Raw genomic sequence first — 56,873 nt, 5'->3', positions numbered from 1 at the left:
CAAAGTGTAAGCGGTTTTCGCGCAGCGGAATGCCGTAGTTCCTTGATTTGGAGCAGAATTCATAGTTTGGATCGGCCTGCGGAAAGTCCGGCCACGGCATTGGGGCAAGCCAGAAATAGTCCCCCATCCCCGATGATGCGTGCGTGTTGAAATCATTGCACCGAGCCCCATCTGCTGTGGATCACGACGAGACGGACAGATAGAGTGACTTCATGAGCACCCGCCTTTACGAGCATCCGATCTTTCTGGAACACATCACGCCCTCCGGCCACCCGGAGCGCTCCGACCGACTGCGCGCCATCAACGTCGCTCTCGGTCATCCGAATTTCGAGAAGCTGGATCGGCAGGAGGCGCCGCAGGCAAACGAGGACGCTGTCTTGCTCGCCCACCCCGAAGAGCACCTGGTCGCAGTCATGCGCCAGATCCCGGAGGACGAAGGCGAGATCAGCCAGCTCGAAGCCGACACCTACGCGAGCCCGAAGAGCTTGCAGGCGGCGCTCACGGGTGTTGGTGCTGCGATGGCGGCGGTCGACGACGTCTTTACCGGCAAGGCGGACAATGTGTTCGTCGCCTCGCGACCGCCCGGGCACCACGCCGAGAAATCCAAGGCGATGGGTTTTTGCTTCTTCAACAATGCAGCGATCGCCGCCCGGCATGCGCAGAAGATGTATGGCGCCGAACGCGTCGCGATCGTCGACTGGGATGTGCACCATGGCAACGGCACCCAGGACATCTTCTGGGACGATCCCTCGGTGCTCTTCTGCTCGACGCACCAGATGCCGCTCTATCCCGGCAGTGGCGCAAAGGACGAGACCGGCAAGCATGGCACCATCGTCAACGCGCCCCTCTCCCCCAATGTCGGCAGCGACCATTTTCGCGAAGCGTTCAAATCTCGGGTACTGCCGGCGCTCTTCGATTTCCGGCCGGACCTGATTATCATCTCGGCCGGATTCGACGCGCATCACCGTGATCCGCTGGCGCAGATCAACCTGGTCGGCGAGGATTTCGACTGGGCGACCGGACGGCTGCTCGAAGTGGCCGACAAAAGTGCCGCAAACCGGGTCGTCAGCCTCCTGGAAGGCGGCTATGATCTCGAAGGACTGGCCGAATCGGCAGGCCTGCATATTCTGAGAATGATGAAGGGTTGAGTATGAACGACAGCGTCAAGCCGGAGGTTTCCGCTCTTTCATTCGAGAAAGCGGTTGCCGAACTAGAGAGCATCGTTGCCCGCCTGGAGCGCGGCGACGTGGCGCTGGACGAATCCATCGAGATCTACGAGCGCGGCGAAGCGCTGAAGAAGCATTGCGAAACGCTGCTTTCGGCCGCCGAGAACCGCATCGAGAAGATCCGCCTCGACCGCGCCGGCAAGCCGCAGGGCGTCGAGCCTCTCGACGGCGCGTGAACTCAGAGCGCTATTACCGTTCGAATTTCGTCGTAGCCCACACGCAGTCCTTTGCCGTCCCGCTCGATGAGACAGCCTCCTAGAGAATTGCCACACCCTCGTCAACGCGCCGGTGATCGCGCTTCAAGCTTTTCGCGAGCGCGGAAATGCTCGCTTGCGGATAGCGGTGCAGATGCCGCAGAAGCTCCAGCCTCTTTGGTGTCATCGTCCGCGAGAATGCTTCCCAGTTCACGAAGATCAGATGGTCTTCGGAGACTGCTTCATTCGCTTCAGCTCGACGCCATGCGTCAGCGACAAGTCTGGCCGCATCGCCGAAGGTACCGCCGATGTGTCGTTCGACATCTTTGTTCATATCGGCTCTCCTCTCATGCTCTCAACGTCAGACCTGAAATCTTCCAGCAACTGATCGACGGAAACGAAGCGATAGCTTTACTCGTGCGAGCCGTAGTGGCGATGATCGCCTTTGCCGCGCTCGTTGTCGTAGCCGACCAGTCTTTGGCCCGGCACTCCATAAAACAGTGAATACTTCAGAAAATGTCGTGAGTCGGGAACAGGATCGGGCACGCGCCACACCTTCATTTCCAGAATAGCTCCGTCACCGAAAACAATGCGTTCACGGATGACGATCTCAGCTTTCATAGTGCCACCATGTCATCGTGCAGCATATGTCGTCCACGGACATGAAAACTGCGGCTGGCTCTTGCGGGCAATTGTGGGTAGTTTCAGCGATCGATTGGAGATCCGCCATGTCCTTCTTTCCCGGTAAAGACCCCCTGCCCGGCGATGCCTTCGCCTGCGATGCGATCGCGAACCTGATCATTCCGCGCACCAGCGATATCGGCGGGTTTCAGGTGCGGCGCGCGCTGCCGAGCCGGCAACGGCGGCTGGTCGGGCCATTCATTTTCTTCGATCGCATGGGGCCGGCGATCCTGAAGCCGGATGAGGCGCTGGACGTCAGGCCACATCCGCATATCGGGCTTTCGACCGTCACCTACCTCTTCGACGGAGAGATCCGGCACCTGGACAGCCTCGGCACCGAAAAGGTCATTCGACCGGGCGACATCAACTTGATGACGGCAGGACGCGGCATCGTGCATTCGGAGCGCACGCCGGACAACCTGCGCGGCCATCCGCTGCTGATGTCGGGGCTTCAGACGTGGCTTGCGCTGCCCGACGACAAGGAGGAGATCGCCCCCTCCTTTGCCCACACGGAAAAAAGCGAGATGCCCGTGATCGACGAGCGCGGTGTGCGCGGGCGCGTCGTGATCGGCGCCTTCGAGGGACTGTCGTCGCCGGTGACGGTTTTCTCGGATACGCTCTATGCCGATATCAATCTCGAAGCCGGGGTGAAATTTCCCTTCGCGGCGGCGCACGAGGAACGGGCGGCCTACATCCTGTCCGGCGAAGTGGTGATCGCCGGCGACACATTTGCGGCAGATCAGTTGCTCGTCTTCCGTCCCGGCGATGCGATCACCCTGGAGGCCGGGAGCCAAGGCTGTCACCTGATGCTGTTCGGCGGAGCGGCGCTCAACTCCAAGCGTTACATCTGGTGGAATTTCGTGTCGTCGTCCAAGGAGCGGATCGAGAAGGCCAAGGAGGAATGGCGGACCGGCCGCTTCGACATCATTCCGGGGGACGAGGAGGAATTCATACCTTTGCCGGAAGGCTGATCTCCTTTAGAAAGGAAATCTTGAGGTTCTTGAAATCGACTTTTTTAACAGCAATTTATGCCTTAAAGGCATCCTGCCCAAGAATGACAAGAAAGAGTGCCCACCCGTGACACAACCGCCGAAGACGCCGCTGCTGGATAAGATTAGCTATCCAGCCGACCTCCGAAAGCTGGAGGATCGCGACCTGCCGCAGCTGGCGCGTGAGGTCCGGGACGAAATGATCGATGCCGTATCGCGCACCGGCGGACATCTCGGGGCGGGACTTGGCGTCGTCGAGCTGACGATCGCCATCCACAACGTCTTCGACACGCCGAACGACCGGCTGATCTTCGATGTCGGGCACCAGTGTTATCCGCATAAGATCCTGACCGGTCGCCGCGACCGCATTCGCACCCTCCGCCAGGAAGGCGGTCTTTCCGGCTTCACGCGCCGCGCCGAGAGCGAATACGACCCCTTCGGCGCCGCGCATTCCTCCACGTCCATTTCAGCCGGCCTCGGCATGGCTGTTGCCGCAGAACTCGACAAGACGGACCGCCGCGTGATCGCGGTGATCGGCGACGGTGCGCTGTCGGCGGGCATGGCCTACGAAGCACTGAACAACGCCGGCGCGCTGGATGCCCGGCTGATCGTCATCCTCAACGACAACGACATGTCGATCGCTCCGCCGACGGGCGCGATGAGCGCCTATCTGGCCCGTCTTGCCTCCGGCCGCACCTACATGGGCTTCCGGGACTTCGGCAAGAAGCTGACCGCCTATCTCGGCAAGAAGGTCGACCGCGCCATCACCCGCGCCGTCGAGCACGCCCGGGGTTACGTCACCGGTGGCACCATGTTCGAGGAGATGGGCTTCTATCATATCGGCCCGATCGACGGTCATTCCTTCGATCACCTGCTGCCTGTGCTGCGCAACGTCCGCGACAACGCCAATGGTCCAGTGCTGATCCATGTGGTCACGCAGAAGGGCAAGGGCTATGCGCCCGCCGAGGCGGCCGCCGACAAGTATCACGGCGTCAACAAATTCGACGTCATCACCGGCGCGCAGGCGAAGGTGAAGCCGAACGCACCGAGCTATACAAGCGTCTTTGCCGAAGCGCTGGTGCAGGAAGCCGAACTCGACGACAAGATCGTCGGCGTCACCGCGGCAATGCCGAACGGCACCGGCCTCGACAAGCTAGCCGGCGCGTTTCCGTCCCGCTGCTTCGATGTCGGCATTGCCGAGCAGCATGCCGTGACCTTCGCCGCCGGCCTTGCCGCCGAAGGATACAAGCCGTTCATCGCGCTCTATTCCACCTTCCTGCAGCGGGCCTACGATCAGGTCGTGCACGACGTGGCGATCCAGGGCCTGCCGGTGCGCTTCCCGATCGACCGTGCCGGCTTCGTGGGCGCGGACGGGCCGACGCATGCTGGCTCTTTCGATACCACCTTCCTTGCCGCCCTGCCTGGCTTCGTGGTGATGGCTGCGGCCGACGAGGCAGAACTTAAGCATATGGTGCGCACCGCAGCGGCCTATGATGCCGGTCCGATCTCCTTCCGCTATCCGCGCGGCGAGGGCATTGGCATCGACATGCCGGCGCGCGGCGAAATCCTGCAGATCGGCAAGGGCCGCATCGTCAAGGAAGGATCCAAGGTCGCCCTGCTTTCATTCGGCACCCGCCTGGCCGACTGTCTGCTCGCCGCCGAAGACCTCGACGCCGCCGGACTATCGACGACCGTCGCCGATGCGCGCTTCGCCAAGCCGCTGGATCACGACCTGATCCGCCAGCTTGCGCGCCACCACGAGATGCTGATTACCGTCGAAGAAGGTTCCGTCGGCGGCTTCGGCAGCCACGTGCTGCAGTTCCTCGCGACCGAAGGCCTGCTCGACAACGGCCTCAAGGTTCGCTCGCTCGTCATGCCTGACATCTGGGTGGAACAGGCCAAGCCCGAGGTGATGAATGCGCAAGCCGGGCTTGACCGGGCTGGCATCGTCGCCACGGTCTTCAAGGCACTCGGCCGTCCCGCCGTCGTCGGCGTCGCCGGATAGCTCACGGGCCCTCAGCCGGACCCCAAGTCGTCAACTGCCGTGACCGGATTTGGTGCCGGGTCTGTAAATAGGCGCATCCCCTGATCCGGGGAGCGAGCGGAGTTCGCATCGGCGGCAAGCGGGCCGCGGATGCCAATGCAGTTGCCCCAGGGATCGCGGACCTGGCACATCCAGAGATGCCCGTCGATCTCCATCAGCCCCCGATAGAGGACCGCCCCTACCGCCTGCAGGTGGGCAAGCGATCCTTTGAAATCGTCCAAGCGCCTCGCGGCGCAACCGTCAAGGATTTCGGACGATCGCGGCGTCGCGTGAATGCGGAGTATCCCGCAAGCAAAACAGGGCAGCCCTTCCGGACTGCCCTGCTTCTGAAGTCGCTGAACTTTCAGGGACGGCTCAGAATTCCGTCCAGTCTTCCTGAACGGCCGCCGCCGTCGCGGCCTTGCCACCGAAGGCCCTGGCAACCGTTCGCGTCAGAGCCCGTGCCGGGGACGCAACGGGACGCGAGGCGCTATGGGCGACACTTGTCTTCGGTGCTTCGGCGCGCTGCCGACCGAGGTTGAACTGGCGCAGCAGTTCGTCCAGCGCACCCGCTTCCTGGGCGAGAGAATGGCTGGCTGCGGTCTGTTCCTCGACCATGGCGGCGTTCTGCTGGGTGCCCTGGTCCATGTTATTGACAGCGGTGTTGATCTCCTGCAGGCCGATCGACTGTTCGCGCGTGGCGGTGACGATGGCGCTCACGTGCTTGTTGATCTCCTGCACGGCGCCGACGATCTCGGTCAGCGCCTTGCCGGTTTCGCCAACCAGCGAGACACCGGCATTGACCTGCGTCCCTGAGGTATTGATCAGCGCCTTGATCTCCTTGGCCGCGTTGGCCGAGCGTTGCGCCAGCTCGCGCACTTCCTGCGCGACGACGGCAAAGCCCTTGCCTGCATCGCCGGCGCGCGCCGCCTCGACGCCTGCGTTCAGCGCCAGCAGGTTGGTCTGGAAGGCGATGTCGTCGATCACGCCGATGATGTTGCTGATCTCGCCCGAGGATTTTTCGATCTCCTGCATTGCGGTAACGGCCTTGCGGACCACCTCGCCGGACTTTTCGGCGCCGAGGCGCGTGCGCTCGACCAGTTGGCCGACGTCTTCGGCGCGCTTGGCGGAATCGCGGACTGTCGTCGTGACCTGTTCGAGGGCTGCAGCGGTTTCCTCGACGGCTGCGGCCTGCTGTTCGGTACGGCGCGCGAGATCATCGGCAGCGGTGCGGATTTCACCGGCACCTGCATTGATCGCCGACGCGTTGTGGCCGACGGACTGCAGGGCAGCCTGCAACTTCTCGACGGCGTTGTTGAAGTCGTTGCGCAGGCGGTCGAACTGCGATGCGAAGGGCGTGGAGAGACGAATGGCGACGTTGCCGTCGGCGAGATCGGACAGACCGCCGGCAAGCGCGTCGATGGCAAAACGCAGTTCACCCTCCTCGCGAGCCTTCTGTTCGTCGCCTGCCTGACGCTGGCGTTCGGCGTCGGCCCGCATGCGGTCGGTTTCGCCGGAAAGACGCAGCTTCTCGATTGCGGCATCCTTGAAGACCAGGACCGATTGCGCCATGCGGCCGACTTCGTCGTGGCGGTCAAGCGCCGGAACGTCAATGTCGTTCTGGCCGCCGGCGAGCCGGCCCATCGCCGCGGTCATGCCGACGATCGGGCGGACGATGCTGCGCGAGAGCTGCCAGGCAAGGGCGATGGCGGCCAGGGCAGCGGCGATGCCTCCGACGAGAAGCGTCATGCGGAGATCGCCGCCGGCATCTGCCTGAACGGCGGCAAGCGCGTTCGATTCATCGCGCGCGGCTGCCTTGATCTTGGCGGACGCCTGACGGAAGCCGTCCAGCTGGCCCTTGGTCTCGTTCACGCCGATCTTGACGATCTGGTCGACCGGCATGTCGGTTTCCTTGCGCGCCTTCGACTGCGGCTCGGCCAGTTGATGGAAATAGAGGTCGGCCGCCTTTTGCATGCCGTCGATCTGCTGGATGAAATCGCTTTTGCCGGCTGCCGTTTCCCTGGCAGCCGCGATCGCCTTCAACATGCGCTCGCGGTTGGCGAAGATATCGCCATAGGTGCTGTCGCTACGGAAGAGCAGGAAGCCGCGCAGGTTCACGGCCTGCTCGAGCATGGCCTGCAGCGCATCGTCGATCTGGTTGACCAGGCGCTCCGATCTCTTCTGTTCTTGGGACGCAGCAGCGACTGCCCCAGCCTTCGAGTAAACAAAGGCGGAAACGGACAGAAAGATAAGGATCAGCGCGACGAAGGTCGCTGCGAGCTTGCCGTTCAAGGACATGTTTCTTGCAAACATCAGTCAGTCTCTCCTGAAGGCTCAGAGCCATGGGGCATCGGGCATGCAATGCATGCCACACGAAAATTCGTGGATAGGGAACATGATCGGCAGCTGGGGCATCGAGCCATCATGGCGGATGCGGTTTTCCACCAACCGCTGCAATCCGGCCGACTTTATTGGGGGAGACTTTAAAATTGCTTAAGTTTGTGCGTCGCAACAATCTGCGCCCGCAGGCGCTTGCGCCGTGCCCCATTCGTGCCCGGCCGCCTCAACTCTGTGATAGAGGATTCATCTTTTTCGTTTCCCGCGGGAGATATGTATTAGCATTACCTCACGCAGAAGGAGTAAACATGCGCATGGTCGTCGGCGTCATCGCTATTGCATTGCTCGCCTGGGGAACGGCCGCGGCAGCAGAGAAGAAGATGACCGGAAAGGACCTCACGGAACTGCTGGGTGAAGGCAAGGAGCTGATCCTGGGTGGTCCCGGGAAGGGATATGCCGGCAGCCTCATGCTCTCCGCCGATGGCACCGGCAAGGGCCAAATCAAGCTCGACAGTGGCGACGTGATCCCGATCGAAGGCGTTTGGTCCATCAGGAAAGACACGTTCTGCCGTACCTGGAAAGGCGGCCGGGATGCCGGCAAAGAAATCTGCGAGACGTGGGTCAAAAGCGGGCCGAAGTCGGTCGAGGCGATGGTTGGCAAAAGGGACCTTGGCACTAACTCGTGGAGGTAGGGCGGTACCAACGAGATGCCACCGAACAAAAGGCTTGCAACGGCGGGCTTTGCCCTGCATGGACAGGCCATGTCCGATCAGAACCCACAACGTCTCGACCAACTTCTCGTCAGCCTTGGCCTCTTCGCCAGCCGATCGCGCGCCCGCGACGCCGTGCAGCGCGGCACGGTCAAGGTCGGCGGCAAGGTGGTGACGAAGGCCGGCGCCCTCTTTGGCGAAGATGCCGTCATCGAAATCGATGATCCGGCGCAGGACTACGTTTCGCGCGCGGCCTTGAAGCTGACGGCTGCACTCGACCATTTCAAGCTCGATCCGGCCGGCCACCACTGTCTTGACGTCGGCGCTTCGACCGGCGGCTTCACCGAGGTATTGCTAGAGCGAAGAGCAGCGCATGTGACTGCCGTCGATGTCGGCCACGGCCAGATGCATCCGCGCCTCGCCGCCAATCCCGACGTGACCAACATCGAAGGGCTGAACGCTCGCAATCTGGTGGCCGAAGACATCGGCCACCCCCTTACGTTCATTGTCTCCGATGTCTCATTCATATCCCTTAGATTGGCGCTGGCGCCCGCGCTCGACATTGCCGAGGCCGGGGCTGCGGCAGTGTTGCTCGTGAAGCCGCAGTTCGAGGCCGGGCGGGATGCGATCGGCAAGGGCGGAATGCTCAAGGACCCCTCCTCCGCGGCTGCTGTGGCGGCCGAACTGGAGCGCTGGTTCGTCGAGGACATGGGCTGGCAGAGCCTCGGCCTCATCGCGTCGCCGATCGCCGGCGGCGACGGCAATCAGGAATTCCTACTCGCAGGGACAAAGCCGTGAGCACCGAGACAGTTACCATCCAGAAGCTGGGCGCGCAGGGCGACGGCATCGTCAACAGCGCCAACGGACCCGTCTACGTGCCTTTCGCGCTGCCGGGCGAAACCGTGGCGATTGCACGGATCAAGAGCCAAGGGACGGTGATGTCGATCACCACTCCCTCGCCGGACCGGCAGGAGCCGCCGTGCCGCCACTTCGGCCCGGACGGTGTCAACGGTACCTGTGGCGGCTGCACCTTGCAGCACCTGAGCGATGCGCCCTACCGCACCTTTAAGCGGCAGCTGGTCATCGACGCGCTGAGATCCAAGGGGTTGACGCCTGAGGTCGGCGAGACCATCGCGGCTCATCCCGGCGAACGTCGCCGCGTCGTCTTCGCCGCACGGAAGACAGAAAAGGACATGCTGATCGGCTTCAATCAGGCAGAGAGCCACCATATCGTCGCCATCGAGGAATGTCCCATCTCGTCGGCAGCCATCATCGCCAGGCTGCCGGCGATCACGGCCATCGGCGCGGCGCTTGCCAACAGCGCCGAGGCCTTCCGCATTTCCGTTCTCGAAACGCTTCCCGGCCTCGATATCGCCGTCGACGGCATCAAGAAACTCTCCGACCAGCAGCGCCGCAAGGCGATCGAGACCGTGCTGGCGCTTCGCGGCATCGCCCGCGTCGCGCTCAACGGGGAAATCCTCGTCGAGCCGTCGAAGCCGATCGTCGATTTCGGCGGCGTGAAGGTCTCTCCGCCGCCCGGCAGCTTCACGCAGGCGACGAAGCCAGCCGAGGAGGCGATGGCCGATCTGGTGCTTGCCCATGTCGGCAAATCCAAGCGTATCGCAGATCTCTTTGCCGGTGCCGGCACGTTCTCGCTGCGGCTTGCCCGCACCGGCCGCGTGCATGCCGTCGAGAGCGAAGAGAAGCCACTCGCGGCACTCGATCACGCCGCGCGCAACACGCAGGGGCTGAAGCCCGTCAGCGTCGAGAGGCGCGATCTCGCCCGCCGCCCGCTGATGACGGCCGAACTGAAGGTCTACGACGCTGTCGTCTTCGATCCGCCGCGTGCCGGCGCCGAGTTCCAATGCCAAGAACTCGCCCGCTCGGCCGTGAAGAAGATCGTCGCCGTCAGCTGCAACCCGCTGACGCTGGCACGCGATCTCGCCATTCTGGTCGATGGCGGCTACCGCATCACCAGCGTCACGCCGATCGACCAGTTCCTCTGGACTTCGCATGTCGAGGTGGTCGCCACCCTCGAAAGGTAGCGGCTCGCGGACAGGCCAGGACGGCCGATCCACGAATCAGAAAACGCCTGCAAGCTTGCCATCACGGCTGACAGGAACCGCAGCGCTGATGATGAGATCGCCGCTCTTAACGCCACATGAAGGCCTCGAAGGCTGCCCGCGCTTCGGCACTTTTTAGGCGTGCCGAGAAATGGCGGGCTTCTTCGCCGATGCGGGCGATGATCTCTCCGCGATCTCCTCGAACGAGGTCGCGAGAAATGCGCAAGGCCTCCGGTGGCTTGGCGGCGAGCTTTGCGGCAATTGCGAGCGTCGTGGCCTCCACCTCCTCGGGCGCACAGACCTTCCACACCAGGCCGGCGTCCCTGGCCTCGTCGCCAGAGAATGATTCCCCCGCGGCAAGCAGTGCGAAGGCACGCTGATGTCCCATGATCCGCGGCGCAACCAGGCTGGACGCGGCTTCAGGCACCAGCGCAAGGTCGACGAAGGGCGTGCGGAACTGGCTGCGCGCGGAGGCTATGGTCAAATCGCAATGGAGGTGCATCGTCGTGCCGATGCCGATCGCGAGCCCGTCGACACCTGACACGACAGGTTTGCCCGAATTCACCAGGGCATAGAGGAAGTCCAGGATCTCGCGCGGCATGCCGCCGCCCATGGCAACTGCCAGAAAGTCACCCAGGTCGTTTCCTGCGGAAAAGCAGCCTTCGGTCCCAAGGAAGGCCGTTGCCCGGATCGATCGATCGTCATCGGCTGCGGTGAGCGCTCCGGCCATCCTCGAATACATCGCCCGGGTAATCGCATTCTTCTTTTCCGGTCGATTAAAGCGGATGATCTGGACACCCGGATGGGCTGCAGACTGTTCGACGATGATGTGATCGGTCATTTGAACTCCTCAGGCGAGAACTGCTCTGGCGGCGGCCAGGCTTGCGGCGCCGTTGATGACAGTATCCTTCAGTGCCGCCGTTTCGGCGAGCAGGTTTTCCGCGGCAAAGCGGCAGAGCGCGATGCGGCTTGCGCGGTCGCCGTCGGAGGCATCGGCAAGGCCGCCCTTGGCGAGGTAGCAGCCGGTCAGTACCAGGCCGAACAGACGCTGATAGGGTGTGGCACCGGACAGCGCATCGGTGGTGGTCCGGCCTTCGGCCAGTTGCGCCAACAGCCAATCGGTCGCCTCGGCAAGATCGGCAATCGCCGCATCGAGCCGTTTCGCCGTCGTCCCGAAGCCATCCAGATTGGAGCGGCCGACTTCGTCGGCGATTGCCGTCAGCTCGCCTAAGAGCGCCCGAACCTGCGCCCCGCCGGCGAGCGGCAGCTTGCGGGAAACGAGATCGATCGCCTGGATCCCGTTCGTGCCTTCATAGATGGGGGCGATGCGTGCGTCGCGGAGATAGCGGGCGGCGCCCGTCTCCTCGATGAAGCCCATGCCGCCGTGGACCTGAATGCCGAGCGAGGCGACGTCGACGCCGATGTCAGTCGCGAAGGCCTTGGCGATCGGCGTGAGCAGTGCCGCGCGTTCCTGCCAGTGCTGCGATCGATCGGGGGCACCGTGGGCCATGTCTGTCGCGTGGGCGCAGGTATAGGCGATAGCGCGAGCGCCCTGCGTCAGCGCCTTCATCGTCAGCAGCATGCGGGCGACATCGGGATGTTCGATGATCGGGCTCATCCCGGTGCCGTTCCAGCCCGGCGCCCTGCCCTGCGTGCGTTCCCTGGCGTAGGCAATCGCCTTCTGCGTCGCGGCTTCGGCAATGGCGACGCCCTGCATGCCGACCGCGAGGCGGGCATTGTTCATCATCGTGAACATGCATGCGAGCCCCTTGTTCTCCTCCCCGACGAGCCAGCCGATTGCCCCCTTCTCGTCGCCGAATTTGCCGTCGCCGTAGATCATCGTGCAGGTCGGCGACCCATGAATGCCGAGCTTGTGCTCCAGCGAATGGGCAAACAGGTCGTTGCGGGCGCCGAGCGAACCGTCGGCATTGACGAGGAACTTCGGTACGAGAAACAGCGAGATCCCGCGCGTTCCGGCAGGCGCATCCGGCAGGCGGGCAAGTACAAGATGAATGATGTTTTCGGCCGCGTCGTGCTCGCCCCAGGTGATGAAGATCTTCTGGCCCGATATGCGGTAGGTGCCGCCGCCGCGGCGCTCGGCGCGGGCCTTGAGAACACCGAGGTCGGAACCGGCATGCGGCTCCGTCAGGTTCATCGTGCCGGTCCACTCGCCGGAGACGAGCTTGGGGAGATAAGTCTGCTTCAGTGCATCGCTGCCGTGCGCATGGACGGCTTCGATCGCCCCCATCGTCAGCGTCGGGCAGAGCGCAAAGGCCATCGAGCCGGAATTCCACATTTCCAGGGCTGCGACGTTCAGCATGTGCGGCAGCGCCTGGCCGCCAAATTCTTCCGCCGCCGTCAGGCCGTTCCAGCCGCCAGCGATCCAGTTCCGGTAGAGATCGCGCCAGCCATCCGGCGTCGTCACCTTGCCATCGGCAATACGCGCGCCCTGGCGATCACCGACCTCGGCAAGCGGAGCAATTTCGTCGGTGGCGAAACGCCCGGCTTCGGAAAGGATCGCATCGACCAGATCTTCGCCAAGGTCGCCAAGCAGGCCATCATCCATCGCCTGTCTCAGACCTGCGACGTGCTTCAGCGTGAATGCAATTTCCTCGACGGGCGCCTTGTACATGGTGTCTCCTCGCATCGCTGGCCGGATAGGTTCTGTCGATTCCCTTCCTGCCCCTCCGTCGGCAGAGCTAATTGATTTTTACGTAAGCGTCAATTTTAAACTTCAGCGGCCGGCCGCGAACAAGACACTCCGGCGAAGCATCAAACTGTCACGAAACTGCAAAGTAACTGTCATAGAGAAGCACTATGGCATGGTCCCCAACAGGGTCTCGCCGCTCGGCGCGACACCGTGCTCCATTCGTGGTCGGCGATGCCCGGGATCGTTCAGATCGGGCACACCCGCAGTCGCAAGAGGACCGGCGAACCATGGATACAATGCCAGTCAACATACCGGGCCTCGTCTGGGCGTACCGCTTTCCGCCGGAAGGTGGCAAGGCGATCCGGCTGCAAAACAGCGCCCTGCCCGCCGAACTGACCAGCGGCGGCTTTTATTGGCTGCATCTCAACCTTGCCGATGCGCGCGTTCCGGCGCTGCTGGATACCCTCGACGGGCTGACCGGCGACACCAAGTCGGCGCTAACGACACACGATACCCATTCGGCGATTACCGTCGACGAGCACATGCTCTATGGCACCCTTGTCGATTGCCAGCGCGAATTCGACCACGAGACCGCCGATCTGGGCTGGCTGCATTTCGCGATATCCGACCGCTTCATCATCACCACGCGGCTGCAGCCCTTGCGCAGCGTCGAGCGGGCGCGCGGTCTCCTCGAGAAGAACCCGGCAAAGTTCGCGCGACCCGTCGACCTGTTCGAGCTGCTGGTGATCGAGTTCCAGCGCACCCTGATTTCCATCGTCATGGAGATCACAGAGGAGCTGAACGTGATCGAGGACTACGTCTACGACAATGCGCCTCGCGACGAGCGGCGGCGGCTGGCGCCGGTCAGGCGTACCGTTGTCCGGATCCACCGGCATCTCAGGACCGTTCTGACCCTGATGCGCCGCGCGGCCGCATCAGATGACGACGAGATGCCGTTCGGCTTCGAGGATATCGCCGGGCGGCTGACGGGCCGGCTTGAATCCGTCGATCACGACATCTACGCCCTGCAGGACCGCGCCCGGCTCCTGCACGAGGAAATCGACTCCAAGCTTTCCTCGGAGACGAACCGCCACCTCTACCTCCTGTCGATCATGACGGCCTTMCTGCTGCCGCCGACACTGGTTACCGGATTCTTCGGCATGAACACGGCAAACCTGCCCTTCGCCCAGGGCACGAACGGCACCGAATATGCCGTCGGCCTGATCATCGCATCGATCGCGCTGGCATGGTGGCTGCTCAGGCGCGTGGATATTCTCTGAAGCGGATATTCTCTGAAAAAGCCCTGCCTGAAAAACAAAAACCCGGCATCGCTGCCGGGCCTGCCATCCAAATCGTCCGCGCCTCAGTATGGCGAAACGCACTGCCTGCGCGGGCCGTTGTTCGGCTGGAAAGTGTTGTCGTAGGCGCGATAGGAGCGGTAGCGCGATTCACACCAGGCCACGTGGGCCGAGCCGGCGGGCTCAACGTAGCGGGGCTGCGAGGCGATCGCACCGCCGATGACGGCTCCGGCGCCGAAGGCGGCCAGCGGATACCAGTAGCCGTTATACTGGCGATAGCCCGGACGATAGTAGCTGTAGCCCTGATATCCGCCGTACCAGCCCGGTCGATAAGCAGGGCGATAGGCAGGGGCCGGACGGTAACCGGGATAATAACCAGGCCGATAACCAGGGCGATAGCCGGGGTAGTACCCGGGCCCACCGCAGCGGCCATAGCGGCAATACTGCACGTCCTGCACGTCGCCGGATTTTTCCAGCGGAGGCCCGACAGGCCTCTGCATTGCCTGTGAAGGCACGAAGCCCGTCAGAAGCATCAGGGACGACACAATCGCCATGGCTGCCTTTTTAAATGATCTGACCATAGAAACTCCCAATTCGGATTGGAATAAACGTACCATGAAACGGATAATGCGCGAGAATGTTCCCGATTCGATTTTTTTCGCGCCCGTGGCTGACTTTCTATTTATAAGCAATGCCGGATTAACCGGACATTAACCAGTTTTCACCAGGCTCGTTTCATGAAGCGATACCGTGGAAATCTTATACTCCGCTTTCTGCTTCTGGCGCTCGCTGCCGGAGTGCCCCGGTACGCCGGGGCAAACGACACGCTCCCCTGGAACAATCCTGCAAATACGATCGTGGTCGACGCCTACGAATTGAACGAGATCGACTGGCTGTCGCTGGTATCGGACAAGCGGATCGGCGCCTTCATTTCGAAAGCCTCGGACGGGCTGCCGGAGAGCTTTGCCTGCACCGGCGATCATGCCGGCGACACAGTCGGGCACTGCAAGACCATGTGGCGCAAGTATGCCGTGAGCCGCGAGCTGTTCCAAACGCGGCGGCTCGTTGCGCGCGCAGGCGGTCTGCTGTGGGGAGCCTATCACTTGGCGCGGCCGGGCAATCCGATCGACCAGGCGAACCATTTTCTGGAATATGCCGATCCGAAACCGGATGAAATGATGATCCTCGACCTGGAGGGCATCGACCCCCAGAAGTTCATGTCGCTGGAAGATGCCCAGATCTTCGCCGGCCACATCAAGGCGCGCACTGGCCGCTACCCTGTGCTTTACACCAACCACGACACGGCCCGCTACATCGCCGCCTACCGCAAAGACTATCCGGTTCTGGCGCGCCTGCCGCTTTGGTATGCGCGCTACAAGCCGGATGTCAAAGGCGTCTTCCCGATGGGAAACTGGGACAGCTACCTGCTCTGGCAATTCTCCTCCGGGCTCAATTGCAGCAAGCGCCGTTGCGCCTACCGGGTTCCCGGCACCCTGCCCGATATCGACGTCAACGTCGCGCCGATGAGCAAGGCGGATCTGGCGAAGGTCTGGCCACAGGGCAATCTCCTGCCCGCCCGCGAACCGGATCCGCCGCTCATTCTCGCAAAGATCGAGATGACGCCGCAGGAAACGCCGCCGGCGGCGGTGGCGTCACTTTCTCCGCAGACCTCCATGCCCGATGCAATGGTCACCTCGTCCGTACCCCAACACGAAGTCAACGCCCTGAACTACCAGGATTTCTGAGGGAACGGCGCAAAAAAATTGGCTCCGCCTTCAGAGAAAGACGGAGCCTCTTTTCGCGTTAGAGGGCGTCAGGCGACGACAGAAAGCTTGGCCTGGTCGCCCTGCAAGCGGTTGACCATGAAATTCCCGTACCATTCGAGGAACTGCATGACGCCACCCTCGTGCAGCGCCGAATAGGGACCGGGCTCATAGGCGGGGGAATGAATGCCGAAGGCGTTTTCTTCCACGATCCGGCGGTCCTGATCGTTGGTCTCGGTCCAGACGTGGGTGAGTTCTTCGAGATTGTAGTCAACGCCTTCCACGGCATCCTTGTGGACGAGCCACTTCGTCGTCACCGCGGTCTCGTTGGCGCTGAGGGGCAGCACGCGGAAGGAGATTGCGTGATCGCCGAGGATGTGGTTCCACGTCGTCGGATAGTGAAACAGCAGCATGGCGCCGATCCGGTCGATCGTCACGTCGTCCGACAGCGGACGACCGACGGCGCGCTTRCCGGACATGGTGTAGCTCTCAGCGTCCTCGATCAGCGGCATGCGAGCGGTGCGGAACTGGCCGTCCGGAGAGATCTGGAACTTGCTCGGAAGGCCGGCGGCCTCGCAACGTGCCCAATGGCCGGCAATTTCAGGATCGTCGGCGCCGCCGTCGGTACCGGTGACGCTCGGCGCTTCCGGATAGGTGCGGCAGAGTTCCGGGTGGTTGGCGGCGCAGTGATAGCACTCGCGGTTGTTTTCCCAGACGAGCTTCCAGTTGCCCTTCTCGATGATCGTGCTCTGGAAGGCTACCTTCGCATCCTTCAGGTGATGCGGCATCATGTAGGGGGATACCAGGTCGCGAACCGGCTGGAAGTCGGGCGCGTTCTCGGCGAGGCAGATGAAGATGTAACCCGCGAAGCTCTCGCAATGGACGGGCTTCAGGCTATAGCCGCTCTTGTCGAAGTCGTCGCCCATATGGCGAGCAAATGCAAGCTTGCCGTCGAGATCGTAAGCCCACTGATGATAAGGACAGACGAGGCGGACCGAGGAACCGTGCTCCTTGGTGCAGACCCGCGAGCCGCGATGGCGACAGCTATTGTGGAAGGCGCGAATGACATTGTCGCGGCCGCGAACGATAACCACCGGATACTGGCCGATCTGTACCGTGAAATAGGCACCAGGCTTGGGGAGTTCGCAGTCATGGCCCATGAACAGCCAGTCGCGGTAGTAGATCATCTCCATATCGAGCTTGAAGTAATCCTCATCGATATAGAAGGGTTGCTCCAGGCTAAAACCTTCGCGGCGATTTTTGAGCTGCCGTAAAACGTTGCTACGAATATCCATCTGCACATCCTCGTCTATTCGGGCGGCCGCTTGCTGGAAGACGAAAGCCGCAGGAAGCGTATGCTCCCTCCCCGTCAGGAGACATTCTTCGTGATTTGCATTTAACCACCGCCCAGGCCGGGGCTTTGGTTTTAAAGCGACATCGGATTCGAAAATGACGACAGGCGGCCGAACGCTTCAAAAAGAAGGCACGACGCGCCCATTGCAGAACGGTAGGACGCAATGTCACCGATCGCGACACGGCGAAAACCCAATGCGGATCAACGTGCCGCGCTCGTTTCTCGGCGTCCACATCCCGTTTGCGACATGTCTCGCTACAAGTTTTCATTCCGGTGCAACCACACCCGGCGCTTAATCGGTCCTTAAGCATGACCGCCTATCCTTCGAGCACATCACTAGTGTGCGGAATGCGAGACATGGCGAAACTTCGTTACTTCGACGCGAGCAAGGGTACGGACGCGGCGAAAGCCGAACCGATCGCCGCGCATTCCGAATTCTTGCGGACGGGCAAGATCACGCGGCATCGGGCGCATTGGCTCGCGGCAGAGCGTCGCTATCTGACCCATGACGAGGTGGCCGATAAAACCGGCCGCAAGCTGCAGTCCGCAGGGGAAAAGACGCATCACAACATCAACAGCTTTCATCGCACGATCCAGTTTCCGAAAATGCTGTTTCATCGGACACTGAAGGACAGCCCGCATCTCGGCTACTGCCATGTCACGGCCGCGCGGACGAAGTTCGCGCAATACGAAGACGTCAGTTGGGCATTCTACATCGCCAATTTCTACGCTGACATCGGCGACAACGACAACTTCTTCGAGCGCATAGACGTGCAATATTCGCGCATGTATTTCGCCGTGGCCATCCGGCCGGGAGAGCACACCCCCGAGAAAATGACGATCGATCGGACGGTGCGCGGCAACGGATTGCTGTTTCGCACCCACGATCCCCAGGTCGCGATCAAGAACGTGCTGCTGCTTGGAGCACGCAACGAGCAGCTCCGCGAGATCATTCGCCAGCTCTGATCGGATGATGCGCGAGCTATGATCGAGTTCATCCGACAGCTCTGATATTGATCGGAGCGCGCGGAAGGCATAAGGACTGCCTGGTAGAAATCCGGGCGGGACATGGCTGATATCATCGACATCACGACGGACAAGCGGCGGGCGATCGAAGCCGGCTGCGCAGTGCTTGGCGAAGGCTTCCCCATCGCCATTCCGACGGAGACCGTCTACGGCCTTGCGGCCGACGCCACCAACCCGGGCGCCATCACGAGAATCTACGAGACCAAGGGCAGGCCGCGCTTCAACCCGCTGATCTGCCACATGGCCGATCTTGACATGGCAGAAGAGTATGCCGAGTTCGACCCGATTTCGCGCGCATTGGCAGAAGCCTTCTGGCCTGGTCCGCTGACAATCGTGTTGCCTTTGAGGCCGCACAGCGCGATCCACGGGCTTGCGACCGCCGGACTGGACTCCGTAGGCATCCGAGTGCCCAAGGGCTTTGCCGGCGACCTGATCCGCGCCTTCGGGCACCCGCTAGCCGCACCGAGCGCCAACACCTCGGGCAAGATCAGCGCCACCAGCGCTGCCCATGTCGCGGCCGATCTCGGCGGCAAGATCAGGCTGATCCTCGATGCCGGCGCGAGCGCAGTCGGCGTGGAATCGACCATCGTCAAGGTCGAAGGCGACCGGCTGAGGCTTCTGCGCCCGGGGGGGCTGGCAGCATCCGAGATCGAGCGGGTTGCCGGCCGCAGACTGCTGCGCTCCAAAAAGGCGTCTGCTGCGATCGAAGCGCCGGGGATGCTTGCATCTCACTACGCGCCCGGTGCAGCGGTTCGTCTCGATGCGACCCACATCGATGAAGGCGAGGCATTGGTTGCGTTCGGCGCGGCTCCCATTGCCGGGTCGGAACACGCCCGCATCGTCCTCAATCTCAGTCGAAACGGCAATCTTGCCGAAGCGGCCGCGAATCTTTTTGACTACATGAAAAAAGCCGACGCCAGCGGCGCGGCAACGATCGCGTTTTCCGCCGTTCCCGACGAGGGCCTTGGCGAAGCAATCAACGACCGGCTGCGGCGCGCCGCGGCACCACGAGAGTGATTTAAAAGGATCAAGGCTCTATGAGCAGCGTTTCACCCGAACTTCTCGACCGTTTCGCGGCCATTGTCGGCGACAAGCATGCCCTGCGTACCAAGGCCGACCTTGCGCCGCACCTGATCGAGAACCGCGGCCTCTACCATGGCAGCTCGCCGCTGCTGTTGAAGCCTGCGAACGTCGAGGAGGTGTCCGCCATCCTCAAGCTTGCCACCGAAACCGGTACCGCGGTCGTGCCGCAGACCGGCAATACCGGCCTTGTCGGCGGTCAGACGCCGCGCGAGGGAAAGTCCGACATCATCATTTCGCTTGAGCGCATGAACAAGATTCGCGATGTCGATCCCGTGGCGAACGTTCTTGTGGCGGATGGCGGAGCGATCCTTGCCGAGGTGCAGAAAGTTGCAGAAGCTCATGGCAGGCTCTTCCCGCTCTCGCTCGGCTCCGAAGGCTCGTGCCGGATCGGCGGGAACCTTTCGACCAATGCCGGTGGCACGGCCGTGCTGGCCTACGGCAACATGCGTCACCTCTGCCTCGGGCTCGAGGTAGTGCTCCCGACCGGCGAGATCTGGGATGGCCTGCGCCGGCTCAAGAAGGACAATACCGGCTACGACCTGCGCGATCTCTTCATCGGCGCGGAAGGGACGCTCGGCATCATCACCGGCGCCGTGCTGAAGCTCTTCCCGCAGCCGCTCGGCAAGCAGGTGGCCTTTGTCGGCCTCAACTCGGTCGAAGATGCGCTGGCGCTCTTCAACCTCGCCTCCAGTCTCTGCGGCACGTCGCTGACCGGCTTTGAACTGATGCCGCGCTTCGGCGTCGAGATCACTGCCCGCCACATCGACGGCGTACGCGACCCGCTGGAATCGGAGCACCCCTGGTACCTGCTGATCGACATTTCCACGTCCGATTCAGCCGAGACCGCCGAACGGATGATGACGGCACTGCTGGAGCAGGGTTTCGAAGCCGGCCTGGTGCAGGATGCCGTGATCGCATCCTCCGTCGCCCAGCAGAAGGCGCTGTGGCATATGCGCGAGAGCATGTCGGAAGCCCAGAAACCGGAAGGCGGGTCGATCAAGCACGATGTCTCCGTGCCGGTCTCGACGGTACCGCAGTTCATGCGGGAAGCCGGAGACGCCGTCATGGCAGCGATGCCCAGTGCCCGCATCTGCGCCTTCGGCCACATGGGAGACGGCAACATCCATTACAACATTTCCCAGCCCGTCGGCGCCGACAAGCAGGCTTTTCTCGACCGCTGGCACGAGATGAACACCATCGTTCACGGCCTGGTTCTGTCCCACGGCGGCTCGATCTCGGCCGAGCATGGTATCGGACAGCTGAAACGCGACGAACTAGCAGCCATCCGGCTGCCGATCGAAATGGATCTGATGCGAAGGATCAAGCGTGCATTCGATCCCGCCAACATCATGAACCCCGGCAAGGTCGTGAACGTCGAATAGCCGCGAGGCCTTTGTTCGATCGCTGTTAAAACAGCGCGCCGCGCCCAAGCGAGAGGCGCGCGCTTGCGGTTGCGGAACTGCGCTCGGGGATTGCCTGGCTAGGGCAATCCCAGCAAAAGTGCATAGAGGTTTTGCGTTCGTAATTGAGTTAAAACAATAAATTAGAGCGTTTTCGCGATTCGGAGAAAAGCGGAAACTCTAGGACGTCCCGCCATTGGTGAGGATGCTCAAGGCCGCGGAGGTGCCGGCATTGTTCTTCAGATCGTACATCGCGGTGAAGCGCTTCATCAGCTTGTCGACCTTTTTCGGATCCTGGAGATCATCGAGGTTGACGAACTTCTTGAGCACATCCACCTGTTTGTCGACATCCATGCCCGACAGGCTTGTCGGCAGGCTGAAAGCCGTGGTGATCACCTGAAACAGCGCCTTGTCGCCGAGGATCGTGTAAAGCGAGGTGATATTGGGAGCCTTGCGGGAGAAATAGAGTGCCAGGCGAACGCCGTCGTTGCTTTCGCCCTCCTGCGTTTCGAGCGTCTGCTGGAGATAGCTCTGCTGGGTGCGGTCTTCGGCGCCGGTATTCTGGATCGTTCCGATCTTGGCACGCGTGAGGTCGCCCTTGGTATCGAAGTTGAAGTCCGCGACGATCTCCTTGAATTTCGACTCCGCCTTCGTGTTCAAGTAGCTCTTCTTGTCGGCTGGGTCCGAGGTGAAAATCTTCCTCAGCGTGTCCTCATCGTATTTCTTCGGGTCGAGGCCATTTGCCTTCAAGACGACGCTGGTCAACTTGTCGTTCGACAGGAAGTCGTCCAGCGATTTGACTTCCGCCATGCCCTTTGCGAAATCATCAACGGCAGTGGTGGCATCCTTGGAGGCCTTGTCCTTGAGGGCGCCGTCGGTCATGCCCATCAGGGCGCGCGATTTGTAGTTCGTCGCATACTTGGCCATAACGGCCGGAGACACCGCCTGGATTTCAGCAGCAATCTTGCCATCGCTTCCGAAATTGAAGGCCCGGACAAGATTGGTGATCCGTTCGTCCTTGAACGAGGCGACGTAGCCTTTCGGGTCGTACGGATCGTTCTGCAGGAGTTTGCGCATCACCGAGCGCGGCACTTCCTGTTCCGTCAGGCCGTAGGCGCGGAGCGCAACCTGATAGGGGTCGGGCAGCTTGTCGTTTTTCTTGTCGAGATCGGCGGTTACGTTGGTGCGCAGAAAATCATTGATTTTCTTGATGTTCCCGTCGGTCATCCGCTTCTTGTAGTTGGCGACGGTGTCGTCGATCGCTTGCTGCTGTTCGTCAGCGTAGCGCGCATCGTAGAAATGGACCGTATCCATCAGTTGCGAGCTGGTCTGCGGGCCGGAGGCCGGTACGGAGGAGCCGTCCGCGGCGAAGCTGAACGCCGCGTTGACGTTGCTGAACCCGCTTGCTGCGGCGAAGGTGGCATCAGTCAGAATGCTCTTCAGGTCCGCATCGCTGATATTGACCGGCATCCCGTAGGTGGATTTGAGGAAGCTGGTCAGCTTTTGATCCGAGATCAGTTGATCGACATTTGAGACCGTGCTGATCGTGTTCTGGAAGTAGTCCAGATTTGCGCTTGCCTGATAACCTGTGGTTCGGGCCTGGCTTTCCGTCTGCGCGTTGACGTTACCCGGAACGCTGCCGTCCGCAAGGAAATTGAAAGCCGCGTGAACGTTGCCATAGCCAAGAAGGGTGGCATAGCTCGAATCCGTCAGGATGCTCTTGAGGTCAGTATCGCTCAATGTCAGCGGCATGCCGAATGCGTTCTTGATATAGCTGGTGAGCCCTGAATTTGCGATCAGGTCATCGACGTTGGTGATCTTGACGATGTTGGACTGATAATAGCTGGTAACCCCCGCAGCCCTGTCGGCCATAGAGGCCATCTGGTCCGATGTCTGCGTGCCGTAGGATGAGGCAAGCCCGCCCGTTGATGTGAAATTGAAGGCCTGGTGGAGGCTGCTGAAGCCCATCGCGGCAGCGGCGCTTTCATCGGTCAGGATCGACTTCAGGTCTGCGTCGCTCGTCGTGGACGAAACGCTGTAAGCGTTTCGCAGATAGCTGTTGACGCGCGTGTCGGCGAGCAGTTCATCGACATTGCCGAAATCGCCTACGATGCCGCTAAAATAAGATCCGTTCGAGGTCACCTTCTGAATGGTCAATTCGGCCTTTGCATCTGTCTGGACCTTGGGGCCAGTCAATGTGCCATCAGCCTGAAAATTGAAGGCCGCGTTGATAGCACTCTGCCCGACACTGGTTGCGTAGGCTGGATCCGTCAGGATGCTTCTCAGATCGGCATCGCTGAAATTCGGGGCCAATCCATAAGCGTCTTTAACGAAGGTCGTCATCTTTTTATTGGCAATGAACTCATCGACTGTGGCAATGGACCCGAAAAGGATCGTTGATTTATAGTAATTGGCCGCACTATTGCCTTGCGCGACAACGGAGGCCGTTTGCGCGGCCGTCTGGGGGCGTGCAGCCGACCCGAGCGTGCCGTCCGACTTGAAGTTGAACGCTTGATACACGGCGTCGAAATCCAGCGACTGGGCGTAAGTTCGGTCGGTGAGCACCTCTTTCAGCGCAGCGTTGCTGAAATCTGCGCCCATGCTGAAGGCTGTCTTGATATAGGATGTTAGCCTCTTGTCGGCCAACAGGTCATCGACGCTGGTGACCGCTCCGATCTTGGACAGATAGTAGGTCTTGTTGTAGTCCGCGGCGGCCTGCGTCACGACCGAAGGAACAGTAAGCGTATACTGTTCCATAACCGCGTCTTTCTGTGTCGCAGTTTGAGCCGCACCTGTCACCGTGCCATCAGCATTGAAGCTGAACTGGGCCGCCAGCGCCTTGTACTTGTCATTTCCGCTGACGTTCACAAAGCTCGTGGGATCACTGAGATCGCTGGTCAGCACCTGCGTCAGGAAATCCTTGGAAACATACGTCGGATCGATGCCGTAGGCTTTGAGGACGTAGGTGCGAAGCCGGCTGTTGCCAACCAGTTCGGACACATTCTGAACCTTGTCCACGGCAGTACCGTAATACTTGGTCTCCGCAGCAGCGTTCTTGCCCTCGTCGGCAAACGATTGCGTGTACAAGCCGATCAGATCGTCTTCCTGCGCATCGCTTTGCGCATCGGCGGCCGGCGCGTTGAAATTGAAGGCAGCCGCAAATTCCTTGTAGCGCGAGTCCGACAGCTTGTTCGCGAAACTGTTGGCATCCGTCAGGTCGCTCTCGAGAACCTTTTTCATGAAGGCCTTGGCGTAGGTCATGTCGTCGAGACCGTAGGCCGTCATGGCATAGCTGTAGAGGCGGTAGTTCCCCAGGAAGTCGTCTACATCTTTGACCTTGTTGATGTTCTCGTCGTAGTATTCCGCATCGCGCTTGACCGTGGTCTGCGAAGCGACGCGGTCCAGGCTCTTCTGCATATTTCCCGACACAATATTGTAGGCAATTGAAGCAGAGATCATAGCACGCCCTTTTTCGGCAAATTCTTTAAAAGAATGACAGATTGGCTCTGCGTCATTTTGCAATAAAAAGCTTACCCGAGACTTACCTGAGGCGTGTCGCAATATGGCACACAGCTCGTTCACCCTCCGGAAACCTTGCCACGTTCGCTTTTGATAACCATCCACGCAGGCAAAGTTTTCTTAACCGCAATTTTTAAGCTGTCCGGAAGCGCCGGCGCCTATTGTCCAGCCATAGAGGGCGAAAAAGCCCCGAGGAGAAGACCGGAAACCGGCTCTCAGGTAAGACAAGGGTAGAATGAACATGAGCAACACCGTTATGAAGCCCGCATGGGCTGGAACGACACTGCGTCTCGATCCGTCGCGCTTTCCCCAGCAGGTCAGCTACGCCATCCACGACTCCACAGCCGACGTCAGCATAACGATCGACGAACGCGGCGCCATTCTCCGCAAGATCCTTCCCTCAAGCGGCCTGCCACTTTCGATCGCGCTGCCGAAGCGGGCGTTCAAGGGCGTTGCCGCACGCGCCATCGACCATGGCAACGGTGAAGTGACCGTCACGCTTGAACTGCACCACGAAGACCCCGAGCTTTGCGTACCATTGCTGGTCGCCCACGACCTCTCCGACATCGCCGCCGATTGGCGCGGCTGGTCGGAGGCTTTCCGCATTCCCATGCTGATGGTCGAGGCCGACGGCGTCGCGCGTCCGCTGGAAGAACATCTCGGCGATCTGCGTACGAGCACGCTCAAGCCACGCCGCCGCCATTCCTACTTCGCCAATCGTCGCCCGCGCTTTCTGGTGCGCCGCTCCACCGGAACCCTCGGCGTGGCGATGAAGATCGAAGGCAAGGAAATCATCGCCCGCAAATAGGCGGCGAACGGTTGCAGACAAGGAGCCCGGCCGCACGCGCCGGGCTTTCCGTTTTCGGCCTACGGCAAGACGAAAAGCAGGGAGAGGAAAAGACCGGCGAAGATGATCAGGCCGACGCGGTTGTTCGATTTGAACAATGCAAGGCACTGATCTGGATCGTCGATATCCAGCCTCACGATCTGCCATGCGAACATGCCGGCAGCCACGAGCAGCCCGAGATAGGCGACCACGCCGACCCCCGCCGCCAAGAAGGCGCAGAACGCGAGAACCAGCGTGAGTCCATAGAGTCCGATCAGCCACTGCCGCGTCCTCTCGCCGAACAGCCGGGCGGTGGAACGGACCCCGATCAATTCGTCGTCTTCCTTGTCCTGATGCGCGTAGATCGTGTCGTAGCCGATCGTCCAGACCACCGAGGCGGCGTAGAGGAAGACCGGCGCGAGGGAGAGGCTGCCGAAGATTGCGGCCCAGCCCATCAGCGCGCCCCAGGAGAAGGCAAGCCCCAGGAAAAACTGCGGCCAGTCGGTGAAGCGCTTGGCAAAGGGATAAAGCGCCACTATGCCCAGCGACACGACGCCGAGAAAGACGGCGAACCAGTTGAACTGGAGAACAACGAAGAGCCCGACCACCGCCTGCAGCATCATGAATATCTTTGCCTGCATCCGGGTCACCCGGCCGGAAGGAAGCGGGCGCGAGCGGGTGCGGGCAACTTCCATATCGATCTGGTGATCGACCAGATCGTTATAGGTGCAGCCTGCCCCGCGCATGGCGACGGAGCCGATGAAATAGAGCAGGAGATGGAAGACCAGCTGCGCGCCGGAAAACCGGCCGACATGGACAGCGGCATTTGCCGCCATCGCCGCGGACCAGAAGCACGGCCACATCAGAAGCTGCCAGCCGATCGGCCTGTCCCAGCGCGCAAGCTGCGCATAGGGCCAAAGCCACGGAGGCAAAACCCGGTAAACCCAGTTGTTGGAAGGCGCATCCGCAACGCGCCCGTTGATTCCGCCGATCTGCTCCATGCGGTCATCTAGCGACGAGCCGAGGCGCGGGTCAAGGTGCAGTTCTGCGAACGCACCCCCGCTGCGTCAATCCGCGACACAGCGGACGGGACGCCCTAACGCTCATTCCACCGCCGGATGACCGGCTCCGTCAGGTCATGCTCGTATCCGAGCACGCTGACGCTTGCGGTGTCCAAAATGAAACGCGCACCATCTTCGGGCGGTAGACCGAGCCACCGCGCGGCGAGGACGCGCAGGAAGTGCGAGCTGGAGAAGATCAGGATAGGGCTGTTTGCTTCGCGCAAGTGCGCAATCATGTTGTCGGCCCTTGCTCCGACATCTGCGGCGACCTCCCCATTCGGGCATCCGTCACGGAAGAGCTGCCAGCCTGGGCGCCCGGCAAGGATTTCCTTCGTGGTGACGCCCTCGTAGGCACCGTAGTCCCATTCCGCCAAATCGGGCTTGATCACGGCACCGGCGTCGAAGCCCGCAAGCCTGCAGGTGCTTCTGGCGCGTYGCGAAGGGCTCGACCAGACCGCCGAAAAGGATCGACCCTCGAGGCGCGGCGCAAGTTTGCGGGCGGCCTCCTCGCCGATCGGCGTCAATGGAATGTCGCTGCGCCCGGTATGCCGGCCGGACAGGCTCCATTCCGTTTCACCGTGCCGAACGAGCCAGATCTCGGGAAATGCACTGCTCATGAAGATGCCTTTCCAAACGAAGAAAGCGCGGTCGATACCGCGCCCCCGTTTTGCCGGTCAGAGAATGACCTTGTCCAGCGGTGGACGCGTCGCTTCGAATTCCTTCAGCTTCGCCTCGTTCTCCGCAATGTAGTTGCGATTGTCGGGGGTCGAAAACTGGTTCTTGGAAATCTGGATCTGCATGATGAAAAGCTCGTCCCAGCGGAAGCCGATTTCCGATCCCGCCAGATAGAATTCCCACATGCGGAAGAAGCGTTCGTCGTAAAGCGCCACCGCTTCGGCCTTGTTCGCCACGAAGCGCTCGCGCCAGTGGCGAAGCGTATAGGCGTAGTGCAGCGGCAGGATTTCAACGTCCCTGACGAGCAGGCCCGCCTTCTCGATCGGCGGCAGCGTCTCCCCGATCGACGGAACGTAGCCCTGGGGGAAAATATATTTCTCGATGAATGCGTTGGTGGCAAAGCTCGGCTTCGGCCGGKCGATGGAATGCAGGAGCATAACGCCGTCGTCGGCCAGCAGTTCGTGTACCTTTTTGAAGTACTTGTCGAAATTGCCGATGCCGACATGCTCGAACATGCCGACTGAGACGATGCGGTCGAACGTCCTGCCGCTCATCGTCCGATAATCCTGCAGCTCGAAGCGGACGCGATCGGCAAGGCCGCGCTTGCGCGCCCGCTCGCGCGACATCTTCAGCTGCTCTTCGCTCAGCGTGATGCCGGTGAGCTCGAGACCCGGCGTCGATTCCGCCAGATACATGCCCATCCCGCCCCAGCCGGAGCCTATTTCGAGAACCCTCTGGTTCGGCTCCAGCAGAAGCTTGGCGGCGATATGGCGCTTCTTGGCAAGTTGCGCCTCCTCCAGGCCGATGCCCGGCGGATTGTAGTAGGCGCAGGAATATTGCCAGTCCTCGTCGAGGAAGAGCTCGAACAGACGCTCCGACAGATCGTAATGGTGAGCGACGTTGCGTTTGTTGCGGTTGACTGGCAACCGGCTTTTGACTTGTTGAATGGCCATGCGGCCGATCAGAAGCGCCGCCATCGGGATGTCGAAAATCTCGTTGATGGTGTTCTGCTTCACCGTCGCTAGGAAATCGTAGATGTTGCCCTGTTCGAGAATGAACCGGCCCTCCATGTACATCTCGCCGAGCTTGAGGGTGGGATCGTGGCGGATGAGCTTCTCCGCCTCCTCATCGGCAATGCGCACGACAACCAGCTCACCGGTGCCGTCGCCGATCATATGAGTCTCGCCATCGGCTAGCGTAAGCTTAAGATTACCCTTGCGGATGATTTTTTGGACAAGCGATAAGAACGTCGACGCCATACGGAGGCCTCGCAATGTGACAGGATAGCTCACTCAACTTAGTCGCTATCATTCGCCTTACAAGCGCCGTATTTCACACTTTGGCAACAAGGCTGCCAAAGTGTGACATTTCTGCAAATGTGATGTCCAAGCCTCTATTTTCGCTTCATGGCCTCGGCAAGAGCCGCACCGAATGCCCCCTGCGTCTCCTGCTTGGCAGGTGCGGGGCGACGGTCGTTCTGGGCACGAGGGGCCGGATTGCCGCGGGATTCGCCGCGAGGCGCCGACGCCGAAGAGTCGTCGTCCTTGCGCATCGACAGCGCGATGCGCTTGCGCTTGGCGTCAACCTCGACGACGCGCACCTTCACCACATCGCCCGCCTTGACCACTTCGTGAGGATCTTTGACGAAGCGATCGGCAAGCTGCGAGACGTGCACCAGTCCATCCTGATGCACTCCGATATCGACGAACGCACCGAAGGCGGCGACGTTGGTGACCGTCCCTTCAAGCATCATGCCCGGGGTGAGGTCGGAGATCTCGTTGACACCTTCGGCGAAGGTTGCGGTCTTGAAGCTCGGGCGCGGGTCGCGCCCGGGCTTTTCCAGCTCCGCGAGGATGTCCCTGACGGTCGGAAGACCGAACTTCTCGTCGATGAACTGGCGCGGATCGACGGCCTTCAGCGCAACGCTGTCGCCCATCAGCGAGCGCAGGTCGCGGCCGCAGGCGGTAACGATCTTCTTGGCGATGCCGTAGGCTTCCGGATGCACGGAGGAGGCATCAAGCGGCTCCTTGCCGTCGCGGATGCGCAGGAAGCCGGCGCATTGCTCGAATGTGCGCTGGCCGAGGCGGGCAACCTTAAGGAGATCGCGGCGGGTCTGAAAGCGCCCCTCTTCGTCTCGGTGCTTGACGATCGCTTCGGCAATCGACGTACCGAGACCAGAGACGCGCGACAGCAACGGTGCCGAGGCGGTGTTGAGATCGACGCCAACCGCGTTCACGGCGTCCTCGACCACGGCATCGAGCGAGCGCGACAGCTTCTGCTGGTCGACGTCGTGCTGATACTGGCCGACGCCGATCGACTTCGGCTCGATCTTCACGAGTTCGGCCAGCGGATCTTGCAGGCGGCGGGCAATGGAGACCGCGCCGCGCAGCGACACGTCAAGGTTCGGGAACTCGGCGGCGGCAGCGGCCGAGGCCGAATAGACCGAAGCGCCGGCTTCCGAGACGATCACCTTGGTCGGCTTGGCGCCCGGGAGTTCGGCCAGCATATCGGCCACCAGCTTTTCCGTCTCGCGGCTGCCGGTGCCGTTGCCGATCGAGATCAGCTCGACATTGTGCTTGCGGATCAGCGAGGCAAGCTCGATCTGGGCGCCGCGCACGTCGTTTCGCGGCTGGAAGGGATAGACGGTGGAGGTGGCGACCACCTTGCCTGTTGCATCGGTGATGGCGACCTTGACGCCCGTGCGGATGCCGGGATCGAGGCCCATCGTCGCACGGGAACCGGCCGGTGCGGCCAGCAGCAGGTCCTTGAGGTTGCGCGCGAAGACATGGATCGCCTCTTCCTCGGCGCGTTCGCGCAGCTCGCGCATCAGGTCGAGCGAGAGCGACATGGAGAGCTTCACGCGCCAGGTCCAGCTCGCGACGTCCATCAGCCAGCGGTCGCCGGGGCGGCTGCTGCCGATCTCGTAGGCGGCGGCGATCATGCGTTCTACGGGCTTGTTCGGAGAGGCGGTCTCGGCATCCGCCTCGATGGTCAGCGTCAGCACTTCCTCGTTCCAGCCGCGCAGCATGGCGAGCGCGCGATGACCCGGCGCCGTTGCCCAGCGCTCCGAGTGGTCGAAATAGTCGGAGAACTTCTCGCCGGCCGCCTGCTTCCCATCGACGACCTTGGCCTTCAGATGGGCCGCGCTACGCATATGGGCACGCAGCCTGCCGAGCAGATCGGCGTTTTCGGCGATGCCTTCGGCGACGATGTCGCGTGCGCCTTCCAGCGCCGCCTTCACATCGGGCACATCGGCGGTGATAAAGCTCTCCGCCAGCGTCGCAGGCTGCTTCGAGCGGTCGCCAAGTATCGCTTCGGCGAGCGGCGCAAGGCCACGTTCGCGGGCAATTTCAGCACGCGTGCGGCGCTTCGGCTTGTAGGGCAGATAGAGATCCTCCAGCTCGGCCTTGGTGGCAGCGGCGGTGATCTTGCCCGACAGCTCGTCGGTCATCTTGCCCTGGCCGTTGATGGATTCGACAATCGTGTCGCGGCGGGCTTCGAGTTCGCGCAGGTAGACGAGCCGTTCGGCCAAGTTTCGCAGCTGCGTGTCATCCAGCCCACCTGTCACTTCCTTGCGGTAGCGGGCGATGAACGGCACCGTCGCGCCCTCGTCGAGCAGCTCGATTGCGGCCTTGGCCTGATCCGGCCGGGCGTTGATTTCGGAAGCGATGACGGCGGCAAGCGAGCGAAGATCAGCAGCCATGAGAAATCCTGCGTTTCACAAAAGTTGGCGGACAATAGCGGCGAAAAGCGGCAAGGCAATGCCCGATGGGGGTTTCCACAGCGGAAGGTGGAGGATTTCGGCCGTGCGTGCTGTGCAGCGTAGCTCCCTCATCCGCCTGCCGGCACCTTCTCCCCCCCTGAGGACAAGAGACTTGTGGCGCCCGCTCGCCCGTTTCCCAACGCAGACGCTTGAGGCGGAGGAAGGCCTCGCGGCAAATTCCTTCTCCCCTCGGGGAGAAGATGGCGGCAGCCGGATGAGAGGCCTGCACCGCCACACCGCCCGCAAATCACCCACCCGCGACCCTCTTCCGCTTTTTGCGGTTGTGCAGATGCGTCTTTCTTTGCTAGCAGAGGCGACCGTTTTCAGACCCGCCTTTATGGCGCCTTCCCCGGAGAAGGCAAGGAAAGTAACATGCCAGACCTGCTCCTAGAACTCCGTTCCGAAGAGATCCCGGCCCGCTTGCAGCGCAAGGCTGCGGGCGACCTGAAGAAGCTCGTTACAGACGCGCTTGTGGAGGCAGGACTTTCCTACGAGGGTGCGCGCGAATACTGGACGCCGCGCCGGCTAACGCTCGACATCCGCGGCCTGACCGCCCGCTCAGCCGACGTGCGCGAGGAGCGCAAGGGACCGCGCACCGACGCCAACGAAAAGGCGATCGAAGGCTTCCTGCGCGGCGCCGGCCTTTCCTCGATTGCCGAGGCCGAGGTTCAGAGCGACCCGAAGAAGGGCGATTTCTACGTTGCCATCATCTCAAGGCCCGGCCGCAGCGCCGAAGAGATTATCGCCGGCGTCATGCCCGGCATCGTTCGCGATTTTCCGTGGCCGAAGCCGATGCGCTGGGGCAAGGCCTCGTCGCAGCCAGGCTCGCTCCGCTGGGTCCGTCCGCTGCAATCCATCGTCTGCATGTTCGGCACGGAGCATGAAGAAACGACAGTCATTCCGTTCGAGATCGGCGGCATCGTCGCCTCCAACGTAACCTACGGCCACCGTTTCCATGCGCCTGGCGCCATCACCGTCAAGCGCTTCGACGATTACGTCGCCAGTCTCGAAAAGGCCAAGGTGATCCTCGACGCAGAGCGCCGCAAGGACATCATCCTGCACGACGCCCGCGACATCGCCTTTGCGAACGGGCTGGAATTGGTCGAGGACGAAGGCCTCCTAGAGGAGGTCTCGGGCCTAGTCGAATGGCCGCAGGTGCTGTTGGGCAGCTTCGAGGAGGACTACCTCTCGATCCCGTCCGAAATCATCCGGCTGACCATCAAGACGAACCAGAAGTGCTTCGTGACCCGCAAACAGGGCGACGAGACGCTTTCCAACAATTTCATCCTCATCTCCAACATCGAAGCCAGCGACGGGGGCAAGGAAATCATCCATGGCAACGGCAAGGTGGTGCGTGCCCGTCTCTCCGACGCGCTGCATTTCTGGAAGCGCGACCAGGGCGATCTGCCTGATCTGCAGACACTCGAAGCGTCCGCCGCCAAGTTCAGTCTCGACCTGAAGAAGCCGCTCGACCAGCGGATGGCCAAGCTCGACGCTTTGAATGTGACATTCCATGCCAAGCTCGGCACCCAGGGCGAGCGCGTGGAGCGCATCCGCGCCATGGCCGCGAAGGTCGCCTTTCCTGTTGGCGCCGACTACAAGCTGGTCGACCGGGCCGTCGTGCTTGCGAAGGCTGACCTGCGCACCGAGGCTGTCGGCGAGTTTCCGGAACTGCAGGGCGTCATGGGGCGCAAGTATGCGGTTCTGCAGGGCGAAGAGGCCGCGGTCTCGGCCGCTATCGAAGATCACTGGAAGCCGATGGGCCCCACCGAACAGGTGCCCGAGGACAAGATTGCGATAACCGTCGCATTGGCCGACAAGCTGGATACCCTTATCGGTTTCTGGGCCGTCGACGAGAAGCCGACCGGCTCGAAGGATCCATTTGCGCTGCGCCGCGCAGCCCTCGGCGTCATCCGCATCCTCCTCGAACGGCGCGTGCGCCTGATGCTGCTGCCACGGATCGAAAGCCACATGGGCCGCATCGATGCCGACATCGCAGTAAAACAGACCGGCGAAAAAGCAAAGCAGGGCGGAGACTATCTCACCTCCCACGGCATCGCCGGCGATGGCCTGTCGCGTCAGCTCGACCTCCTCTCCTTCTTCCACGACCGCCTGAAGGTCTACCTGCGCGACCAGGGCGCACGCTACGACCTCATCGATGCCGTGCTGACGCCCGAGACCGACGACCTCCTGATGGTTGCCCGCCGCGTCGAGGCCCTGACGGCATTCATCACCTCGGACGACGGCAAGAACCTCTTGGCCGGCACCAAGCGCGCGACGCAGCTGCTGGCGGCCGAAGAGAAGAAGGGCACCGTGGTCGCCGATGGTGTTTCCGAACCCCTGCTGAAGCTCGATGCCGAGAAGGAGCTCTGTGCAGCGATCACCAAGGCGTCAGCCGAGGCTTCGGAGGCGATCGCCAAGGAGGACTTCCGTTCGGCGATGGAAGCGCTTTCGAAGCTGCGTGCACCGGTCGATCGCTTCTTCACCGACGTGCTCGTCAACGACGAGGATGCAGCGATCCGTGCCAACCGCCTGGCACTGCTGCGCCTCATTCGCGAGGCAACGGGCACGGTCGCGGACTTCTCGAAGATCTCGGGCTGATCGATCCCAGACTGGTTGGCGTCAGCCCACAACGCCTGCCGTTGCAACCGCCAGAACCGCGTAGCGCGCGGTCTTGGCGACGGCAACGAGCAGCAAGAAGGTCGCGAACGGCTCCTTGAGCACACCCGCCACAACGGTGATGGGATCGCCGACGATGGGCACCCAGCTTGCCAGCAACGACCACTTGCCGTAGCGGCGATACCAGCGCTGCGCCCTGTCGAGCGCAGCTTCGCGAACGGGAAACCAACGCTTCCCGCGGAAGCGCTCCATGCCGACGCCAAGCAGCCAGTTCAGTACGGAACCCAGCACGTTTCCCGCGCTGGCGACGGCGACCAGCAGCACGGTCGAATACTCCCCGGTGAGGATGAGGCCGACCAGCCCGACCTCCGATTGCATCGGGAATATCGTCGCTGCCGCGAAAGAGATCACAAACAGCCCTGCATAGATCGCGAGAGCAGTCATGGCGTCCCAGAGAGTGCGGCGGGCTTGCATCGGCGCGTTTTCGAGATCACGGCAATCCTTTTTCGGCTGGAGGGTCTTCTGGCGGCGGCATCGAGAATCGAGGCGCTTCAGGACGCTGAAGGCTGGAACTATCATGTGCTGCACGCTATTCCCAAGAGATGAAGAGAATTCTCGTCAGCGCCTGCCTCATGGGCCATGCCGTTCGTTATGACGGCAATTCGAAGCCGCTCGTGCATCCGGCCATCGACCGGTGGCGCGAGGAAGGGCGGCTGGTGACGATCTGCCCGGAAATGTCAGTCGGCATGTCGGTGCCGCGGCCGCCTGCGGAAATCGCGGGCGGCGCAACCGGCGAGGATGTGCTGTCAGGCGGCGCACGTGTTGTCGAGATCACCGGCGGCGACGTGACCGAAACCTTCCGGCAGGCGGCGGAGAACGCCTTGCGGCTCGCCACCAAAACCGGCTGCGGCTTCGCGCTGTTGATCGACGGCAGCCCGTCCTGCGGCTCCGGCTTCATCTATGACGGTTCGTTTTCGGGAGCGCGACAGCGCGGGCGCGGGGTCACCGCTGCGCTTCTGGAGCAGGCCGGCATAGCGGTCTATTCCGACCGGGAGATCGAGGCATTGGTGGCACGGCTTTCGGCGTGTGACGCCGCAGGTGACGCGACTTCCGGATAGCTTTCGCTCGCTGCTGGCGACCGTATCAGTACACACGGCCGCCGGATTTCTCCGGCGGCCGTATTCGTTGTCTTGCTGTCAGAGCTTATGCTGCGCGGCGTGTCTGGCCTGTGGTGTGGTCCGAGCCGCCGACGCGGAAGCCGCGGATCAGGTCCAGCAGTTCATCGGTATCGCTTGCCAGCGATTCGGCCGACGCGGTGGTTTCCTCGGCCATAGCGGCGTTCTGTTGGGTCGCGGCGTCGAGCTGGTTGATCGACGAAGAAATCGAGCGCAGCGTCGTATCCTGCTCGGCGGCGCTGTGGGCGATCTTCGAGACGATGTCACTGGCAGCCTTGATCTGATCGGAAATCCGTTTCAACGCTTCGCCTGCTTCGCCAACGAGGCGAACGCCCTGGTCAACCTGACCGGACGAACGGGCAATCTGATCCTTGATCTCCTTGGCGGCAGCGGCGGAGCGCTGTGCCAGTTCTCGGACTTCCTGTGCGACGACGGCGAAGCCCTTGCCGGATTCGCCAGCGCGGGCGGCCTCAACACCGGCATTCAGCGCCAGCAGGTTGGTCTGGAAGGCGATGTCATCGATGACGCCGATGATCTTGCCGATCTCGTCGGACGACTTCTCGATGCCGCTCATGGCCTCGATCGCCTGTGTGACAACGGCATCGCTGCGCGTTGCCTCCGTGCTGACGGCGTGAACACGCTTGCTGGCTTCATGGGCGCCTTCAGCGGTATGGCGAACAGCGACGCTCAACTCGTCGATGGCGGCCGAGGTTTCCTCCAGGCTGGCCGCCTGACGCTCCGTGCGCTGCGACAGATCGTTGGATGCGCGGCGGATTTCGTCCTTGCTGACACTGATGTCGCCACCTTTGGCGCTGACCTTCGACATCGCCACCTCGAGATGCGACAGGGCGTCGTTGAAATTGTCGCGCAGGGCCGCATAGTTCTGGCCGAGGTCGCCGCAGCGAACAGTGAGGTCGCCGCGGGCGATCTGCTCGAGCGCCTGGCCGATCGTGGAGACGACGCGTGACTGAGCGGTCGCTTCGTCTCGCTGTAGGCGTTGATTGCTTTCGCGTTCGCCGTCAAGCGCCATCTGCTGGGCGGCTTGGCGCTCGGACATGGTGTGCCGCTCTCTGACCTTTTCCTGCAGGGACCTGGTAGCCTTTGCCATCATGCCGATTTCGTTGTTCAATTCAGCATGCGGAATGGCGGCCGTGACATTTTCGTTGGCGACCGCTTCAAGTGTGCGATGGACGTCCTGCAGGGGCTTGGTAATGCTGCGGATGAGATAGTAACCGGCGGCGATACCGGCGGCAGCAATGATGCCGCAGGCGACGAGTGCCTTCCAGATGGCGGCATTGATCTGCTTCTCGAGGTCATCGAAATAGATACCACTCGACACGACGAGCTGCCACGGTTCGAAGGAAGCCGAATAGGCGCCCTTCTGGAAGCGCAGATCTTCCGGCTGACCCGGTTTGCTCCAATAGTAGATCGTGCGACCGCCGCCGGCCTTGCCCTTGTCGACCATATCCTTGCTGAAATAGGTACCGGCCTGGTCGACCTGGCCGCTCATGTCCTTGCCGATGTTGACAGGGCTCGGATGGAAGCGCTGGACGACGTTGTAGTCATAACCGAAGATATAGCCGTTGGGTTCGTACTTGATCTTGGACAGAACCTTGAAAGCCTCGGTTTGTGCAGCCTCATGCGTCATCTCACCAGCTTTTTCGCGCTGGTTGTAGGCATCCAGAACGGAGATCGCGGACTCGACCTGAGTGCGGAGAAGGTCGAAGCGGTCGTCGTAGATCGCCTGCGACGTGGTGCGGATCTGAAAATAGGTGGCTACGGCAAATGCGGCCATCAGCACGCCGACAAGGGCGAAGAGCTGATGCGCGATTTTGAGCTTTTTCACGGATGTCTCGCAAGTGGGAGTGAAAGGGCAACTCCGGATCGGGGACTCCCGACCTGCGCGCTGCAATGCGCGTTGCGACCGCAATCATGCGCCCACCGGCATATTGCTAAAATTAGAGTGAAGGGCTGAACGATCTTTTAAGAACTCCGCAAATGCGGGCTCGACGCAGCTATCAAAAATAACCGGTATATTTTTGTAAATACTTTAACATTTTCGTTTTTACGGGAGTGTCACGTGCGATTGCGCGCTGGAATAGAAAATGCGCCCCCGCTTCTCTTCAGGGGCGCATTTTGTCCACCTCAGGGGTGGAACCCCGATCGACCGAAACGTTGGGCGGAAGGGGCAGGGAACTTTGGATTAGGGTCTCAACTTGAAAGAAGAAACGTCCAGCGGCGCGATTGGTTCCACCGCAGGCCCGGCAACGCCTGCGGCAACGGGCTTGGCGTCGCTACCGATGACGGCGGACGTGGTCGCGGCAAGATCGATGCCATCGGGCGGTGCGGATGCGGTCATGGTTTCGGTCGGGGCCTTGGTCACGAACACGATGGGCGATCCGCCCATCCAGCCTTCCGTGCGGTACAATTTCTTTTCGCCGCCGACGTCGCGGATCTGAGACTGCTGAAAGGCACCGTCAGCGAGCGTGGGAACCACGTACTCCTTCTTGACCTGCACGGCCTGAAGCGGCGGGCAAGTCTGGCATTGCTTGACGACGATGCTGCCGTTGCCGGCCTGCGCTTCGGACCCGATCACCTCAAGCGAGGATGCCAGAGCAGAACTCGCCGCGAACACGCCGACTGCACCGAGGAAGATTTGACGCATGGAACCACTCCGTCTCACGATGAGAGCAGCATTAGCGTGCCTTTGTTTCCATCCCGTCAGGGGAAAGGGTAAAAATTTAAAGAACTGACCTGATTTCGATCCGGATCAGTCTTTTTCGCGCTCGATCGCACGCCAGCCGATGTCGCGGCGGCAGAAGCCGTTGTCCCAATCCACCTTGTCCAGCAGGGCATAGGCGTGGTCCCGGGCGTCACCAACGGTCTTTCCCGCGGCCGTGACGTTCAGAACGCGGCCGCCGGTGGCAACCAGTGCGCCGTCTTGCAAAGCCGTGCCGGCATGAAACACCTTGGCGCCGTCTCCCGCTTCCGGGATGTGGCGGATCGGCGTGTTCTTGTCATAGGAGCCGGGATATCCTTTCGACGCCATGACGACGGTCAGGGCGGGATCGTCGCTCCATTCCGCTTCGACCTGATCCAGCGTGCCGTTGGCGGTGGCAAGCAGGATCGGCAGCAGATCGCTCTTCAGCCGCATCATCAGCACCTGGCATTCAGGGTCGCCGAAGCGGACGTTGTATTCGATAAGCTCGGGGCCTTTCTCCGTGATCATCAGGCCGGCGAAGAAGACACCGGAGAAGGGATAGCCACTTTCGGCCATGCCGCGCATAGTCGGCTCGATGATTTCCTTCATCGTGCGCTCCACCATCTCGGGCGTCATGACAGGCGCCGGCGAATAGGCGCCCATGCCGCCGGTGTTCGGGCCGGTATCGCCCTCGCCCACCCGCTTGTGATCCTGGGCGGTTGCGAGCGCCAGCGCGTGCTTGCCGTCGCAGAGGCAAAAGAAGCTTGCTTCCTCGCCATCGAGATAGGCTTCGACCACGACTTCGGCGCCGGCTGTGCCGAACGCTCCTTCGAAGCAATCGTCAACTGCGGCAAGCGCCTCGTCGACGGTCATCGCCACGGTGACGCCTTTTCCGGCTGCGAGGCCGTCTGCCTTGACGACGATCGGGGCGCCCTGCTCCCTGATATAGGCCTTGGCCTTGGGCGCGTTGTTGAAGCGCTGGTAGGCGCCGGTCGGAATATCGTAGCGGGCGCAGATGTCCTTGGTGAAACCCTTGGAGCCTTCCAGCTGGGCGGCAGCCGCGGAAGGACCGAAGACGGCAAAACCTGTCGTACGCAGCCGGTCGGCAAGGCCCGCGACCAGCGGCGCTTCCGGACCGACGATGATGAAGTCGATCGCCTTTTCCTTGCAGAAGCCGATGACGGCGTCATGGTCATCGACATCGACGGCGACCAGCGTCGCATGCTCGGCGATGCCGGGATTGCCGGGGGCGGCGTAGAATTGCGTCATCAACGGCGACTGCGCCAGTTTCCAGGCGAGAGCGTGTTCGCGTCCGCCCGATCCGATCAACAGAACCTTCATGCCCGTCCCTTTCGCGTTTCCGTCTGGCGGTTAAGGGGAGAGAGGCGAAAGGTCAAGCGAGAATGCTTGCCCGGGGTCAAGCCGAATGCTTGCCCGGGTCAAGCGAGAATGCTCACCAGCCGCCACCGCCCCCGCCGCCGCCACCGCCGCCGGAAGAGCCGCCGCTGCTGCCGCCGCCCGAGAATCCCGAGGATGAACTCGGCGGTGGAGAGGGAAGCGTCGAGGCCATGGTCGAGGCCATGGAGGACGAGAAGCCGCCAATGCGATCGGAGAAATTGCCGCCGCTGAAGTTTCCGGAATACCAGCCCGGATGATAGGCCGCGGCGCCGGCCACGCCTGCGGCGGCGGCCGCGAGCCAGACCTCGAAGGTCCGGCTCCAGGGCTTCTCGACTCCGAGCGCCACGGCGTAGGGCAACAGCTTCTCGAAATGCTGCGGCGACATTTCCGGTGCGCCCGCCATGTTCATGCGGTCCTTTTCGGCGAGCGTCAGATACTGGCGCAGGCCGTCAATGCCATCCGTGAGCTTTGCGCCGAGCGGGGTCGGGGCACCCATGATGAAAACGTACAGCACGTTCAGAAGCACGATGCCGCCGATGGCAAACAGCATCGGCGTCTCATGAAGGTCCACCAGCGACGAAAAAAGCGCCAGCGCCAGCGACGAAAGGATGCTGAAACCGACGAAGGCAGCGACCGCGATCGCAATCACCGCGACGATCTTGCCGCCCAGCGACTGGCCCGGACGGAACGATTTCGCGAAGCCTCCAATGAAGACAGAAACGAAGGCGGTCACCACGATCGGAATGATCATCAGGGCGATCGTCTCGGGTTCCAAAGTCCCGAAGACGAACAGGGCGGCGAGCGCAACGGCGCTCAGTACAAGGCCGCCCGCGGTATAACCGGAATTGGAATTGTAGTATTTACCGCGATGCTCGCGTTCGATGGCGGAACGGAAACTGTCGCCGACGGATTTCACGCGCTCGCCGTTCGCCTTGTCGATCGCCAGTGAGCCTTTGCTGCCCACTGCGTTGAGCAGGCTCGCTTCGCCGGCCTCCAGCTTTTCCTTGCCCGTCGGCTTGTCGGTCCGGCGGATGACGATCGACTGCTTGAGATCGTCCAGAACGACATAGCCGCGCACGGCGAGATTGAGCGCTGTCGCCGACAGTGCCGTCCATCCCTGTCCGGAGAAGCCGCGATTGTCGATGTAATTCACCAACGCCGGTGAAATGCCTTCGGGCGGATCCCAACGCGGCACGACAACGCCGCGTGCCGGATCGCGGCCCACTTTCAGCCACGAGCGCGTATAGTAGAGAAAGACGAGGATCAACCCGCCGAAGCCGATGAAATAGTCGCGGTTGTCGCTCAGCCACCAACGCTGTGCATCGCTCGAGTTCGGCGGGTCTATCGAGCCCTTCGGCATCTTGACCGCAATCGTCAGCCCCTCGCCGGCATCCAGCGGCTGCGTGGTCGAAAACAGCAGGCGACCGCCGCTTGTCGACACGCGCGCATTCTTGTCGACCGCGCCGAGTGGTCCGGTGAAGAAAGCCGTGTCCGTCGCACTCACGCCCTCGGGCAGTTTCACGGAGGCGGTCGCCGACAGGATCGGAAAGATCCAGCCGTTGCCCGTGACGTTCCAATAGAGTTCGTCATGCTCGGGGAAATAGCGGATCTGGCGATTGGTGCGGTAGGTGAAGACGTATTGATGCCGGCCATAACTGAGCATCACATCTTCTGCGCCGGCATAGATGCGAATGCCGCCGGAAATGGACTCGGTGCGCCACGGCTCGTCGCCGCCGTCGCGCGTGACCGAGACCACGTCGAAGTCGACGCGGACGGTACGGCCGTCGGCATCCTTCAGCGTCAGCGGAAAATCGCGAAAGATGCCGCGCCGGATACGGTTGCCTTCGGCATTGACGGTGATCGCCTCCGTCACCGTCATTGCGCCGCTCTTGTCCAGCACGATGTCCGAGGCGAAGGAATTGATGACCTCCGCCGCGAAGGACGAGCCTGCGGCAAGCGTCAGAAACAGAACGAAGCACAGGCCGAATAGCCGCCGGATCATCTTACCCCCGCCTGCGGCGCCGGCCGCGTCAGATCGTGTTAGCCCTTGTCCCCGTAGCTCACACCCAGTCCTGCCAGCGTGCGCCAATAAGCCGGGAAGGTCTTGCCGACGCAATCCGGATCGAGAATGGTGATGCCGTCGATCTTCAGGCCGGCGAGCGCGAAGCTCATGGCGATGCGGTGATCGGCAAAGGTGTCGATCTCTGCCGGCAGATGCTGGCCGGCCAGCGACGGATCGGACTGCACGATCAGGTCGTCGCCTTCCTCGCGCGCAAGATCGGCGCGGATCCGCGTCAGGCCGGTCGACAGCGCCCGGATGCGGTCGCATTCTTTGACACGCAGATTGGCAATGCCGATGAAGCGCACGGGTGTTTGATTGAAGGCTGCGAGGACAGCAAGCGTCGGAACCGCGTCCTGCATCTGCGAACCGTCGATTTCGGCAGGTAGGTGCGGGAACCTGGCGATCATGTCGTAGGCGTTGGCGTCCGGCTGCGTGAAGGCGCCGGCGGCAACGCCGAGATCGATCCTGCCTGATGTGAGGACTTCCGCCGCCCAGAGATAGGTGGCAGCCGAGGCATCGGGTTCGACGACGAAATCGGCGGCACTGTAACCGGTCGGCTCGACGCGCCACGTGACGGGGTTCGTCTTGGTGACTTTTGCGCCGAAGGCGCCCATGGCGGCCGTGGTCAGGTCGATATAGCCGAGAGCGCCGATATCCTCGCCCAACAGCTCGATATCGACCGGACGATCGCCGCCTGCAGCCATCATCAGCAGCGCGGAGACATACTGGCTGGAGAGACCGCCATCGATCCGGATGCGGTTCGCCTCGAAACGACCGGTGCCCTTCACCGTGACCGGCGGGCAACCGGTTTCGGCGCTCGCGTCGATGCCAAGCGAACGAAGCGCCTCGACCAGGGGGCCGATGGGGCGTTTGCGCATATGCTGATCACCGTCGACCACGACCGTACCGTCGACAAGGGCGGCGGCGGCGGTGAGGAACCGTGTCGCGGTTCCGGCATTGCCGAGGAAAAGCGGTGCTGCGGGCGGCAGCAGCCTGCCGCTTCCCGTGACCACGAAGCTCGTATCGTCGGGTTCGTCGATGACGACGCCCATGGCGCGCAAGGCGTCGGCCATGTAGCGCGTGTCGTCGCTCTTCAATGCGCCGGTCAGCCGGCTCGTGCCCTTGGCGAGGCCCGCCAACAGCAGAGCGCGGTTGGTGATCGACTTCGAACCGGGCGGCACGGCACGCCCGGAAAGTGGCTTGCCTGGCGGGATGATGGTGAGCTTGTCTTTACTCATTGCCTTGTCTTTTCCGTCTTTGCGCGAGGACCGTTTCCGGCCGCAATCTTTCCCTGCTCATAGCAGCTTTTGTGCAAAGGCAAATGGCGGATGTCAGAACTTCACGGTCGGGACGGCGCGATCGGCCTCGTTGGCGATCTCGAAATACTCCCGCTTCTGGAATCCGAACTGGCCGGCGACGAGATTGGAGGGGAAGCTCTCGACCTTGACGTTGAGATCGCGGGCGGCGCCGTTGTAATAGCGGCGCGCCATCTGGATCTCGCTCTCCATGGTTTCAAGCGAGGTCTGCAGTTCACGGAAGTTCTCGTTGGCCTTCAGGTCCGGATAGGCCTCGGCAAGCGCCAGCACGCGGCCTAGCGCCTGGCCGAGCAGGCCTTCCGCCTGGGCTCTTCCTGCGACATCGCCGGATGGAACCGCCTGCGCCTTGTTGCGAAGCGCAACGACTTCCTCGAGCGTCGTCTTTTCGTGGCTCGCATAGCCTTTGACGGTCTCGATCAGATTGGGAATGAGATCGGCGCGTCGCTTCAGTTGCACGTCGATGCCGGACCAGGCTTCCTCGGCCATCTGACGGGCACGAACGAGGCCGTTGTAAATGAAGACAATATAGAGCGCGATCAAGACGATGACGCCAAGAGCAATAAACATCGCGAATCCCCCGCAACGACGTAAAGTTCAACGGACACTATGCAGGTTTGCCGATAGCGTCAAACAGCGAGGCACGCATCGAGGCTCGACGCCAGGATCCGGGCGCCCGTCAGCTTGCCACGGCGCCCGGCGTGCCGTCGATATGGAGAATGAGGCCGTTGCGGCCGCCCGTCACGCAGCCGCCTTGGCTTTATTCGCTCCACCGGCGTCCGTCAGCAGGAAGGCTTCGCCACAGGCCTTGGCGAGCGTGCGCACCCGAAGGATATAGCTCTGCCGTTCGGTGACCGAGATCACGCCGCGCGCATCCAGCAGATTGAAGACGTGACTTGCCTTGATGCACTGGTCATAGGCCGGGAAGACGCATTTGTGCAGCTTCTGATTATCGCTGTCGCCGGGCGCACCGGCGGCGAGCAGCGCCTGGCACTCCTTCTCGGCGTCGATGAAGTGCCGGTGCAGCATCTCGGTGTTGGCGAATTCGAAGTTGTGGCGCGAGTACTCCTGCTCGGCCTGCAGGAAGACGTCGCCGTAGCTGATTTTCTCGTCCCCTTCGCGGCCGTTGAAGTTCAGGTCGTAGACGTTGTCGACACCCTGGACATACATGGCGAGGCGCTCGAGACCGTAGGTCAGCTCACCGGCGACCGGCGAGCACTCGAGGCCGCAGACCTGCTGGAAATAGGTGAACTGCGAGACTTCCATGCCGTCGCACCAGCACTCCCAGCCGAGGCCCCAGGCGCCGAGCGTTGGGCTTTCCCAATCGTCCTCGACGAAGCGGATATCATGCAGTAACGGGTCGAGTCCGATCGCCTCCAGCGAGCCGAGGTAAAGTTCCTGTAGGTTCGGCGGGTTCGGCTTCAGGATGACCTGATACTGATAATAGTGCTGCAGGCGGTTCGGGTTTTCGCCGTAGCGGCCGTCGGACGGACGGCGCGAGGGCTGCACGTATGCAGCCTTCCAGGGCTTTGGCCCGAGGGCGCGCAGCGTCGTTGCCGGATGGAACGTGCCCGCCCCGACTTCCATGTCGTAGGGCTGCAGCACCGCACAACCCTTGTCCGCCCAATAGCTGTGAAGCGTCAGGATCAACGCCTGGAACGAGCGCTTGGGGTTCATGTGGTCGGGGATCGTCGCTGCAGACATGGGTCGGTTGCCGTTCAATTGATCTGTTGCCGGGACTGGTGCCACGAACACACCGTGAGGGTCAAGGCTTAGCGAAATGGATTGACAACGGTCAGTCGCGCATCGATCACCTAGCCGGCCTGCAAGTCTTCCGAATAGAAGTGTTGGCAATCGGCCGAGCACGCTGCAGCACCCATCAAAGCGTCGTAGAATCCGAGATTGCAGCGCTGTGACAGGTCAAGCTCCGACACGGTGATTTGTTCGTCGATCGGAACAATCGATGCTGACATTGTGATCAGGTCCGCGACGGCATATTCGATATCGGTCCAACTCATGCCCAGCTTCTTGCGACCGACATTGGCGAATTCATTCAAGGCCTGAACACTCAGGATGAACGGCTCAACCAGCAAGGACTGGGCGCTTCGCCCGGACGTCTTCGGAAAAAGCGTAGACGAGAATACTGGTGTCGAGAAAGCTGCGCGAAGCCGACGGCATCAGCGAGAGTTCTCTTCGTTGCGATCAAACGTCCAGTCAGCAGGAAGTTTGAGCTTGAACGCCTTTATTCTCTCAAACGCCTTCTGCCGGGCATCGTTTCGTTCAATCTCGAAAACCCGATCCTCGGCGACGCGGACGACCACATCGTTGCCCTCCTTCAGCTCCAGAGCATCGACACCACACTCGGGATCCGGATTGCCAGGCTATTTCCCCACTTTGCAACTTCATGGGTCACCTTATGATATACGCTTGCAATATGTATGTCACGAAGGGGCTCTCGGTAACGCCTACTCGTCCTCGTCCTTCTTCAGGTGGTATTCGCCCGTCACCGGGTCCTTGACGAGGGTGCCGATGGCGCCGGTCTGTCGCTCCTTCTGGGCGCGGCGCGATTTTTCGGCAAGCCGCTTCGCCTCGGCGACGAAGCGGCGGTAGAGAAGCCAGGCGCCCACCACGAGCAGACCTAGGATTATAAGCTGTGGCATGTCGCCTGTCTTTCACTCCCTCAGAAGCCGTATCGGCCCCACAATGCCTTTTCCTCGGCGGTCTCCACAAGTCCCGCGGCGAAACCGGAGGCGACGCCTTCGAGCGATGCCGATGATACGCCCGGAATGCGCCGTCCGAAAAGACCCCGGGCGGGGGTAACTAGCGCCAGCTTCGTTTTCGACCCGTAGCGTTTCTTCAGTTCCTGCCGCATGTCGCCGAGACCGTCGATCAGGCCGAGCTCCAGTCCGCGCGTGCCGGTCCAGAAGAGGCCGGAGAACACCGTCTCGTCGTCCTTGAGCTTGCCGGCGCGGCGTTCCCGGACCATCGAGATAAAGACCTGATGGATCTCCAGCTGCAGCGTCTTCAGATATTCGATGTCCTTTTCCTTTTCCGGCTGGAAGGGATCGAGGATCACCTTGTTCTCGCCGGCGGTGTAGACACGGCGCTCGACGCCGATCTTCTTCAGAAGCTCGGGAAAGCCGAAGCCGCCGGAAACGACCCCGATCGAGCCGACGATGGAGGTCGGATCGGCAATGATCTCATCGCCCGCCAGCGCTATCATGTAGCCGCCTGACGCTGCGACGTCTTCGACGAAGACCAGCACCTTCTTCTGCTTCTCGCGGGCAAGCTCGCGAATGCKGGTGAAGATCAGGCGCGATTGAACGGGGGATCCGCCGGGCGAATTGATCGAGATCGCGACCGCGGGCGCTTCCTTGAAGCCGAAAGCTTTTTCGAGAACCTGTGCCGTGGACGCAAGATTGAGGGCGGGCCTGAACTGGCTGCCGCCACTCATGATCGCGCCCTGAAGCCGGACCACAGGGATCTCGATACCCTCTTTGCGGAACCGCTTGGGCATCAGCTTTCTCAAAAATCCGGCCATTTCCAATCCTTTGCATCGTCTTGAGCGAACGCAATTCATGTATGCAACGCAACGGCAAACGCAATGGCTTTCGCTTAAAACACCTGTCGTTCGCTTTTCTTATTGCGAATGACTTGCATTATCATTCTAATCGGACATATTGGGCGCATCAGTCAACAGGCAGGCGTTTCATGGACATTGTAAATCCGAAGATAAAAAGGGGCTGGCGATCAGACGTCGGCGAGGCATCGCTGTCCGATGTCTACCGAACAGTAGAGGCTCCCCGGGATGGATCGCGCTGGCGCCGCATCGCCGCCTTCGTCGGCCCCGGCTATATGGTCGCCGTCGGCTACATGGACCCCGGCAACTGGTCGACATCGCTCGCCGGCGGCTCGAAATTCGGCTATGCACTGCTGACAGTTGCCCTCTTGTCCAACCTGATGGCGATCGTCCTGCAGTCGCTCTGCGCCCGCCTTGCCATCGCATCGGGCCGCGATCTGGCGCAGGCCTGCCGTGATGCCTTCCCGAAATACGTGTCTCTTCCGCTCTGGGCCTTTGCCGAGATCGCCATCATCGCCACCGACATCGCAGAAGTCATCGGCACCGCGATCGGCCTCAACCTGCTCTTCGGCATCCCGCTCGAACTCGGCGTTCTGATCACCGCGCTTGATGTCTTCCTCATTCTCTATCTGCAAAAGATCGGTTTCCGCTGGGTGGAAGCCTTCGTGATCGCGCTGCTCGGCATCATCACCGTGTGTTTCAGTGTGCAGATCTTCCTTGCCGATCCGGAATGGGGCGCAGTTATCCGGGGCTTTTTCCCGACGACCGAAATCGTCGCCAATCCAGAGATGCTCTACCTGGCGCTCGGCATTCTCGGCGCGACCGTGATGCCGCACAACCTCTACCTTCATTCGGGCATCGTGCAGACCCGCGCCTACGGCCATTCCGTGCCCGAAAAGCGCGAGGCGCTGACCTTCGCGACGATCGATTCGACCGTTGCGCTTTGCTTCGCGCTGCTAATTAACGCCTCGATCCTGATCCTTGCCGCGGCGGCCTTCCACGCCAATGGAAAGACCGACGTGGTGGAACTCGGCGAGGCGTCGTCCCTGCTCGCGCCGCTGCTCGGCCTGGCCATCGCTCCGACGCTCTTCGGCATCGCGCTTCTCTGCTGTGGCTTGAATTCGACCGTGACGGCAACGCTTGCCGGCCAGATCATCATGGAGGGGTTCCTCAAGATCAGGCTGCAGCCATGGGTGCGGCGCCTGATCACCCGCGCGATTGCGATCGTTCCGGCCGCCTTCGTGACCATCTGGTACGGAGATGCGGGGACGGCGGAGCTGCTGATCCTGACCCAGGTCGTTCTCAGCCTGCAGCTTTCCTTCGCGGTCTTCCCGCTGGTGATGTTCACGGCGAACAAGGCGAAGATGGGGGAACTCGTCGCACCGCGCTGGCTCAGCGCGCTCGCCTATCTGATCGCGGTCGTGATTGCCGGCCTGAACATCAAGCTGCTTTTCGACTTCGTCGTGGGCTAGCGGCGGGTATAGGCGGCGCGGCCGTTGTTCAGATCATCCACGAAGGGGGAGAATTTATGCGTTCCTTCTTCGTGCATGATGAGAGGCGCGCGCAGCGAAAGCCGCGCGCGCGACCCCTTTATCGCCGTCACCAGGATGCGCACCGCGTTTTCACCCTCGCGCGGATGGATCGCGGTGATCTCGATGCCTCCGAAACGCCTGCCGCAGGCGTCGATGATCTCAGCGATCGATTCCGGTCTCGCGATCAGCGACATCTGCCCGCCGGGGATCGTGATCGCGCCGGCCGTGCGCACCCAGCTTTCGAACAGTCCCTCCGTCATCGCGTGCGCCTCTGCCTTCAGGGCATCCGGCGTGCGACGATCGCCTGCATCGTTGAAGGGCGGGTTCATGATGACGTGATGAAAGCTCTCGTCGACGAGGCCGGCCTCATTGCGCGCCTTCGCCTTCAGGGTCACATCCGCCTCGACGACGGACACGCGCTCCGCGATGTGAGCGTTTTGCGGAAGCATGATGCTGCGGCGCGCGTAGCCGGCCATTTCCTCGGAGCGCTCGAAAAGAACGATACGGGCAGCCGGCAGCCGGGACGCGACGGCAAGCCCGGCCGCCCCTGCCCCTGCCCCGAGATCAGCAAGCCTGATGGGGCGCTGGTCGTCGACCAGGGCCGCGAGCAGCATCGCATCCATGCCGGAACGATGGCCCCTGCCCTTCGGCTGCACCACATGGAACAGGCCGCGATGGAATGCATCGATGGTTTCGGCAACACCGGGCGTCATCGGACGCTCACTTCGGATTGCGCAGTTCGTCGCCAAGCCCAGCATCGATCAAGATGCGGCGCGCCTGGTCGGCCCGGTCCTCGTCGACCAGAAGACGGCGCGGCAGCATGCCGAGCGAGCCTTCCAATATGCTCATGCCCTGATCGGCGATGAAGCAGTGGATTCCGGCATCCTTCATGAGGCTCTCGGCAAAGGAGAGCAACACGGGATCGTTGGCGCGGATAAGTTCATGCATTTGCCGTGGAATCCCTTTCAATTTTGCGCGACGCGACCATTTCGCCTCTTGCCGCGCCTATCGCCCCTTTCTATTGTCAAACTCAATGAGTGAACAGGAGTCCGGGTCGTTGGGCGTGGTCATACCGCTTGAAGAAAGCAAAAACAAACTGGCATCCGTCAAGCCGCTGGTGGATCTAACCAAGGCGGATATGGAGCGGGTCAACCAGCTTATCCTTTCAAAGGCAGGTTCCGACGTCCAGATGATTCCGGAGGTGGCCAACCACCTCATTTCCTCGGGCGGCAAGCGGCTGCGTCCGATGCTGACCCTGGCGTCGTCAGCGCTATTTGGCTACACAGGCGAGAACCACATCAAGCTCGCGACCAGCGTCGAGTTCATGCACACGGCAACGCTTTTGCACGACGACGTCGTCGACGAAAGCGATCTTCGCCGCGGAAAGTCCACCGCCCGCATGATCTGGGGCAACCAGGCCAGCGTTCTCGTCGGCGATTTCCTGCTCGGCCAGGCCTTCCGCATGATGGTCGATGTCGGCTCGCTGGATGCGCTTGACGTCCTGTCTTCGGCTGCCTGCGTAATCGCCGAGGGCGAAGTCCTGCAGCTCTCCGTCGCCAAGAACATGGAAACGACGGAAGACGATTATCTCGCGGTCATCCGCGCGAAGACTGCCGCCCTGTTTGCGGCTGCCGCCGAAGTTGGCCCGATCGTCGCCGATGCCGGAAAGTCCGGCCGCAACGCGATGAAGTCCTACGGCATGAACCTCGGGCTCGCCTTCCAGCTCGTCGATGACGCGCTCGATTATGGCGGCAAGGCCGCCGATCTCGGCAAGAATGTCGGCGACGATTTCCGCGAGGGCAAGATTACGCTGCCGGTGATCTTGGCCTATCGCCGCGGCACCGAGGACGAACGCGCGTTCTGGCGAAAGGCGATCGAGGGCGGCGAAGGCACCGATCAGAACCTGGAAAAGGCACTTGGACTAATCACCAAGTACGGAACGCTGAACGAAACGATCGCCCGGGCGGTCCACTACGGGACGATAGCGCGAGACGCCCTCGCGCCGCTTCCCGATACGCCATGGAAATCAGCACTGATGGAAGTCATCGACTTCTGCATCGAGCGCGTCAATTAATCGACGGTCATTGATCGCGGGCTGAATTTCTTGCGGGGCCGCTTCAAAAAAGCCATCCTGCCGTGAATCAGTCTTTTCAACTGATTTGCAGCCGGACCGAGGTTGGCTGCCCTGGAAGAGAGGTTTTCTAATGCGGCTGAAATTTGCCATTCGTCTTCTTTCGAGCGCGGCCCTTGCGGCGGTCCTGTCGCTCAGCGCGCTTGGCGGCGCCAACGCCGAAGACGCGACCAAGAAGGACGAAGCCGGCAGCAGCGCGATGTTTGATCCCGATAGCGTCAACACGTTTGCCGGCGCGCTGCTGGCTGCCCGCACAGCGGACGTCGATCACGACTACGAAACCGCGATCGCGCTCTACAAGAAGGCGCTGCAGATCGAGCCCGGCAATCCGGAGATCCGCCAGCGCCTGATGATCTCGCTTCTGCTCAACGGCGACATCAAGGACAGCGTCAAGTATGCGAACGATCTGAAGAACGATCCGACCATCGAACGTCTGGCGACGATCGTGCGGGGCGCGGATGCGATCCGTCGCGGCGAATACAAGACTGCCGAGACTGCGCTGCGGACAACGGGTCCGACGGATCTCGACCGCGTGATGAACGATCTCATGTCCGCTTGGGCGCGCCTTGGCGCCGGCAAGGGCAAGGAAGCACTGGGCCTGGTCGAGAAGATGAAGGGCCCGGACTGGCTCGGCATTTTCCAGGCTTACAATGCGGGTGCGATCGCGATCGTCAACGGCGACGTAAAATCGGCGCGCCGACATCTGAATGATGCCGTCCTCGACAAGGACGGGGCGGCAACGGCTCCGGATACGTTCATGCGCGCGGTCATCGCCCTGGCACGCCTCGAGGCTTCGCAGGGCAACAAGCAGAAGGCGCTCGACACGATCTCCGTCGGCGACAATCTGCTGCCGAACTACGCGCCTCTCAACGCACTGCGCCAGAGCATTACGAGCGACGAGAAGCAGCAGCAGCAGCAGGTTGAAACCGCCAAGCAGGGTGCGGCCGGCGTGCTGTTCTCCTTTGCCGGCGCACTCAATCGCGACGGAGCGGAAGACATCGTCTCGCTCTATCTGCAGATCGCCAAGAGCCTCGATCCGGACAGCGCAGACGCTCTCGTGATGCTTGGTGGCATTGCCGAAAAGCAGAACCAGCTGGATCGTGCCATCGCCATCTACAAGCAGGTTCCGGACAATTCGCCGATGAGCCGCATCTCCGAGCTGCAGCTCGGTCTGGCGCTGGCCGAGGGCGGCAAGGTAGAGGAAGCCCGCAAGCACCTGCAGGGCCTGATTGCCTCCGACCCCAAGGATATCCGCAGCTATCTCGCCTATGGCAGCGTCCTGTCCGACGCCAAGGACTATGCGGCGATGGCCGAGAACTACGACAAGGCCGTCGAGATCATCGGACCGTTGCCGGGCAAGAACACCTGGACGGTCTTCTTCCAGCGCGGCATTGCCTACGAGCGCCTGAAGCAGTGGGACAAGGCCGAGCCGAGCTTCCGCAAGGCACTGGAGCTCAACCCCAACCAGCCGCAGGTGCTGAACTATCTCGGCTACTCCTGGATCGACATGAACCGGAACCTCGACGAGGGGCTGGCCATGATCAAGAAGGCTGTCGATCTGCGCCCCGACGACGGCTACATCATCGATTCTCTCGGCTGGGCCTACTTCCGCCTCAACAAGTTCGACGATGCCGTGGACGAGCTCGAAAGGGCCGCCCAAATTAAGGCTGGCGACGCAACGATCAACGACCACCTGGGCGACGCCTATTGGCGCGTCGGGCGCAAGCTGGAAGCCGTCTACCAATGGAACCGGGCGCTGGCCTCGGAGCCGGAAGCAGCCGAGATTCCCAAGATCAAGGAAAAAATCGCTAACGGCTTGCCCGTGAAGGGCGAGAATTCCAAGGCCGCGGACAAGAAGCAGCCGGATCCAGCCCCTGTCGATCCGAAGCCTGCGGACAAGAAGTCCTGATAACCGATGCCTGAGAAGGGCATCGGCGGCGACCCGATCATCCACGAGGACGCGTTTGCAAAAATCAATCTGGCCCTCCATGTGACGGGCCAGAGAAGCGACGGCTATCATCTGCTTGAGATGCTAGTGACCTTCACCCGGCGCGGCGACAGGCTGGAACTTGCGCCGGCGCCGTCCGACGAGTTCGTCATGACCGGGCGCTTCAGCGATACGCTGAAACAGGACGGCGGCACCAATCTGGTGCTGAGGGCGCGCGATGCGCTGCGCGACGCCGTGCTTCGAGCGGGCGGAACCGCCGGCCCAGTCCGCATTCATCTGCAAAAGAACCTGCCTGTCGCCTCCGGCATTGGCGGCGGTTCGGCGGATGCAGCCGCGGCTCTGCGCGGGCTCATGCGGCTGTGGCGAACCTCTCTGCCACCTGAGACCGTCGACGAGATTGCCGTTCGCCTCGGCGCCGATGTCCCGATGTGCCTGGAGAGCAAGCCGCTGATCGCGCGCGGCATAGGCGAACGGATCGAGGCGGTCGGCGACATGCCGGCGTTTGCAATGGTGCTCGCCAACCCGCTGAAGGGCATGTCGACGCCCGAGGTTTTCCGAAGACTTGCGACCAAGAACAACGCGCCGCTTGAAACGGGGACAGCGCCATCCTGGCTCGACGCGTTGAATGGCATGCGCAACGACCTCGAGCCGCCTGCCCGTGCCCTGCTGCCGGAGATCGGCGAAATCTCGGGGATGTTGAAGGAGCATGGCGCCGCATTCGTGCGGATGTCAGGTTCCGGCGCAACGTGCTTCGGCATATTCGAGACGGTGGCTGCCGCGGAGGACGCGGCGCGCGCGCTTCACAGCGAGCGTCCCGACTGGTACTTCGAAGCGACGGAAACGCTGGCGGGAGACGGCCATGGCAGGACTTGACGAAAACCGCTCCTTCATTCCGGTCGGCATTGCCGTCCTCACCGTCTCGGACACGCGGACGACCGCCGACGATCGCTCCGGCGACACTCTGGCGGCGAGGATCGTGGATGCCGGCCACAGGTTGATCGAACGCGCCATCGTGCCCGACGAGAAGCAGGCGATCGCCGTGCAGGTCAAGGCCTGGACCATCCGCGATGACATCGACGTGGTGATCACGACCGGCGGAACCGGCTTCACCGGCCGCGATGTCACCCCCGAAGCCCTGGAGCCGCTTTTCGAGAAAAAGATGGACGGGTTCTCGCAGGTCTTCCACCGAATTTCCTACGACAAGATCGGCACGTCGACCATCCAGTCGCGGGCGACAGCCGGCGTTGTCGACGCCACCTTCATCTTCGCGTTGCCGGGCTCACCCGGCGCCTGCAAGGATGCCTGGGACGGCATTCTGAAAGCGCAGCTCGACTACCGCCACATGCCCTGCAATTTTGTGGAGATCATGCCGCGCCTTGACGAGCATCTGAAGCGCGGCGCAGGCAAATGACACGCTAGGCGATGCCTGCCCTCGGCGACCGCATGCAGCATTCGCGATCTATGTTCCTATGCCCGGCAGGACAGGCATGGTATCCCAGCTATCCCCCGACAGCAGAATGCAGCTCACGCCGCGAACATCCGTGATGAGCAATGTCCATGTACCGCTTTGCGCGGCGTAGACCTCGAGCATGGCGTTCTCGTTGATCAGTCCCACGGCCGTCAGCTTCTCAGCAAAGTTCGTGTCCAGGAAATGAACGACCTCGGATCGGCCTGCGCAACTGCGCATCATCTGCGATGCTGCCGAATGCGGATGCGCGATCATCGATGCCGCCAATACGACGGCCGATAGCAGGCCGCGGATCATATTGCGTTTCATGACGCACCTCCTTTTGCCGGAAACCGGCAGAAGAGGGAACTTCCGCTGACCTGTTCTGCCGTCTGCCGGCATTCCATGGTCGACCGTCGCGAAGCGAGGCGCTCGGGCGGCGCCATGCGCAAATTATAGCGCAAAATCGAATCGAGCGCCATTATTTGCGCGACAAGCGACCGGAGCGCCGGCTGCTATCGCGCCGAGCGCGCGACCCAGGAGGGAATTAGTTCGCTCGAGAGCCTGCGCAGCTTCTGGCCCTTGGCGAATTCCGACAGGCGCATGCCGCTCCGCGCGGCCGCCAGTGCGTGGTTTTTCGGCAAAAGCAGACCCAGTTCCAACGGCGGCTTCGAGCGTCCAAACCTCTTGTAGAACGGCAGGCGGTAGCCGCGCGAGGCAGTGAAGCGCGCCGGCAGCTTGTTGAGCGAGACGTATTCGGCAATCTCGTCGATCCACCCCGTCTGCGGCCTCGCGCCGGGTTCCACGAAGAGCAGCCACTCGCCCCGCGCCGACCGCAGTATGTCCTTGATGTCCCATTGAGAATGGAAGCGGCAACCCGCCGCATCGGCAACCTTCGACGAACCGTCGCGCGAGCCGTGGTCCAACACCACAACGTCGCTGACAAGCCCTTCAACCGCGCCTGCAACCAACACCGATAAAGTCTGCGCCAGTTCAGGTTCCTGATCCTGGCATTCGAGCACTACTGTCAACATTGCCTATTTATAGAGCGTCGCACAAAACTTTGCCAGCGCCACTTTCCCAATTTTGTTCTTGCATTGTTCTCATTTTGCCGATAGGAATTTAATCATCAAACAGATGGAAGCAAAGCCATCCGTCGACGGAGAATCCGATGAACGAACAGTCCCTTGCAGGGCAGGCCGCATTTACGCCTGCCAATACGGCAGATATTGCCGACGCAATGATCGTTTCTTCCGGCCTGCGGATCGAGATCGACCGCCGCCGCGGCCGCGCGGCCGGCCTTAACCCAAGCGGGCGCTTTGAACCCCTGCGGCGCGAGGCCATGGATGACGGCTGGCAGACGTTGGAAGAGTTGCCGCCGTTCAAGACCGAGGTGCAGATCGAGAAGCCGCGCACGGCCATCACGCGCAATGAATCGCCTGACATTCCTTTCGATCGCTCGATCAATCCCTATCGCGGTTGCGAACATGGATGCATCTACTGCTTTGCGCGGCCGACTCACGCATATATGGGGCTTTCTGCGGGCCTTGACTTCGAGGCGAAGCTTTTTGCCAAGCCGGATACTGCCAAGCTGCTGGAGCGCGAACTGGCAAAAACCGGCTACAGGCCGCGCGTGATCGCGATCGGCACCAACACCGACCCCTATCAGCCGATCGAGAAGGAATGGCGTATCATGCGTCAGATCCTCGAAGTTCTCGAGAAGGCGAACCACCCTGTTTCCATCGTCACCAAGTCGGCGATGATCCTGCGGGATATCGACATTCTCAATCGGATGGCCGCAAAAAACCTGGTGCGCGTCTCGCTGTCGGTGACGACGCTCGACCGCAAGCTGGCGCGCACGATGGAGCCCAGGGCTTCGACGCCGGCGCGACGGCTGGAGGCGATCCGGGCGTTGAGCGAGGCAGGCATTCCGACATCGGTGATCGCTGCGCCGATGATTCCGGCCCTCAACGATCACGAGCTGGAGCGCATCCTGGATTCAGCGAAGGCAGCCGGGGCGCAGGAGGCTGGCTATGTCATTCTGCGCCTGCCACTGGAGGTTTCGCCGCTCTTTCGGGACTGGCTGCTGCAGAATTACCCCGACCGCTATCGCCATGTGATGGCCCTCGTGCGCTCGATGCGGGGCGGCAAGGATTACGACGCCGATTTCGGCAAGCGGATGAAGGGAGCCGGACCCTATGCCTGGCAGATCGCCCGCCGTTTCGAAATGGCGACAAAGCGTCTGGGCATGACCCGTCGCAGCATGCCGTTACGTGACGACCTGTTCGTTCCGCCGGATGGCAGCGGCGTGCAGTTGTCGCTGCTTTGATATTCAGCTTGCGGATGGCTGCCCTGCCCGTCCGCACTCAAGTCCTCGGCCCGCCGCCCTGATCCGGGGACTTGCAGGAAATCGGGTTGGCGTGCGAAGTTCAGCCGCATGAAACGTCGCACGCCACCCGATTCTCCTATGCTTTTCGAAGATGTCCCGCTCGTGCCCGATTTCCGGCTGGAGCTGAAGGCACGAAAGGCCGGCCATTGGCCGGTTGCTGGTGCCGATGAAGCCGGGCGCGGGCCGCTGGCCGGGCCGGTGGTCGCCGCGGCGGTCATTCTCGACCCCAGGCGTATTCCGGAAGGATTGAATGATTCCAAGCAGCTCTCGGCCCTGAAACGGGAGGAGTTGTTCGATCAGATCCTGGCGACGGCAACCGTCGCCATCGCATCGTCGAGTTCAAGGCGCATCGATGAAACGGATATCCGCAAGGCGAGCCTCGATGCCATGCGACGTGCCATTTGCAGCCTGGCCATCCTGCCGAGTTACGTGCTGACGGATGGCCTCGATGTTCCGCCGGGGCTCCACTGCCCCGGTCAGGCCGTCGTCAAGGGCGATGCGCGTTCGGTTTCGATCGCAGCCGCGTCCATCATCGCCAAGGTCACGCGCGACCGCATGATGGCACGTGCCGACCGGATCTTTCCCCTCTACGGCTTTGCCGCCCATGCCGGATACGGAACCACACAGCATCGCGCCGGCATCGAGACGCATGGCCCGTGCTCATTGCACCGGATGACATTTCGCCCGTTGAAACTGGCCGGGATCGTGGAGGGCGAGTGAGCGATCGTCAGGCCGGCATCATGCCGGCTGCGATGCGCTGGCGGTGCAAGCTGATATAGTCGATATCCGCGCGGTAGACGCGATCATGTCCCTCGGCGAGATCGACCCGGTATTTCTCGGAGCCGTTCGCCGCCTGCTCCTGCATGAACACGACGAGCCGCTCAAGTCGTGCGACGATCGTCGCGACAACGCCAGCCCGTAACCGCTCGTCCAACCCATATTCATCCAGGAACAACCGGGCACGTTCAACCTGGCGGTCTATGCCGGCCAGCGGGGACCCTGCGCCAGCAGAGAGAGGCGCCCAGCGATAGACGGCATAGGCCAGATCCCATATGCGCGGCCCGGGGTGGGCAGTCTCGAAGTCAATGATTCCGCTGACCTCGCCATCGCGCAGAACGACGTTATGGGGCGCGAAATCGCCATGGCAGATGGTCTCGAACGGCGCTCTCGGCGACAACTGCCAAGCCCGGCTCGCCCATTCGACAGCGACCGGTGCGGCACAGCAGTGATAGCGGCACAGCAGCCGCGCCGCCGACGCCAGAACGGCGGCGGACTGCATCTCTGCGTCCGTTTCTATGTCACCGGTCTTGCCATCGAGAAAGGTGACGCGCTCCCACGCCTGATCCACGCCGGCGGCGCGCGGCGCGGCTTCGAAGCCATTGGCATGCAGATGACCCAGCAACGCCTGCACGCCTGCGCTCCACGGGCGCACCCGCCGCCAGACCAAGCCGTCGCGCAGGAAAGGCCCATCACCGCTCTCCGCATGAGCATCCGCCCTGTCTCCCCCGCTCGCCCTGGTCGGCATCGCCTCATATCCGGATTCTTGTTCATCGGCCCGCAGGTTCGATCCACGCTTCCTCCCCACGGTCGGTCGCCCTTCCGCAGTTGCGCTTCACTTCGCTCGCCATGACCAGCTTACGACGGGACTTGCACCCACAAGAGTACGCCCATGCTGGGCGCACAACAAAAAAGGCCCCACGAGGGGTAATGCAGTTCACTTAAGGGCCATTACGGTTCTGCTATTGTAGCGTGCTGGCAGATTTTTGACGACACGGGGGCAAGCACGCCCCAGGGCAATCGGGTGAGTTAACGGGTGACAATTGGCTTGCGAGCTGAATCTGTCGAGATCGTCTGATTCTTTAAAGGGCGATCTGGATGAACGATTTAGCGTGCGCTGCCGGCGCTTTGGCCGAGACGGTTGTATTTCTGAAACATTT

Annotated in this window: 52 protein-coding genes; 22 read left to right on the top strand and 30 right to left on the bottom strand. The window is 61.8% G+C overall.

Translation table 11 applies throughout. The features are described 5' to 3' along the window. The first annotated feature begins 212 nt into the window (after positions 1-212). Both AC1DMK_RS15805 and AC1DMK_RS15800 read left to right on the top strand, forming a co-directional pair. Positions 213-1,148, top strand: a complete 936-nt coding sequence (locus AC1DMK_RS15805; protein WP_037059827.1) for a histone deacetylase family protein — start codon at positions 213-215, stop codon at positions 1,146-1,148. Positions 1,149-1,150: 2 nt separating this feature from the next. Beyond that, positions 1,151-1,402 carry an exodeoxyribonuclease VII small subunit gene (locus AC1DMK_RS15800; protein WP_037059826.1) on the top strand — a complete coding sequence of 84 codons (252 nt, stop codon included), beginning with the start codon at positions 1,151-1,153 and terminating at the stop codon, positions 1,400-1,402. A gap of 79 nt (positions 1,403-1,481) precedes the next feature. Here the strand turns inward: AC1DMK_RS15800 and AC1DMK_RS15795 are convergent, their stop codons facing one another. Continuing rightward, complete coding sequence (locus AC1DMK_RS15795; protein WP_477860230.1) at positions 1,482-1,754, bottom strand: HVO_A0114 family putative DNA-binding protein; 273 nt, start codon at positions 1,752-1,754, stop codon at positions 1,482-1,484. 77 nt (positions 1,755-1,831) lie between these two features. Continuing rightward, the gene (locus AC1DMK_RS15790) at positions 1,832-2,041 is read right to left on the bottom strand and encodes a toxin-antitoxin system TumE family protein (protein WP_477860228.1); all 210 of its coding nucleotides are present in this window, start codon (positions 2,039-2,041) and stop codon (positions 1,832-1,834) included. Between the two features lie 107 nt (positions 2,042-2,148). On the opposite strand from AC1DMK_RS15790, the gene AC1DMK_RS15785 reads away from it, so the two are divergent. Then, positions 2,149-3,072 carry a pirin family protein gene (locus AC1DMK_RS15785; RefSeq protein ID WP_037059825.1) on the top strand — a complete coding sequence of 308 codons (924 nt, stop codon included), beginning with the start codon at positions 2,149-2,151 and terminating at the stop codon, positions 3,070-3,072. Positions 3,073-3,178: 106 nt separating this feature from the next. Continuing rightward, complete coding sequence (dxs, locus tag AC1DMK_RS15780) at positions 3,179-5,095, top strand: 1-deoxy-D-xylulose-5-phosphate synthase (protein ID WP_037059824.1); 1,917 nt, start codon at positions 3,179-3,181, stop codon at positions 5,093-5,095. A gap of 11 nt (positions 5,096-5,106) precedes the next feature. On the opposite strand, the gene AC1DMK_RS15775 is transcribed toward dxs, so the two are convergent. Together AC1DMK_RS15775 and AC1DMK_RS15770 are read right to left on the bottom strand one after the other, a co-directional pair. Further along, a complete protein-coding gene (locus AC1DMK_RS15775) occupies positions 5,107-5,355 on the bottom strand; it encodes a glyoxalase/bleomycin resistance/dioxygenase family protein (protein ID WP_037059823.1) in 249 nt (82 codons plus the stop codon). Positions 5,356-5,488: 133 nt separating this feature from the next. Beyond that, complete coding sequence (locus AC1DMK_RS15770; RefSeq protein ID WP_037059822.1) at positions 5,489-7,426, bottom strand: methyl-accepting chemotaxis protein; 1,938 nt, start codon at positions 7,424-7,426, stop codon at positions 5,489-5,491. Between the two features lie 338 nt (positions 7,427-7,764). Between AC1DMK_RS15770 and AC1DMK_RS15765 the strand changes: the two genes are divergently transcribed. From AC1DMK_RS15765 to AC1DMK_RS15755, 3 genes are all read left to right on the top strand, one after another. Next, complete coding sequence (locus tag AC1DMK_RS15765; protein ID WP_477860224.1) at positions 7,765-8,142, top strand: hypothetical protein; 378 nt, start codon at positions 7,765-7,767, stop codon at positions 8,140-8,142. Positions 8,143-8,211: 69 nt separating this feature from the next. Beyond that, positions 8,212-8,958, top strand: a complete 747-nt coding sequence (locus AC1DMK_RS15760; protein ID WP_477860222.1) for a TlyA family RNA methyltransferase — start codon at positions 8,212-8,214, stop codon at positions 8,956-8,958. Continuing rightward, on the top strand, positions 8,955-10,205 hold the full coding sequence (locus AC1DMK_RS15755; RefSeq protein ID WP_477860220.1) for a class I SAM-dependent RNA methyltransferase: 1,251 nt from the start codon (positions 8,955-8,957) through the stop codon (positions 10,203-10,205). Before AC1DMK_RS15760 ends, AC1DMK_RS15755 begins: the two co-directional genes overlap by 4 nt. A 106-nt stretch (positions 10,206-10,311) precedes the next feature. Here the strand turns inward: AC1DMK_RS15755 and AC1DMK_RS15750 are convergent, their stop codons facing one another. Continuing rightward, the gene (locus AC1DMK_RS15750; RefSeq protein WP_477860218.1) at positions 10,312-11,064 is read right to left on the bottom strand and encodes a crotonase/enoyl-CoA hydratase family protein; all 753 of its coding nucleotides are present in this window, start codon (positions 11,062-11,064) and stop codon (positions 10,312-10,314) included. 9 nt (positions 11,065-11,073) lie between these two features. Next, positions 11,074-12,855: an acyl-CoA dehydrogenase gene (locus AC1DMK_RS15745; RefSeq protein ID WP_477860216.1), complete on the bottom strand. Its 1,782-nt coding sequence runs from the start codon at positions 12,853-12,855 to the stop codon at positions 11,074-11,076. A gap of 305 nt (positions 12,856-13,160) precedes the next feature. Between AC1DMK_RS15745 and AC1DMK_RS15740 the strand changes: the two genes are divergently transcribed. After that, positions 13,161-14,153 carry a transporter gene (locus AC1DMK_RS15740; RefSeq protein ID WP_477860214.1) on the top strand — a complete coding sequence of 331 codons (993 nt, stop codon included), beginning with the start codon at positions 13,161-13,163 and terminating at the stop codon, positions 14,151-14,153. 83 nt (positions 14,154-14,236) lie between these two features. On the opposite strand, the gene AC1DMK_RS15735 is transcribed toward AC1DMK_RS15740, so the two are convergent. Then, positions 14,237-14,752 (bottom strand): BA14K family protein, encoded by a 516-nt coding sequence (locus AC1DMK_RS15735; RefSeq protein WP_037059812.1) that lies wholly within the window; start codon positions 14,750-14,752, stop codon positions 14,237-14,239. Positions 14,753-14,908: 156 nt separating this feature from the next. Here AC1DMK_RS15735 and AC1DMK_RS15730 point away from each other — a divergent pair, with 156 nt between their 5' ends. Beyond that, the gene (locus AC1DMK_RS15730) at positions 14,909-15,916 is read left to right on the top strand and encodes a GH25 family lysozyme (RefSeq protein ID WP_051973911.1); all 1,008 of its coding nucleotides are present in this window, start codon (positions 14,909-14,911) and stop codon (positions 15,914-15,916) included. Positions 15,917-15,984: 68 nt separating this feature from the next. Here AC1DMK_RS15730 and AC1DMK_RS15725 read toward each other — a convergent pair whose 3' ends face one another. Then, entirely contained in the window at positions 15,985-17,229 is a 1,245-nt protein-coding gene (locus tag AC1DMK_RS15725; protein ID WP_037059810.1) for an aromatic ring-hydroxylating oxygenase subunit alpha, read from the bottom strand. Between the two features lie 416 nt (positions 17,230-17,645). Here AC1DMK_RS15725 and AC1DMK_RS15720 point away from each other — a divergent pair, with 416 nt between their 5' ends. The 3 genes from AC1DMK_RS15720 (at position 17,646) to AC1DMK_RS15710 (ending at position 20,779) form a co-directional block, all read left to right on the top strand. Next, positions 17,646-18,254 carry a DUF6656 family protein gene (locus AC1DMK_RS15720; protein ID WP_037059809.1) on the top strand — a complete coding sequence of 203 codons (609 nt, stop codon included), beginning with the start codon at positions 17,646-17,648 and terminating at the stop codon, positions 18,252-18,254. Positions 18,255-18,356: 102 nt separating this feature from the next. Further along, entirely contained in the window at positions 18,357-19,331 is a 975-nt protein-coding gene (locus tag AC1DMK_RS15715; RefSeq protein WP_477860210.1) for an L-threonylcarbamoyladenylate synthase, read from the top strand. A gap of 20 nt (positions 19,332-19,351) precedes the next feature. Further along, a complete protein-coding gene (locus AC1DMK_RS15710; RefSeq protein ID WP_477860208.1) occupies positions 19,352-20,779 on the top strand; it encodes an FAD-binding oxidoreductase in 1,428 nt (475 codons plus the stop codon). A gap of 198 nt (positions 20,780-20,977) precedes the next feature. Here AC1DMK_RS15710 and AC1DMK_RS15705 read toward each other — a convergent pair whose 3' ends face one another. Beyond that, on the bottom strand, positions 20,978-24,256 hold the full coding sequence (locus AC1DMK_RS15705) for a DUF1217 domain-containing protein (RefSeq protein WP_477860206.1): 3,279 nt from the start codon (positions 24,254-24,256) through the stop codon (positions 20,978-20,980). Between the two features lie 301 nt (positions 24,257-24,557). Here AC1DMK_RS15705 and AC1DMK_RS15700 point away from each other — a divergent pair, with 301 nt between their 5' ends. Next, positions 24,558-25,124, top strand: a complete 567-nt coding sequence (locus AC1DMK_RS15700) for a DUF6101 family protein (protein ID WP_037060019.1) — start codon at positions 24,558-24,560, stop codon at positions 25,122-25,124. Between the two features lie 59 nt (positions 25,125-25,183). Here the strand turns inward: AC1DMK_RS15700 and ubiA are convergent, their stop codons facing one another. The 4 genes from ubiA to AC1DMK_RS15680 form a co-directional block, all read right to left on the bottom strand. Then, positions 25,184-26,143: a 4-hydroxybenzoate octaprenyltransferase gene (gene ubiA / locus AC1DMK_RS15695; protein ID WP_037059804.1), complete on the bottom strand. Its 960-nt coding sequence runs from the start codon at positions 26,141-26,143 to the stop codon at positions 25,184-25,186. Positions 26,144-26,238: 95 nt separating this feature from the next. After that, positions 26,239-26,820 (bottom strand): histidine phosphatase family protein, encoded by a 582-nt coding sequence (locus AC1DMK_RS15690; protein WP_477860204.1) that lies wholly within the window; start codon positions 26,818-26,820, stop codon positions 26,239-26,241. Between the two features lie 57 nt (positions 26,821-26,877). Further along, positions 26,878-28,137 carry a class I SAM-dependent methyltransferase gene (locus AC1DMK_RS15685; RefSeq protein WP_477860202.1) on the bottom strand — a complete coding sequence of 420 codons (1,260 nt, stop codon included), beginning with the start codon at positions 28,135-28,137 and terminating at the stop codon, positions 26,878-26,880. 134 nt (positions 28,138-28,271) lie between these two features. After that, positions 28,272-30,581, bottom strand: coding sequence for a Tex family protein (locus tag AC1DMK_RS15680; protein WP_477860200.1), 2,310 nt, complete (start codon positions 30,579-30,581; stop codon positions 28,272-28,274). A 432-nt stretch (positions 30,582-31,013) separates the two neighbouring features. On the opposite strand from AC1DMK_RS15680, the gene glyS reads away from it, so the two are divergent. Then, positions 31,014-33,242, top strand: coding sequence for a glycine--tRNA ligase subunit beta (gene glyS, locus AC1DMK_RS15675; protein ID WP_037059800.1), 2,229 nt, complete (start codon positions 31,014-31,016; stop codon positions 33,240-33,242). Between the two features lie 21 nt (positions 33,243-33,263). Here glyS and AC1DMK_RS15670 read toward each other — a convergent pair whose 3' ends face one another. Continuing rightward, positions 33,264-33,704, bottom strand: coding sequence for a YqaA family protein (locus AC1DMK_RS15670; RefSeq protein ID WP_477860363.1), 441 nt, complete (start codon positions 33,702-33,704; stop codon positions 33,264-33,266). 158 nt (positions 33,705-33,862) lie between these two features. Between AC1DMK_RS15670 and AC1DMK_RS15665 the strand changes: the two genes are divergently transcribed. Further along, positions 33,863-34,378, top strand: coding sequence for a 2-thiouracil desulfurase family protein (locus AC1DMK_RS15665; RefSeq protein ID WP_037059799.1), 516 nt, complete (start codon positions 33,863-33,865; stop codon positions 34,376-34,378). Positions 34,379-34,463: 85 nt separating this feature from the next. Here the strand turns inward: AC1DMK_RS15665 and AC1DMK_RS15660 are convergent, their stop codons facing one another. From AC1DMK_RS15660 to AC1DMK_RS15610, 11 genes are all read right to left on the bottom strand, one after another. Beyond that, on the bottom strand, positions 34,464-36,281 hold the full coding sequence (locus AC1DMK_RS15660; protein WP_477860198.1) for a methyl-accepting chemotaxis protein: 1,818 nt from the start codon (positions 36,279-36,281) through the stop codon (positions 34,464-34,466). 357 nt (positions 36,282-36,638) lie between these two features. After that, positions 36,639-37,100, bottom strand: a complete 462-nt coding sequence (locus AC1DMK_RS15655; RefSeq protein ID WP_037059796.1) for a plant virulence effector HPE1-like domain-containing protein — start codon at positions 37,098-37,100, stop codon at positions 36,639-36,641. Positions 37,101-37,205: 105 nt separating this feature from the next. Continuing rightward, positions 37,206-38,477, bottom strand: coding sequence for a phosphoribosylamine--glycine ligase (purD, locus tag AC1DMK_RS15650; protein ID WP_477860196.1), 1,272 nt, complete (start codon positions 38,475-38,477; stop codon positions 37,206-37,208). A 112-nt stretch (positions 38,478-38,589) separates the two neighbouring features. After that, complete coding sequence (locus AC1DMK_RS15645; RefSeq protein ID WP_477860194.1) at positions 38,590-40,536, bottom strand: DUF2207 domain-containing protein; 1,947 nt, start codon at positions 40,534-40,536, stop codon at positions 38,590-38,592. 38 nt (positions 40,537-40,574) lie between these two features. Continuing rightward, positions 40,575-41,834 carry a 3-phosphoshikimate 1-carboxyvinyltransferase gene (locus AC1DMK_RS15640; protein WP_477860193.1) on the bottom strand — a complete coding sequence of 420 codons (1,260 nt, stop codon included), beginning with the start codon at positions 41,832-41,834 and terminating at the stop codon, positions 40,575-40,577. A 93-nt stretch (positions 41,835-41,927) separates the two neighbouring features. Further along, entirely contained in the window at positions 41,928-42,479 is a 552-nt protein-coding gene (locus AC1DMK_RS15635) for a LemA family protein (RefSeq protein ID WP_037059787.1), read from the bottom strand. A gap of 171 nt (positions 42,480-42,650) precedes the next feature. After that, positions 42,651-43,613, bottom strand: coding sequence for a glycine--tRNA ligase subunit alpha (locus tag AC1DMK_RS15630; RefSeq protein WP_477860191.1), 963 nt, complete (start codon positions 43,611-43,613; stop codon positions 42,651-42,653). Between the two features lie 110 nt (positions 43,614-43,723). Beyond that, positions 43,724-44,002 carry a PIN domain-containing protein gene (locus AC1DMK_RS15625; protein ID WP_477860189.1) on the bottom strand — a complete coding sequence of 93 codons (279 nt, stop codon included), beginning with the start codon at positions 44,000-44,002 and terminating at the stop codon, positions 43,724-43,726. An 84-nt stretch (positions 44,003-44,086) separates the two neighbouring features. After that, the gene (locus AC1DMK_RS15620) at positions 44,087-44,230 is read right to left on the bottom strand and encodes a hypothetical protein (protein ID WP_158447487.1); all 144 of its coding nucleotides are present in this window, start codon (positions 44,228-44,230) and stop codon (positions 44,087-44,089) included. Positions 44,231-44,374: 144 nt separating this feature from the next. Continuing rightward, positions 44,375-44,569, bottom strand: coding sequence for a hypothetical protein (locus AC1DMK_RS15615; protein WP_037059783.1), 195 nt, complete (start codon positions 44,567-44,569; stop codon positions 44,375-44,377). 20 nt (positions 44,570-44,589) lie between these two features. Next, positions 44,590-45,450, bottom strand: coding sequence for a S49 family peptidase (locus AC1DMK_RS15610; RefSeq protein WP_477860187.1), 861 nt, complete (start codon positions 45,448-45,450; stop codon positions 44,590-44,592). A 170-nt stretch (positions 45,451-45,620) separates the two neighbouring features. On the opposite strand from AC1DMK_RS15610, the gene AC1DMK_RS15605 reads away from it, so the two are divergent. After that, positions 45,621-46,961 carry an Nramp family divalent metal transporter gene (locus tag AC1DMK_RS15605; RefSeq protein WP_477860186.1) on the top strand — a complete coding sequence of 447 codons (1,341 nt, stop codon included), beginning with the start codon at positions 45,621-45,623 and terminating at the stop codon, positions 46,959-46,961. On the opposite strand, the gene AC1DMK_RS15600 is transcribed toward AC1DMK_RS15605, so the two are convergent. Together AC1DMK_RS15600 and AC1DMK_RS15595 are read right to left on the bottom strand one after the other, a co-directional pair. After that, the gene (locus AC1DMK_RS15600) at positions 46,958-47,734 is read right to left on the bottom strand and encodes a methyltransferase (protein ID WP_037059775.1); all 777 of its coding nucleotides are present in this window, start codon (positions 47,732-47,734) and stop codon (positions 46,958-46,960) included. The genes AC1DMK_RS15605 and AC1DMK_RS15600 overlap by 4 nt on opposite strands. A gap of 7 nt (positions 47,735-47,741) precedes the next feature. Continuing rightward, positions 47,742-47,969 carry a putative signal transducing protein gene (locus AC1DMK_RS15595; RefSeq protein ID WP_037059772.1) on the bottom strand — a complete coding sequence of 76 codons (228 nt, stop codon included), beginning with the start codon at positions 47,967-47,969 and terminating at the stop codon, positions 47,742-47,744. Between the two features lie 109 nt (positions 47,970-48,078). On the opposite strand from AC1DMK_RS15595, the gene AC1DMK_RS15590 reads away from it, so the two are divergent. The 4 genes from AC1DMK_RS15590 to moaB all read left to right on the top strand — a co-directional run bounded on the left by AC1DMK_RS15590 (position 48,079) and on the right by moaB (position 52,511). Beyond that, positions 48,079-49,095 carry a polyprenyl synthetase family protein gene (locus AC1DMK_RS15590; RefSeq protein WP_477860184.1) on the top strand — a complete coding sequence of 339 codons (1,017 nt, stop codon included), beginning with the start codon at positions 48,079-48,081 and terminating at the stop codon, positions 49,093-49,095. Positions 49,096-49,225: 130 nt separating this feature from the next. Further along, positions 49,226-51,061 carry a tetratricopeptide repeat protein gene (locus AC1DMK_RS15585; protein WP_477860182.1) on the top strand — a complete coding sequence of 612 codons (1,836 nt, stop codon included), beginning with the start codon at positions 49,226-49,228 and terminating at the stop codon, positions 51,059-51,061. 6 nt (positions 51,062-51,067) lie between these two features. Further along, a complete protein-coding gene (locus AC1DMK_RS15580; RefSeq protein WP_477860180.1) occupies positions 51,068-51,973 on the top strand; it encodes a 4-(cytidine 5'-diphospho)-2-C-methyl-D-erythritol kinase in 906 nt (301 codons plus the stop codon). Further along, the gene (gene moaB / locus AC1DMK_RS15575) at positions 51,960-52,511 is read left to right on the top strand and encodes a molybdenum cofactor biosynthesis protein B (RefSeq protein WP_037059763.1); all 552 of its coding nucleotides are present in this window, start codon (positions 51,960-51,962) and stop codon (positions 52,509-52,511) included. Before AC1DMK_RS15580 ends, moaB begins: the two co-directional genes overlap by 14 nt. Before the next feature lie 48 nt (positions 52,512-52,559). On the opposite strand, the gene AC1DMK_RS15570 is transcribed toward moaB, so the two are convergent. Both AC1DMK_RS15570 and AC1DMK_RS15565 read right to left on the bottom strand, forming a co-directional pair. After that, positions 52,560-52,877, bottom strand: a complete 318-nt coding sequence (locus AC1DMK_RS15570; RefSeq protein ID WP_477860178.1) for a hypothetical protein — start codon at positions 52,875-52,877, stop codon at positions 52,560-52,562. A 185-nt stretch (positions 52,878-53,062) separates the two neighbouring features. Next, complete coding sequence (locus AC1DMK_RS15565) at positions 53,063-53,581, bottom strand: glycosyltransferase family protein (RefSeq protein WP_037059759.1); 519 nt, start codon at positions 53,579-53,581, stop codon at positions 53,063-53,065. A 137-nt stretch (positions 53,582-53,718) separates the two neighbouring features. Between AC1DMK_RS15565 and AC1DMK_RS15560 the strand changes: the two genes are divergently transcribed. Further along, a complete protein-coding gene (locus AC1DMK_RS15560; RefSeq protein ID WP_477860175.1) occupies positions 53,719-54,876 on the top strand; it encodes a PA0069 family radical SAM protein in 1,158 nt (385 codons plus the stop codon). 108 nt (positions 54,877-54,984) lie between these two features. Beyond that, positions 54,985-55,656 carry a ribonuclease HII gene (locus tag AC1DMK_RS15555; protein WP_477860173.1) on the top strand — a complete coding sequence of 224 codons (672 nt, stop codon included), beginning with the start codon at positions 54,985-54,987 and terminating at the stop codon, positions 55,654-55,656. A 7-nt stretch (positions 55,657-55,663) separates the two neighbouring features. Here AC1DMK_RS15555 and AC1DMK_RS15550 read toward each other — a convergent pair whose 3' ends face one another. Continuing rightward, on the bottom strand, positions 55,664-56,461 hold the full coding sequence (locus AC1DMK_RS15550) for a phosphotransferase (RefSeq protein ID WP_477860171.1): 798 nt from the start codon (positions 56,459-56,461) through the stop codon (positions 55,664-55,666). Positions 56,462-56,873: the final 412 nt, after the last annotated feature.

This window comes from Rhizobium sp. 05L419, from assembly GCF_056397845.1.
Note: the sequence above shows the minus strand (reverse complement) of the source record. Positions and strands in the feature narration are given on the sequence as shown.

What these genes read in the sequence shown, in the direction of transcription:
- AC1DMK_RS15700 (WP_037060019.1), top strand. Translation starts at nt 24,558, where the DNA reads ATGAGCAACACCGTTATGAAGCCCGCATGGGCTGGAACGACACTGCGT.
- AC1DMK_RS15635 (WP_037059787.1), bottom strand. Translation starts at nt 42,479, where the DNA reads ATGTTTATTGCTCTTGGCGTCATCGTCTTGATCGCGCTCTATATTGTC.
- AC1DMK_RS15795 (WP_477860230.1), bottom strand. Translation starts at nt 1,754, where the DNA reads ATGAACAAAGATGTCGAACGACACATCGGCGGTACCTTCGGCGATGCG.
- AC1DMK_RS15760 (WP_477860222.1), top strand. Translation starts at nt 8,212, where the DNA reads ATGTCCGATCAGAACCCACAACGTCTCGACCAACTTCTCGTCAGCCTT.
- moaB (WP_037059763.1), top strand. Translation starts at nt 51,960, where the DNA reads ATGGCAGGACTTGACGAAAACCGCTCCTTCATTCCGGTCGGCATTGCC.
- AC1DMK_RS15560 (WP_477860175.1), top strand. Translation starts at nt 53,719, where the DNA reads ATGAACGAACAGTCCCTTGCAGGGCAGGCCGCATTTACGCCTGCCAAT.
- AC1DMK_RS15745 (WP_477860216.1), bottom strand. Translation starts at nt 12,855, where the DNA reads ATGTACAAGGCGCCCGTCGAGGAAATTGCATTCACGCTGAAGCACGTC.
- AC1DMK_RS15790 (WP_477860228.1), bottom strand. Translation starts at nt 2,041, where the DNA reads ATGAAAGCTGAGATCGTCATCCGTGAACGCATTGTTTTCGGTGACGGA.
- AC1DMK_RS15715 (WP_477860210.1), top strand. Translation starts at nt 18,357, where the DNA reads ATGGCTGATATCATCGACATCACGACGGACAAGCGGCGGGCGATCGAA.
- ubiA (WP_037059804.1), bottom strand. Translation starts at nt 26,143, where the DNA reads ATGGAGCAGATCGGCGGAATCAACGGGCGCGTTGCGGATGCGCCTTCC.
- AC1DMK_RS15555 (WP_477860173.1), top strand. Translation starts at nt 54,985, where the DNA reads ATGAAACGTCGCACGCCACCCGATTCTCCTATGCTTTTCGAAGATGTC.
- AC1DMK_RS15800 (WP_037059826.1), top strand. Translation starts at nt 1,151, where the DNA reads ATGAACGACAGCGTCAAGCCGGAGGTTTCCGCTCTTTCATTCGAGAAA.
- AC1DMK_RS15565 (WP_037059759.1), bottom strand. Translation starts at nt 53,581, where the DNA reads ATGTTGACAGTAGTGCTCGAATGCCAGGATCAGGAACCTGAACTGGCG.
- AC1DMK_RS15765 (WP_477860224.1), top strand. Translation starts at nt 7,765, where the DNA reads ATGGTCGTCGGCGTCATCGCTATTGCATTGCTCGCCTGGGGAACGGCC.
- AC1DMK_RS15615 (WP_037059783.1), bottom strand. Translation starts at nt 44,569, where the DNA reads ATGCCACAGCTTATAATCCTAGGTCTGCTCGTGGTGGGCGCCTGGCTT.
- AC1DMK_RS15655 (WP_037059796.1), bottom strand. Translation starts at nt 37,100, where the DNA reads ATGCGTCAAATCTTCCTCGGTGCAGTCGGCGTGTTCGCGGCGAGTTCT.
- AC1DMK_RS15630 (WP_477860191.1), bottom strand. Translation starts at nt 43,613, where the DNA reads ATGTCTGCAGCGACGATCCCCGACCACATGAACCCCAAGCGCTCGTTC.
- AC1DMK_RS15605 (WP_477860186.1), top strand. Translation starts at nt 45,621, where the DNA reads ATGGACATTGTAAATCCGAAGATAAAAAGGGGCTGGCGATCAGACGTC.
- AC1DMK_RS15640 (WP_477860193.1), bottom strand. Translation starts at nt 41,834, where the DNA reads ATGAGTAAAGACAAGCTCACCATCATCCCGCCAGGCAAGCCACTTTCC.
- purD (WP_477860196.1), bottom strand. Translation starts at nt 38,477, where the DNA reads ATGAAGGTTCTGTTGATCGGATCGGGCGGACGCGAACACGCTCTCGCC.
- AC1DMK_RS15550 (WP_477860171.1), bottom strand. Translation starts at nt 56,461, where the DNA reads ATGCCGACCAGGGCGAGCGGGGGAGACAGGGCGGATGCTCATGCGGAG.
- AC1DMK_RS15805 (WP_037059827.1), top strand. Translation starts at nt 213, where the DNA reads ATGAGCACCCGCCTTTACGAGCATCCGATCTTTCTGGAACACATCACG.
- AC1DMK_RS15665 (WP_037059799.1), top strand. Translation starts at nt 33,863, where the DNA reads ATGAAGAGAATTCTCGTCAGCGCCTGCCTCATGGGCCATGCCGTTCGT.
- AC1DMK_RS15580 (WP_477860180.1), top strand. Translation starts at nt 51,068, where the DNA reads ATGCCTGAGAAGGGCATCGGCGGCGACCCGATCATCCACGAGGACGCG.
- AC1DMK_RS15730 (WP_051973911.1), top strand. Translation starts at nt 14,909, where the DNA reads ATGAAGCGATACCGTGGAAATCTTATACTCCGCTTTCTGCTTCTGGCG.
- AC1DMK_RS15670 (WP_477860363.1), bottom strand. Translation starts at nt 33,704, where the DNA reads ATGACTGCTCTCGCGATCTATGCAGGGCTGTTTGTGATCTCTTTCGCG.
- AC1DMK_RS15770 (WP_037059822.1), bottom strand. Translation starts at nt 7,426, where the DNA reads ATGTTTGCAAGAAACATGTCCTTGAACGGCAAGCTCGCAGCGACCTTC.
- glyS (WP_037059800.1), top strand. Translation starts at nt 31,014, where the DNA reads ATGCCAGACCTGCTCCTAGAACTCCGTTCCGAAGAGATCCCGGCCCGC.
- AC1DMK_RS15705 (WP_477860206.1), bottom strand. Translation starts at nt 24,256, where the DNA reads ATGATCTCTGCTTCAATTGCCTACAATATTGTGTCGGGAAATATGCAG.
- AC1DMK_RS15680 (WP_477860200.1), bottom strand. Translation starts at nt 30,581, where the DNA reads ATGGCTGCTGATCTTCGCTCGCTTGCCGCCGTCATCGCTTCCGAAATC.
- AC1DMK_RS15600 (WP_037059775.1), bottom strand. Translation starts at nt 47,734, where the DNA reads ATGACGCCCGGTGTTGCCGAAACCATCGATGCATTCCATCGCGGCCTG.
- AC1DMK_RS15750 (WP_477860218.1), bottom strand. Translation starts at nt 11,064, where the DNA reads ATGACCGATCACATCATCGTCGAACAGTCTGCAGCCCATCCGGGTGTC.
- AC1DMK_RS15735 (WP_037059812.1), bottom strand. Translation starts at nt 14,752, where the DNA reads ATGGTCAGATCATTTAAAAAGGCAGCCATGGCGATTGTGTCGTCCCTG.
- AC1DMK_RS15645 (WP_477860194.1), bottom strand. Translation starts at nt 40,536, where the DNA reads ATGATCCGGCGGCTATTCGGCCTGTGCTTCGTTCTGTTTCTGACGCTT.
- AC1DMK_RS15785 (WP_037059825.1), top strand. Translation starts at nt 2,149, where the DNA reads ATGTCCTTCTTTCCCGGTAAAGACCCCCTGCCCGGCGATGCCTTCGCC.
- AC1DMK_RS15595 (WP_037059772.1), bottom strand. Translation starts at nt 47,969, where the DNA reads ATGCATGAACTTATCCGCGCCAACGATCCCGTGTTGCTCTCCTTTGCC.
- AC1DMK_RS15720 (WP_037059809.1), top strand. Translation starts at nt 17,646, where the DNA reads ATGGCGAAACTTCGTTACTTCGACGCGAGCAAGGGTACGGACGCGGCG.
- AC1DMK_RS15710 (WP_477860208.1), top strand. Translation starts at nt 19,352, where the DNA reads ATGAGCAGCGTTTCACCCGAACTTCTCGACCGTTTCGCGGCCATTGTC.
- AC1DMK_RS15570 (WP_477860178.1), bottom strand. Translation starts at nt 52,877, where the DNA reads ATGAAACGCAATATGATCCGCGGCCTGCTATCGGCCGTCGTATTGGCG.
- AC1DMK_RS15585 (WP_477860182.1), top strand. Translation starts at nt 49,226, where the DNA reads ATGCGGCTGAAATTTGCCATTCGTCTTCTTTCGAGCGCGGCCCTTGCG.